Annotated in this window: 59 protein-coding genes (1 of these 59 only partly in view); 38 read left to right on the top strand and 21 right to left on the bottom strand. The window is 38.7% G+C overall.

The annotated features are described in order from the left end of the window. Positions 1–64 precede the first annotated feature (64 nt). From AC13EX_RS12635 to AC13EX_RS12590, 10 genes are all read left to right on the top strand, one after another. Positions 65–508 (top strand): MarR family winged helix-turn-helix transcriptional regulator, encoded by a 444-nt coding sequence (locus tag AC13EX_RS12635; RefSeq protein WP_048641520.1) that lies wholly within the window; start codon positions 65–67, stop codon positions 506–508. 34 nt (positions 509–542) lie between these two features. Then, on the top strand, positions 543–2,948 hold the full coding sequence (locus AC13EX_RS12630) for a 3-hydroxyacyl-CoA dehydrogenase/enoyl-CoA hydratase family protein (RefSeq protein WP_482892954.1): 2,406 nt from the start codon (positions 543–545) through the stop codon (positions 2,946–2,948). Between the two features lie 99 nt (positions 2,949–3,047). Then, on the top strand, positions 3,048–4,220 hold the full coding sequence (locus AC13EX_RS12625) for a thiolase family protein (RefSeq protein ID WP_482892953.1): 1,173 nt from the start codon (positions 3,048–3,050) through the stop codon (positions 4,218–4,220). 86 nt (positions 4,221–4,306) lie between these two features. Further along, positions 4,307–6,115: an acyl-CoA dehydrogenase family protein gene (locus AC13EX_RS12620; protein ID WP_482892952.1), complete on the top strand. Its 1,809-nt coding sequence runs from the start codon at positions 4,307–4,309 to the stop codon at positions 6,113–6,115. 9 nt (positions 6,116–6,124) lie between these two features. Continuing rightward, the gene (locus AC13EX_RS12615) at positions 6,125–6,643 is read left to right on the top strand and encodes a DinB family protein (RefSeq protein ID WP_482892951.1); all 519 of its coding nucleotides are present in this window, start codon (positions 6,125–6,127) and stop codon (positions 6,641–6,643) included. A gap of 344 nt (positions 6,644–6,987) precedes the next feature. Continuing rightward, positions 6,988–7,551 carry a glycosyl-4,4'-diaponeurosporenoate acyltransferase CrtO family protein gene (locus AC13EX_RS12610; RefSeq protein WP_482892950.1) on the top strand — a complete coding sequence of 188 codons (564 nt, stop codon included), beginning with the start codon at positions 6,988–6,990 and terminating at the stop codon, positions 7,549–7,551. Between the two features lie 366 nt (positions 7,552–7,917). Continuing rightward, positions 7,918–8,445 carry a peptide-methionine (S)-S-oxide reductase gene (locus AC13EX_RS12605; RefSeq protein ID WP_482892949.1) on the top strand — a complete coding sequence of 176 codons (528 nt, stop codon included), beginning with the start codon at positions 7,918–7,920 and terminating at the stop codon, positions 8,443–8,445. Between the two features lie 51 nt (positions 8,446–8,496). Next, entirely contained in the window at positions 8,497–8,946 is a 450-nt protein-coding gene (gene msrB, locus AC13EX_RS12600) for a peptide-methionine (R)-S-oxide reductase MsrB (protein ID WP_482892948.1), read from the top strand. A gap of 96 nt (positions 8,947–9,042) precedes the next feature. Further along, complete coding sequence (locus AC13EX_RS12595; protein WP_482892947.1) at positions 9,043–10,899, top strand: Xaa-Pro dipeptidyl-peptidase; 1,857 nt, start codon at positions 9,043–9,045, stop codon at positions 10,897–10,899. A gap of 74 nt (positions 10,900–10,973) precedes the next feature. Next, positions 10,974–11,489: a peroxiredoxin family protein gene (locus AC13EX_RS12590; protein WP_482892946.1), complete on the top strand. Its 516-nt coding sequence runs from the start codon at positions 10,974–10,976 to the stop codon at positions 11,487–11,489. A gap of 98 nt (positions 11,490–11,587) precedes the next feature. Here AC13EX_RS12590 and AC13EX_RS12585 read toward each other — a convergent pair whose 3' ends face one another. The 7 genes from AC13EX_RS12585 to ubiE form a co-directional block, all read right to left on the bottom strand. Further along, a complete protein-coding gene (locus tag AC13EX_RS12585) occupies positions 11,588–11,887 on the bottom strand; it encodes a hypothetical protein (RefSeq protein WP_048641528.1) in 300 nt (99 codons plus the stop codon). 157 nt (positions 11,888–12,044) lie between these two features. Then, positions 12,045–12,524, bottom strand: coding sequence for a membrane protein (locus tag AC13EX_RS12580; protein ID WP_048641529.1), 480 nt, complete (start codon positions 12,522–12,524; stop codon positions 12,045–12,047). A gap of 555 nt (positions 12,525–13,079) precedes the next feature. Further along, positions 13,080–13,850 (bottom strand): ThuA domain-containing protein, encoded by a 771-nt coding sequence (locus AC13EX_RS12575; RefSeq protein WP_048641530.1) that lies wholly within the window; start codon positions 13,848–13,850, stop codon positions 13,080–13,082. 40 nt (positions 13,851–13,890) lie between these two features. Beyond that, entirely contained in the window at positions 13,891–14,652 is a 762-nt protein-coding gene (locus AC13EX_RS12570; protein ID WP_482892945.1) for a M15 family metallopeptidase, read from the bottom strand. After that, the gene (locus AC13EX_RS12565; RefSeq protein WP_048641532.1) at positions 14,649–15,410 is read right to left on the bottom strand and encodes an SDR family NAD(P)-dependent oxidoreductase; all 762 of its coding nucleotides are present in this window, start codon (positions 15,408–15,410) and stop codon (positions 14,649–14,651) included. The genes AC13EX_RS12570 and AC13EX_RS12565 overlap by 4 nt, the downstream gene beginning before the upstream one ends. Positions 15,411–15,470: 60 nt before the next feature. Next, entirely contained in the window at positions 15,471–16,250 is a 780-nt protein-coding gene (gene porT / locus AC13EX_RS12560; RefSeq protein WP_339712879.1) for a type IX secretion/gliding motility protein PorT/SprT, read from the bottom strand. Continuing rightward, entirely contained in the window at positions 16,199–16,921 is a 723-nt protein-coding gene (ubiE, locus tag AC13EX_RS12555; RefSeq protein ID WP_048641534.1) for a bifunctional demethylmenaquinone methyltransferase/2-methoxy-6-polyprenyl-1,4-benzoquinol methylase UbiE, read from the bottom strand. Before ubiE ends, porT begins: the two co-directional genes overlap by 52 nt. A gap of 116 nt (positions 16,922–17,037) precedes the next feature. Between ubiE and yihA the strand changes: the two genes are divergently transcribed. The 3 genes from yihA to AC13EX_RS12540 are packed head-to-tail and all read left to right on the top strand — an operon-like array spanning position 17,038 to position 18,463. After that, positions 17,038–17,643, top strand: coding sequence for a ribosome biogenesis GTP-binding protein YihA/YsxC (gene yihA, locus AC13EX_RS12550; protein WP_048641535.1), 606 nt, complete (start codon positions 17,038–17,040; stop codon positions 17,641–17,643). A 59-nt stretch (positions 17,644–17,702) separates the two neighbouring features. After that, positions 17,703–18,140, top strand: coding sequence for a DUF5606 family protein (locus AC13EX_RS12545; protein ID WP_048641536.1), 438 nt, complete (start codon positions 17,703–17,705; stop codon positions 18,138–18,140). Between the two features lie 5 nt (positions 18,141–18,145). Then, positions 18,146–18,463, top strand: a complete 318-nt coding sequence (locus AC13EX_RS12540) for a hypothetical protein (protein ID WP_482892944.1) — start codon at positions 18,146–18,148, stop codon at positions 18,461–18,463. 4 nt (positions 18,464–18,467) lie between these two features. On the opposite strand, the gene fbp is transcribed toward AC13EX_RS12540, so the two are convergent. Further along, positions 18,468–19,484: a class 1 fructose-bisphosphatase gene (gene fbp, locus AC13EX_RS12535; protein WP_482892943.1), complete on the bottom strand. Its 1,017-nt coding sequence runs from the start codon at positions 19,482–19,484 to the stop codon at positions 18,468–18,470. Positions 19,485–19,539: 55 nt separating this feature from the next. Between fbp and AC13EX_RS12530 the strand changes: the two genes are divergently transcribed. After that, positions 19,540–20,808, top strand: coding sequence for an aspartate kinase (locus AC13EX_RS12530; RefSeq protein WP_482892942.1), 1,269 nt, complete (start codon positions 19,540–19,542; stop codon positions 20,806–20,808). 156 nt (positions 20,809–20,964) lie between these two features. On the opposite strand, the gene AC13EX_RS12525 is transcribed toward AC13EX_RS12530, so the two are convergent. Next, positions 20,965–21,447, bottom strand: coding sequence for a low molecular weight protein-tyrosine-phosphatase (locus AC13EX_RS12525; protein WP_482892941.1), 483 nt, complete (start codon positions 21,445–21,447; stop codon positions 20,965–20,967). Positions 21,448–21,610: 163 nt separating this feature from the next. Between AC13EX_RS12525 and AC13EX_RS12520 the strand changes: the two genes are divergently transcribed. Both AC13EX_RS12520 and AC13EX_RS12515 read left to right on the top strand, forming a co-directional pair. Then, positions 21,611–22,030: a Fur family transcriptional regulator gene (locus AC13EX_RS12520; RefSeq protein WP_482892940.1), complete on the top strand. Its 420-nt coding sequence runs from the start codon at positions 21,611–21,613 to the stop codon at positions 22,028–22,030. A gap of 49 nt (positions 22,031–22,079) precedes the next feature. Continuing rightward, a complete protein-coding gene (locus tag AC13EX_RS12515) occupies positions 22,080–22,709 on the top strand; it encodes a peroxiredoxin (RefSeq protein ID WP_048641542.1) in 630 nt (209 codons plus the stop codon). A gap of 294 nt (positions 22,710–23,003) precedes the next feature. On the opposite strand, the gene AC13EX_RS12510 is transcribed toward AC13EX_RS12515, so the two are convergent. Next, positions 23,004–24,116 (bottom strand): GAF domain-containing protein, encoded by a 1,113-nt coding sequence (locus AC13EX_RS12510; RefSeq protein WP_482892939.1) that lies wholly within the window; start codon positions 24,114–24,116, stop codon positions 23,004–23,006. Positions 24,117–24,622: 506 nt separating this feature from the next. On the opposite strand from AC13EX_RS12510, the gene AC13EX_RS12505 reads away from it, so the two are divergent. From AC13EX_RS12505 to AC13EX_RS12485, 5 genes are all read left to right on the top strand, one after another. Continuing rightward, on the top strand, positions 24,623–25,279 hold the full coding sequence (locus AC13EX_RS12505; protein WP_048641544.1) for a glycosyltransferase family 2 protein: 657 nt from the start codon (positions 24,623–24,625) through the stop codon (positions 25,277–25,279). Positions 25,280–25,345: 66 nt separating this feature from the next. Then, positions 25,346–27,271: a heavy metal translocating P-type ATPase gene (locus tag AC13EX_RS12500; protein ID WP_482892938.1), complete on the top strand. Its 1,926-nt coding sequence runs from the start codon at positions 25,346–25,348 to the stop codon at positions 27,269–27,271. Positions 27,272–27,279: 8 nt separating this feature from the next. Further along, positions 27,280–27,852, top strand: a complete 573-nt coding sequence (locus tag AC13EX_RS12495; RefSeq protein ID WP_482892937.1) for a pyridoxamine 5'-phosphate oxidase family protein — start codon at positions 27,280–27,282, stop codon at positions 27,850–27,852. A 96-nt stretch (positions 27,853–27,948) separates the two neighbouring features. After that, a complete protein-coding gene (locus tag AC13EX_RS12490) occupies positions 27,949–28,905 on the top strand; it encodes a sugar phosphate isomerase/epimerase family protein (RefSeq protein ID WP_482892936.1) in 957 nt (318 codons plus the stop codon). Between the two features lie 326 nt (positions 28,906–29,231). After that, the gene (locus tag AC13EX_RS12485; RefSeq protein ID WP_482892935.1) at positions 29,232–30,764 is read left to right on the top strand and encodes an arylsulfatase; all 1,533 of its coding nucleotides are present in this window, start codon (positions 29,232–29,234) and stop codon (positions 30,762–30,764) included. A gap of 113 nt (positions 30,765–30,877) precedes the next feature. On the opposite strand, the gene AC13EX_RS12480 is transcribed toward AC13EX_RS12485, so the two are convergent. Genes AC13EX_RS12480 through AC13EX_RS12470 form a run of 3 tightly spaced genes read right to left on the bottom strand, consistent with a single transcriptional unit; the run spans position 30,878 to position 33,574 of the window. Beyond that, positions 30,878–31,459: a LutC/YkgG family protein gene (locus tag AC13EX_RS12480; protein WP_048644437.1), complete on the bottom strand. Its 582-nt coding sequence runs from the start codon at positions 31,457–31,459 to the stop codon at positions 30,878–30,880. Continuing rightward, on the bottom strand, positions 31,456–32,832 hold the full coding sequence (locus AC13EX_RS12475) for a lactate utilization protein B (RefSeq protein ID WP_048644438.1): 1,377 nt from the start codon (positions 32,830–32,832) through the stop codon (positions 31,456–31,458). Before AC13EX_RS12475 ends, AC13EX_RS12480 begins: the two co-directional genes overlap by 4 nt. 4 nt (positions 32,833–32,836) lie before the next feature. Beyond that, positions 32,837–33,574, bottom strand: coding sequence for a (Fe-S)-binding protein (locus tag AC13EX_RS12470; RefSeq protein ID WP_482893073.1), 738 nt, complete (start codon positions 33,572–33,574; stop codon positions 32,837–32,839). A gap of 573 nt (positions 33,575–34,147) precedes the next feature. Between AC13EX_RS12470 and AC13EX_RS12465 the strand changes: the two genes are divergently transcribed. Then, positions 34,148–35,284 (top strand): 6-bladed beta-propeller, encoded by a 1,137-nt coding sequence (locus AC13EX_RS12465; protein WP_482892934.1) that lies wholly within the window; start codon positions 34,148–34,150, stop codon positions 35,282–35,284. Continuing rightward, positions 35,281–36,444, top strand: a complete 1,164-nt coding sequence (locus AC13EX_RS12460) for a 6-bladed beta-propeller (protein ID WP_482892933.1) — start codon at positions 35,281–35,283, stop codon at positions 36,442–36,444. Before AC13EX_RS12465 ends, AC13EX_RS12460 begins: the two co-directional genes overlap by 4 nt. A 212-nt stretch (positions 36,445–36,656) precedes the next feature. On the opposite strand, the gene AC13EX_RS12455 is transcribed toward AC13EX_RS12460, so the two are convergent. Next, positions 36,657–37,370, bottom strand: a complete 714-nt coding sequence (locus tag AC13EX_RS12455) for an SAM-dependent methyltransferase (RefSeq protein ID WP_482892932.1) — start codon at positions 37,368–37,370, stop codon at positions 36,657–36,659. Between the two features lie 12 nt (positions 37,371–37,382). Here AC13EX_RS12455 and AC13EX_RS12450 point away from each other — a divergent pair, with 12 nt between their 5' ends. Then, a complete protein-coding gene (locus AC13EX_RS12450; protein ID WP_482892931.1) occupies positions 37,383–37,616 on the top strand; it encodes a DUF2905 domain-containing protein in 234 nt (77 codons plus the stop codon). A 441-nt stretch (positions 37,617–38,057) separates the two neighbouring features. Here AC13EX_RS12450 and AC13EX_RS12445 read toward each other — a convergent pair whose 3' ends face one another. Then, positions 38,058–38,819, bottom strand: a complete 762-nt coding sequence (locus tag AC13EX_RS12445) for an alpha/beta fold hydrolase (RefSeq protein ID WP_482892930.1) — start codon at positions 38,817–38,819, stop codon at positions 38,058–38,060. Between the two features lie 12 nt (positions 38,820–38,831). Beyond that, positions 38,832–39,548: a pyridoxine 5'-phosphate synthase gene (locus AC13EX_RS12440; protein ID WP_482892929.1), complete on the bottom strand. Its 717-nt coding sequence runs from the start codon at positions 39,546–39,548 to the stop codon at positions 38,832–38,834. Positions 39,549–39,693: 145 nt separating this feature from the next. Between AC13EX_RS12440 and AC13EX_RS12435 the strand changes: the two genes are divergently transcribed. The 11 genes from AC13EX_RS12435 to AC13EX_RS12385 all read left to right on the top strand — a co-directional run bounded on the left by AC13EX_RS12435 (position 39,694) and on the right by AC13EX_RS12385 (position 48,967). Beyond that, positions 39,694–40,146 carry a GatB/YqeY domain-containing protein gene (locus tag AC13EX_RS12435; protein WP_482892928.1) on the top strand — a complete coding sequence of 151 codons (453 nt, stop codon included), beginning with the start codon at positions 39,694–39,696 and terminating at the stop codon, positions 40,144–40,146. A gap of 6 nt (positions 40,147–40,152) precedes the next feature. Next, positions 40,153–40,698, top strand: a complete 546-nt coding sequence (locus tag AC13EX_RS12430; protein ID WP_482892927.1) for a CvpA family protein — start codon at positions 40,153–40,155, stop codon at positions 40,696–40,698. Then, entirely contained in the window at positions 40,682–41,272 is a 591-nt protein-coding gene (locus AC13EX_RS12425) for an anthranilate synthase component II (protein WP_482892926.1), read from the top strand. Before AC13EX_RS12430 ends, AC13EX_RS12425 begins: the two co-directional genes overlap by 17 nt. A gap of 135 nt (positions 41,273–41,407) precedes the next feature. Beyond that, on the top strand, positions 41,408–42,073 hold the full coding sequence (locus AC13EX_RS12420; protein WP_048641556.1) for a CBS domain-containing protein: 666 nt from the start codon (positions 41,408–41,410) through the stop codon (positions 42,071–42,073). A gap of 6 nt (positions 42,074–42,079) precedes the next feature. Beyond that, positions 42,080–42,955, top strand: a complete 876-nt coding sequence (locus AC13EX_RS12415; protein ID WP_482892925.1) for an NAD kinase — start codon at positions 42,080–42,082, stop codon at positions 42,953–42,955. Between the two features lie 74 nt (positions 42,956–43,029). Continuing rightward, positions 43,030–43,788 carry a type IX secretion system protein PorG gene (gene porG, locus AC13EX_RS12410; protein ID WP_482892924.1) on the top strand — a complete coding sequence of 253 codons (759 nt, stop codon included), beginning with the start codon at positions 43,030–43,032 and terminating at the stop codon, positions 43,786–43,788. Positions 43,789–43,870: 82 nt separating this feature from the next. Next, entirely contained in the window at positions 43,871–44,614 is a 744-nt protein-coding gene (locus AC13EX_RS12405; protein ID WP_482892923.1) for an isoprenyl transferase, read from the top strand. 84 nt (positions 44,615–44,698) lie between these two features. After that, a complete protein-coding gene (locus AC13EX_RS12400) occupies positions 44,699–47,410 on the top strand; it encodes a BamA/OMP85 family outer membrane protein (protein ID WP_482892922.1) in 2,712 nt (903 codons plus the stop codon). A gap of 2 nt (positions 47,411–47,412) precedes the next feature. Next, a complete protein-coding gene (locus AC13EX_RS12395; RefSeq protein WP_048641561.1) occupies positions 47,413–47,937 on the top strand; it encodes an OmpH/Skp family outer membrane protein in 525 nt (174 codons plus the stop codon). Between the two features lie 21 nt (positions 47,938–47,958). Continuing rightward, complete coding sequence (locus tag AC13EX_RS12390; protein ID WP_048641562.1) at positions 47,959–48,501, top strand: OmpH/Skp family outer membrane protein; 543 nt, start codon at positions 47,959–47,961, stop codon at positions 48,499–48,501. A gap of 82 nt (positions 48,502–48,583) precedes the next feature. Then, complete coding sequence (locus AC13EX_RS12385) at positions 48,584–48,967, top strand: hypothetical protein (protein ID WP_482892921.1); 384 nt, start codon at positions 48,584–48,586, stop codon at positions 48,965–48,967. 218 nt (positions 48,968–49,185) lie between these two features. Here AC13EX_RS12385 and AC13EX_RS12380 read toward each other — a convergent pair whose 3' ends face one another. Beyond that, entirely contained in the window at positions 49,186–50,763 is a 1,578-nt protein-coding gene (locus AC13EX_RS12380; RefSeq protein ID WP_482892920.1) for a leucine-rich repeat domain-containing protein, read from the bottom strand. 175 nt (positions 50,764–50,938) lie between these two features. Further along, complete coding sequence (locus tag AC13EX_RS12375) at positions 50,939–52,066, bottom strand: amidohydrolase family protein (protein WP_482892919.1); 1,128 nt, start codon at positions 52,064–52,066, stop codon at positions 50,939–50,941. 246 nt (positions 52,067–52,312) lie between these two features. Between AC13EX_RS12375 and AC13EX_RS12370 the strand changes: the two genes are divergently transcribed. Next, a complete protein-coding gene (locus AC13EX_RS12370) occupies positions 52,313–52,672 on the top strand; it encodes a hypothetical protein (RefSeq protein WP_482892918.1) in 360 nt (119 codons plus the stop codon). A 63-nt stretch (positions 52,673–52,735) separates the two neighbouring features. Here the strand turns inward: AC13EX_RS12370 and AC13EX_RS12365 are convergent, their stop codons facing one another. After that, positions 52,736–53,512, bottom strand: coding sequence for an HNH endonuclease (locus AC13EX_RS12365; RefSeq protein ID WP_482892917.1), 777 nt, complete (start codon positions 53,510–53,512; stop codon positions 52,736–52,738). A 316-nt stretch (positions 53,513–53,828) separates the two neighbouring features. Between AC13EX_RS12365 and rnhA the strand changes: the two genes are divergently transcribed. Together rnhA and AC13EX_RS12355 are read left to right on the top strand one after the other, a co-directional pair. After that, positions 53,829–54,290 carry a ribonuclease HI gene (gene rnhA, locus AC13EX_RS12360; RefSeq protein WP_482892916.1) on the top strand — a complete coding sequence of 154 codons (462 nt, stop codon included), beginning with the start codon at positions 53,829–53,831 and terminating at the stop codon, positions 54,288–54,290. Next, on the top strand, positions 54,287–55,015 hold the full coding sequence (locus AC13EX_RS12355; protein WP_482892915.1) for a tRNA1(Val) (adenine(37)-N6)-methyltransferase: 729 nt from the start codon (positions 54,287–54,289) through the stop codon (positions 55,013–55,015). The genes rnhA and AC13EX_RS12355 overlap by 4 nt, the downstream gene beginning before the upstream one ends. Positions 55,016–55,069: 54 nt before the next feature. Here AC13EX_RS12355 and AC13EX_RS12350 read toward each other — a convergent pair whose 3' ends face one another. Continuing rightward, entirely contained in the window at positions 55,070–56,971 is a 1,902-nt protein-coding gene (locus tag AC13EX_RS12350; protein WP_482892914.1) for a glycoside hydrolase family 97 protein, read from the bottom strand. Between the two features lie 87 nt (positions 56,972–57,058). Then, positions 57,059–57,671, bottom strand: partial view of an NAD-dependent epimerase/dehydratase family protein gene (locus tag AC13EX_RS12345; protein WP_482892913.1) — the 3' portion only. Its footprint extends 290 nt past the window's final position; only the last 613 of its 903 coding nucleotides appear in the window; its start codon lies off the right edge, out of view; the stop codon is at positions 57,059–57,061.

Raw genomic sequence — 57,671 nt, 5'->3', positions numbered from 1 at the left:
CTTAATTCTTGTCAATTTATTATGCATGCATAATTATTTTTATTAAATTGATGCCGATAGGAAAATGAAAAAAGAAGAAACAATAGATTACCAGATTAAATCATGTTGGCATTCCATTTCGAGAATGTATAACCAAAAGGCCAATATGGAGGGAATTACCACTTCTATGGGATTTGTCCTTATTAATATACATTCGACTGAAGGAACAGCCGCAACTAAAATAGCTCCTCAAATGGGATTGGAGTCAAGGAGTCTTACCAGGCTTCTTAAAACCATGGTTGAAAAGGAATTGATTGTGAAGGTTCCTGACAAGGAGGACAAACGCTCCGTTAAGGTTTTTTTAACAGAAAAAGGAAAACAAAAAAAAGCAGCAGCAGTAAGTACTATTAAAGAGTTCAATGAAAAAGTACGTGAACATTTAAGCGAAGAAGAGTTTGGAGTCTTTTTTGTATTGTTTGATAAAATAAATTCGGTGATTGATGAACTACAAAAACCGGAAACCAAATAGATATAATCAATAACAATAAGCAAATATATAACCAATGAAAAAAAGCATAAAAAAAGTTGCCGTTTTAGGTTCCGGAATTATGGGATCGAGGATTGCTTGTCATTTCGCCAATATAGGGGTAGAAGTGTTGCTTTTGGATATAATTCCTAAAGCCCCAAATGATAAAGAAGCGAAGAAAGGCTTAACTATTGAAAGCAAGGAAGTAAGAAACCGAATTGTTAACGATGCGTTGAAAAGCACCCTTTTTTCAAAACCTTCGCCCATTTATGATAAGGAATACATAAAAAGAATAACAACGGGTAATTTCGATGATGACTTACCTAAAATCAATGGTTACGATTGGGTAATTGAAGTAATCGTTGAAAATCTGGAGATCAAGCAAGGGCTTTATGAAAAGGTAGAAAAATACAGAAAGCCAGGAAGCCTAATTACTTCAAATACTTCAGGTATACCTATTCACTTGATGAGTGACAATAGGTCTGAAGATTTTCAAGAATGTTTTGCTGGCACCCACTTTTTTAATCCTCCAAGGTACCTTCGTTTGTTTGAAGTAATTCCTGGTCCTAAAACCAAACCAGAGGTTATTGACTTTTTAATGGAATATGGAGATAGGTTCTTAGGTAAAGAAACGGTTCTATGTAAGGATACACCTGCATTTATAGCGAATAGGGTAGGCGTCTATGCACTTATTTCAGCATTGCATACTATAGAAGAACAAGGTTTGACTGTGTCTGAGGTTGACAAGATGACCGGTAACGTCATAGGGAGGGCAAAATCAGCCACTTTCAGGACCTTAGACGTAGTTGGACTTGATACTACCGTACATGTAGCTAACAACCTCTACAATGTATTAGAACATGATGAATCGAGAGATAAATTCAAGCTTCCGAAAAGTGTCCAGGTGCTAAATGACAATAAATGGTATGGGGATAAAAGTGGAAAAGGTTTTTTTCAAATGATCAGACATAAGGATGGTCGCAAGGAGCTTAAAGAAATTGATTTTAAAACCTTTGAATATGTACCTGTAGAAAAACCAAAAATCAAAGCATTAGAAGCATCTAAAGGAATTGATGATCTAAAAGAGAGAATCAAATTTTTGGTTAATTATGATGACAAAGCAGGAACCTTTTATAGGGCTATATTTTATGACCTTTTTAGGTATTGCTCCTTTAGGATACCAGAAATTGCCGATGAATTGTACAGAATAGATCAGGCTGTTAGTGCTGGTTTTGGATGGGAATATGGACCATTTGAGAACTGGGATATATTGGGAGTCAAGTCCACTGTGGAAGCAATGGAAAAAGCTGGAGAAAAACCTGCGGAATGGGTTTATGAAATGTTAGCCGCAGGGCATAGCAGTTTTTATAAAGTAGAGAATGGTAAAAAACATTATTATGATATTCCTACCAAGACTTATATCCCGGTTCCAGGATTGGAAGAATTTTTACTATTGGACACGCTTAAATCCGCTGAAAAGAAAATCTGGGGAAATGAAGGTGCATCCATATATGACTTAGGCGATGAGGTAATAGGTTTGGAGTTCCATACCAAAATGAACTCTATGGGTCAGGAAGTAGTAGAGGGAATTAATATGGCCATCAATATGGCTGAAAAATCCTATAAAGGACTTGTGATAGGCAATGAAGGTGGAAACTTCTCTGCAGGAGCAAATCTAGCCATGATTTATATGTTTGCTGGAGATCAGGATTTTGATGAAATCAATTTAATGATTGCGCAATTTCAAAACACCATGCTTAGGGCAAGGTTTTCTTCAGTACCGGTAGTAGTAGCCCCTCACAATATGGCTTTGGGAGGTGGATGTGAACTATCCCTACATGCAGATGCAGTTCAAGCCCATGCCGAACTGTATATGGGTTTAGTAGAGGTAGGCGTAGGCTTAATTCCTGGTGGTGGCGGAACTAAAGAGATGACCTTGAGATTTTCTAAGCACAATGCCCCTGGTGATGTAGAATTGAATCGACTTCAAGATATTTTCATGAACATAGCGACAGCCAAGGTGTCGACTTCTGCTGCAGAGGCAAGAAATTTCGGTTATTTGGAAGAAAAGGATGCCATTACCATAAACAGAAAACGTCAATTGGCGGAAGCAAAACAAAAAGTTATTGCCTTGTCTGATGCAGGTTATACACAACCTATTGAGCGAAATGACATTAAAGTGTTAGGTAAATCTTCATTGGCACTTTTTGAAACTGGAATATCGGGTATGCGTTTTGGCTCCTATATTTCTGAACATGATGCAAAAATTGCTAGAAAACTAGCTTGGGTAATGAGTGGTGGTGATCTATCCAGTCCAACAGAAGTAAGTGAAAGGTACTTACTGGATTTAGAAAGAGAGGCCTTCCTAAGTCTTACCGGGGAAAAGAAAACCCTAGAGAGGATTCACAGTATTCTTTTTAAAGGCAAACCTTTGAGAAACTAAATCAAGCAAAGATCAAATTAGAAATTTTGATCCTGCTATGAATTCTTCAAGTTAGCTTCATTCAATTTAACCGTATTCAAGCATTAAAATAAACATCAAATGGAAGCATATATTATCAATGGCTATAGATCTGCAATAGGAAAGGCGAAAAAAGGAGGATTCCGGTTTTATAGGCCAGACGATTTAGCAGCTGATATCATAAAACATTTAATGGTCAACACACCAGGTTTAGAAACCAAAATGGTGGATGACCTTATTGTAGGAAATGCTATTCCGGAAGCAGAGCAAGGCATGCAAATGGGAAGAATGATTTCTCTTTTGGCTTTGTCTGAAGATACCCCGGGCTTTATTATTAACAGGTATTGTGGCTCTGGGCTGGAAGCTATTGCTTTGGCAACGGCGAAAATAAAATCGGGAATGGCTGATTGTATTATTGCCGGTGGTACTGAATCCATGTCCATGGTACCTATGATGGGCTATAAGACAGCTTTAAACTATAAATTAGCTACTGAAAACCCTGATTATTATCTTAACATGGGTTTAACAGCTGAAGAACTGGCAAAAGACTTTAATGTCACCAGAGAGGATTCAGATCAATTTGCTGTAAAATCTCATGAGAAAGCCATTAGTGCTATCAAAGAAGGAAGGTTTAAGGATGAGATTGTACCTGTGGAAGTGGAAGAAACCTATTTGGATGAAAATTTAAAAAGGCAGACAAGAAAATACATAGTAGATACAGATGAAGGTCCTCGACCAGGAACTACCATGGAGGTATTGTCTAATCTAAAGCCTGTATTTAAACAAGGTGGTCAGGTTACCGCAGGAAACTCTTCCCAAACCTCTGATGGGGCCTCATTTGTTGTCGTTATGTCAGAGCGGTTGATGAAAGAATTAGGACTTGAACCCATGGCGAGACTTGCTTCCTACAGCGTAGGTGGCGTAGAACCAAGGATTATGGGCATGGGCCCGACAATAGCTGTTCCAAAAGCACTGAAACAAGCTGGCATTACCATGAATGACATCGACCTGATTGAGCTGAACGAAGCTTTTGCCACTCAGGCATTGGGAGTTATTCGGGCCTTGGATTTTAATCCTGAAATAGTCAATGTAAACGGTGGTGCTGTGGCATTAGGCCATCCGCTAGGTTGTACAGGAGCCAAACTCAGTGTTCAAATAATGAATGAATTGAGAAGAAGAGAAGGTAAATATGGTCTTGTAACTGCTTGCGTTGGAGGAGGTCAAGGAGTAGCAGGCATAATAGAACTGCTATAATAATTTTGTTACGGGTAATTGGCTACAAGCGAAAATTACCTTTTGATTTTGGCTTATAGTTTTGATTGTCTAAACAGGAATTTAACATGGAAAAAATAAATAAAAAAAATGGCCTTGATGGTGGAGCTTTTCTTATCAAAGAAACAGAAGCATCTGCTGTATTTATACCAGAAGAATTTAGTGAGGAACAAAAGATGATGGCTCAGGCCTGTCAAGATTTTCTTGATATGGAGATTACTCCCAATATGGAGGAAATTGACAGCATGAAGAATCCTGATCTTGTACCGGCTATATTAAAGAAAGCAGGGGAATTGGGACTTCTTGGTATAGCAGTGCCTGAAGAATATGGAGGGCTTGGAATGAGCTTCAATACCTCTATGTTGATTGCAGATATTATAGGAGCGGCAGGATCATTTTCTACAACTTATGGCGCACATTCTGGAATCGGTACCCTTCCTGTGCTTTATTATGGGACAGAGGAGCAAAAGAAAAAATACCTTCCCAAGCTTACCAATGCGGACTGGGCGGCCTGTTATTGCCTCACGGAACCAGATGCTGGATCTGATGCAAACAGTGGCAAAACCAAAGCTACATTAAACGCAGAAGGTACCCATTACCTTATTAATGGGCAGAAGATGTGGATTTCCAATGCCGGCTTTGCTGACTTCTTTATTGTATTTGCCAAAGTAGATGACGATAAAAATCTTTCCGCATTTTTGGTAGAAAAAACCTTCGGTGGAATCACCATGAATGAGGAAGAGAAAAAGATGGGAATCAAAGGCAGTTCTACCCGTCAGGTTTTTTTCAATGACTGTCCAGTACCAGTAGAAAACATGCTTTCTGAAAGAGGAAAGGGCTTTAAAATAGCTGTGAATATTCTCAATATCGGTAGAATTAAATTAGGTGCCGGTGTTTTGGGCGGTTGCAGAACTATTTTAGGCTATGCCATTCAATACAGTGCTGATAGAAAACAATTTGGTGTTTCTATTAATTCCTTTGGTGCTGTGCAGGCAAAACTTGCTGAAATGGCCATCCGTACTTATGCCTGTGAATCCCTATGTTACCGTGCTGGCCAAGATGTGGAAGACAGGATTGCCGCACTAGAAGCTGAAGGTATGGATCCCAATAAGGCCAAACTTAAAGGAGTAGAACAATTTGCCATAGAATGTGCGATTGCGAAGGTGCATGGATCCGAAGTGCTTGATTATGTAACCGATCAAGGTGTTCAAATTTATGGAGGTATGGGTTATTCAGCCGATGCACCAATGGAGCGCGCCTACAGGGATGCCAGAATTTCCAGAATATACGAAGGCACAAACGAAATCAACAGAATTCTGATGGTAGGCATGTTGCTCAAACGCGCCATGAAAGGGGAGATCGATATTTTGGGTCCAGCTATGGAAGTGGCCAAAGAATTGACATCAGTTCCTGATTTCTCTAGTGCTGATACCTCTAAACCATTAGCGGCAGAAAAAGCAACGCTCAGAAATCTTAAAAAGGTTTTTTTGATGATAGGTGGCAAAGCAGCCAAGGACTTGGGAACCAAACTGGATCAGGAGCAAGAAATAATGATGAATCTTGCAGACATTATGATTGAGATTTATGCAGCTGAATCTACACTATTGAGAACAGAAAGTTTATTGAACAAAAATGGTGAAGAAGCTGTGAAAAACCACATAGCCGTCACCAAAGTTTACCTTTATGAAGCTGTAGAAAAAATCCAATCTGCTGGCAAAGAAGCCATCATGTCTTTCACCAAAGGAGATGAACAGAAAATGCTCTTGATGGGGCTTAAAAGGTTTACCAAATACGAGAATGTGAACACAAAAGAATTGCGCCGAGAAATTGCCGCATCTCTTATTTCACAGGGAAAATATTTCTTTTTTCACGCATAAATATAGCATATGAGTCAACCGGAAGCTTGGTTAAATGGGCCATTACCGCAAATTCCATTTCTGCTGCAACCTGCAGCACATGCACTTGTACAAGCAGAAATGGAATTAGTGGCATGTATGGAAGGTTTTCCTGATGAACTTCTTTGGAAAAGGGTAGCGGGTAGGGCCAGCGTTGGCTTTCACTTGCAACATTTATCTGGAGTTATAGACCGACTTACTACTTATGCTAAAGAATTGCCTTTAAGTGAAGAACAGTTTACCTTTCTTAAAAATGAAAAAACACCTGACCCATCCTTGACTACAAGTGAATTAGTCAGCCGTTTTCAAAAAAAGGTAGCGGATACCTTGGAAGTATTTAGCCAAACGACTGAAGAGGAGCTTAGGCAATTTAGGACAGTCGGAAGGAAAAAGCTTCCTACCTCCGTTATGGGTTTGTATTTTCATTTGGCAGAACACAGTCAGCGACATTTTGGTCAACTTCTGGTTACTGTAAGTGTGCTTAAAGAAAATCAAAAAAGCGGTAACTAATTACTATTCTCCAAATTGCTCAAAAATCAATGGACACTGGGTTTAACTTGTGAAAACATAAAAATAAACATAAGGTTTTGGAAGTATTGTTGCAGGAAATAGCAACAATACTGACCAAAGCTTAACTTAAATTACCTTCCTAAGCTTCATTCTTAAGTCTTCGATTTCAGAGCTTATAAAAAAGCAGGAAATAAGCCATTAAGACGATTTTTAATACCAGTGATGGATTCCATTAAAAGATTATTTTAACCTAATCCATTTCTCTTTCCAATTATTTTATAAATTACAGTGTTAGCACATTAGTGAAGGCTAAATGTTGTTAAGAAGCCAAAATAACTGTGTTTATGAAAATAATCAAACAAGCCCTTTTTATCTTAATGGCATTGTTCCTTCTGTACTTTTCCTTTACTACGGTAAGGCAAATAGTAGTATTTGGTCCAGAGAAGTTGAGTCTTGGGGAGTCCTTTTTTCTTGGGTTCTTAATTAATTTATGTGTGACCGGTATTTTTGCATTCCCAGGTTTTGTCTTTCCCACTAGCAAATTGCTTCCAGATAACTATTATACCATTAAAAACTCTTCAAAATTAATGCGTTTATACAGTATTTTAGGGGTAAAATATTTTCAAAAACTATTATTGCTATTCTTTTGGGGTAAAAAGGCCAACCGGAAAAAGTTTTTTGATGGAACAAAAAATGGTTTGGAGCGCTTTAGTTACCAATCCAAACAATCTGAATTTGGGCATTTAGGATCTCTTTTTGTTATTCTGTTGATTGCAATATTAATGGTCTTTTCCTCCTATTATCTATTGGTATTTTTTATCGTCGTTATAAATATTATAGGTAATCTTTACCCCGTAATCCTTCAAAGGTACCATAGGATAAGAATTGGTAAAATATTGTCCACCTGAGAATTGCTGAGAATTTATCAGCCATGAGAGTTTATCATTTGCTATGGTACTGTTTAGGAAATAGAAACAGTTGGGTGATTTGAAATAATTTTATAGGTTTTAGTAGAAGGAAAAAAATAGCAAGCAAGCATGGTATTCTACTTTATACTATGCAAATCATTTCAGCTTAATAAGGAAAAGACCTATTTTTACTGAATTGTCTCTAATTCGAAATATGCAATAGAAAATCTATTACGTGCTGAAATCGCTAAAATCAGGGCCATCGTTGTTGTTTTCTTTCGATTACAACACTTACTATCATCACGGGACAAGCTTTACCCTTGCCAATTTTCGGGGCGGAGAAATCCTGTTACTTAATCCGGGTTTATGCAATACCTGAACTTATCAGAAAGGAATTTATTTCAAATGAGAATGATGAAATTGGGATTAGGAGGAGGTTGTCATTGGTGTACTGAGGGCATATTTCAGTCTGTGTTGGGCGTTAAGGAGGTTAAGCAAGGATGGATTTCATCTGAACCTCCTTATCAGAAATGGTCAGAAGGCGTAGAAATCACTTTCGATCCGCTTTTGGTTGATTTATCCTTGTTGATAGCCATTCACCTGCATTCGCACAGTTGTACAAGTGATCATGCTTTTCGGAAAAAGTACCGGTCTGCCATTTATTATTTTAATGAGGAGCAAGAAGAGATCAGTAGGAAAGTACTGTTAGAAATGCAGTCTGATTTTGACAGAGCGATTGTCACCAAAGTGATTCCATTTATAGATTTTAAGATTAATACAGAGCAATTTTTGGATTATTATAACAAAAATCCTGATATGCCTTTTTGTACCAGGTACATAAAACCTAAACTAAATGCCTTGAAAGAACGTTTTCAAAAGGCAATGGTAAAATAATCCACGAGCTTGGATTATCGGAGAATTTAGAAAAACATAAAGCAAATACCTATGAATTGGAATGATATAATCAACTACGCCAATAATGGAAATTTAAAGCCTGACCGTAGGGTGGAAAAGACAGAGGCAGAATGGAAAGAATTACTTACTGAAGAGGAATTTCGTGTAACAAGACAAAAGGGTACAGAGCGCGCTTACAGTTCCGACGTATGTAGTTCTTTTGATCCAGGTATATACGCTTGCGTGTGTTGTGGTACTTTGCTATTTGATTCAAGTGAAAAATTTGAAAGCGGAACAGGTTGGCCCTCTTTTACGAAACCAATAAAAGACAATGCTGTAGCCCATCACAAGGACAGTAGCTTTGGTATGGTAAGGGTGGAAACTACTTGTAATACCTGCGATGCCCATTTAGGACATGTGTTTCCAGATGGTCCAGCACCAAGTGGATTGCGCTTTTGTATGAATGCTGTTTCCCTTAAAAAAGTGGAAGAAGAAAAATAAGCCTAAGTATTAGATTCCGGCCATTGTTTTCTGTGCTTCATTTTACCCAGAAATAAAAACATGGCCATTATCCATTAAAACAAAATGCATGCCCCAATGATCTATTCTAAACCCTATCCTACAGTGAATATTGCCCTAAGGGCGTTTTTAATATTGGTCATGACAGCGTCTCAGTCTCTCGCCCAAGAAAAAGCAGTACCGGTTTTTGAAAACGGTGAAGCTCAAGAGGTGAAGGCTTTTAAGGATCCAAGTAAATGGATACGACATGACCTTTGGGTGGAAACCGATTTTGATAGTGATGCGGATGGTAAAATGGACCGCATGCATGTGGATGTAACTCGGCCTTATCAGACGGAATATGAAGGGTTAAAATTACCTGTTGTATACGTTTCAAGTCCTTATTTCACAGGAGTGGCGCCAAATGTTCCAGGGCTTTTTTGGGATGTGAAACATGAATTGGGAAAACCACCGAAAGAGAGGGCACATCCGCAAGTCAAAACCATTTATAAACGGCCATTTATATCAGACTCTCATACCCGAGAATGGGTACCAAGAGGCTATATTGTTGTTCATTCCTCTTCACCAGGCACGGGTTTATCCCAGGGAGCGCCAACAGTAGGGGGGATAAATGAATCTCTTGCCCCTAAGTCGGTGATTGAATGGCTTTGTGGTCGCAGAGATGGATATACCAGTATTGACGGAAATGAAAAGGTAGAAGCTTATTGGTCCACCGGAAAGGTTGGGATGACCGGCACTTCCTATAATGGAACCATTCCATTGGCCGCTGCCACCACTGGTGTGGAAGGCTTGGAGGCCATTATACCCATTGCACCCAATACCTCCTATTATCATTATTACCGATCTAATGGACTGGTTCGGTCACCAGGAGGATACTTGGGTGAAGACATAGACGTATTGTACGATTTTATCCATAGTGGAGATACAGCCATGCGTGCAAGAAATAATGCACGTATTCGTGATAAGGAAATGAAAAAAGGCATGGACAGGGAAAGCGGTGATTTAAACGATTTCTGGTCTGGCCGTGATTACCTAAACCAAATGCAGCCCATGAAGGCAGCTTTGTTGATGTCACATGGCTTTAATGATTGGAATGTAATGCCTGAACATAGCTATAGAATTTATAAAAAGGCAGTGGAAATGGGAATACCTTCCCAACTCTTTTACCATCAAGGAGGACATGGTGGACCACCACCGTTTTCGATGATGAACCGTTGGTTTACAAGGTATTTACATGGGGTAGAAAATGAGGTAGAGCAAGATGCCAAAGTTTGGATAGTAAGAGAAAATGATCCCCAAGACCAACCAACACCTTATCCAGCTTACCCCAACCCAGAAGCTTCAGCAATTAAACTTTATCTCAAAGGAAATGCACCTGCCGCTGGAGAATTAAACCTAATGCCAGTTGAAAACCAAGGAACGGAAACTTTGGTGGACAATTATTCATTTGATGGAGCTTCTCTAGCTCAGGCTGAACTAACCAAGCACCGCTTGCTGTTTGTTAGCCCAGAATTAAAAGAAGACTTACATTTATCTGGTGTACCTGAAATAACCATAAAGCTCGCTTCCAATAAACCAGCAGCCAACCTTTCTGTTTGGCTTGTTTCCTTGCCTTGGGATCCAGGAAAAAAAGCAAAAATCACTGATAATATTATTACTAGAGGTTGGGCTGATCCCCAAAATCATGCTTCTCTTAGAAAAGGAAAACCTTTAAAGCCAGATAAATTTTACAGCATGACCTTTCCATTACAGCCTGATGATCAAATTATTCCGAAAGGTCAAAAAATAGGCCTGATGATTTTCTCTAGTGACAAAGAGTTTACAGTATGGCCAAGCCCAGGAACTGAACTTACGGTGGATATTGAACATACAGTTTTAGAATTACCTGTTGTAGGCGGAAGAGAGGCTTTGATGCAAAGTTTTGCCAAGCCTTGATAGATAGGACTTTTTTAATTGGACCCGAAATTTTCCTGAACAATTGCTTATTTAATCACCTTAGTAAACAAACCATGAAAACACAAACACTACTACTATTAACCTTTTTATTCTTTTCCCAATCGCTTATGGCTCAGGATAAAGTTAAAGACTTTACCCTTCCTGCCGTAGGAGATCAAAAACCGTTTGTTTTAAGTGAAGCAAAAGGAAAATACGTGGCATTGCATTTCTTGCTTAAAACCGAATGTCCTTATTGCATTCGACATACCAATGATTATGTAGAGGAAACGACAGGTTTGAAAGATGTATTACAAGTCTTTATTAAACCAGACACGGAAGAAGAAATCAAGGAATGGGCCGAAAACCTTGGCGGGGACAGTTTCACCATTTATAGGGACGTAGATGCTCAATTGGCTGATGAATTAGGAATTCCTGGTGGTTATACTTTCCACAATCAACTTGTTCATTTTCCAGCATTGATATTGATTGGCCCTGATGGAAAAGAAGTTTATAGGTACATAGGAAAGAAGAATTCCGATCGATTACCTGTTAAGGATTTTATGACTGTATTGGAGGGATTGAGAAAATAATTTCTCCGTTATTAAGGACTTAGTCCCGTAATAGAAATTTTCTTTTGAATTTTAAAAACAACCTGGATCAATGGCCTTAGAAGAATAAAACCACACTTCTATAGGCTGTTGTTTACTATAAGCGTTAGTAAAACTAAATTGATGGCCAGCCGAAATATCCCCAATAATACGGCTGTTTTGAGGTGATCTACCAGGTGCCTGTTCGTCAAGCTTATAAAAAGGAGGACCGATACTAAACCAATATTAAATAGGGTAATGGCCATAAGGGAGTAATCATACCACACAGAAAGGTCTACTCGGTAAAAAATGCCATAAAGAATATAAATGACCAAAGTTAGCGTACTACTTCGTGTATTCCATTTGTATAGTTGTTCTCTGTTTATTTCTTTGGCCAACATTACTATTTATTTAAGGTGGACCCAATATAGCCAATTGATAGCCCATAACAAACCAAGGCGAATTTAGGTCTTGGAACATTGTAGGAGCTACAATTTTAAATTTAGTTTCGAATTTACTTCAAATCCGTTTAGAATAGGCCTTATGGTGCGTGATCGCTTATTTAATAAAATAAAGACCATGGCTTCCCGCCACAGCTCCAGCTGTAGTCAGTAGACTTAGCACAAGCAAAATCCAATGGGCCTTGTGTATAAATGAAAAAGTTTTTGTAGGATTTTTTTCCGCATATTCCTTAAATAACTTGTGAAGTACTAAGGGTTCTAAAACATACAAAACCAGGGTAAATATTAGCCAAACCAAGGTCATGGCATGTATCCACCAAAACCTGTAATCAAGGTATCTGTCCCAGGCATTCAGTTCATACATCATATAAAACCCAGATATTGCTGTTAGCAAAGTGGTAATTTTAGCCTGTAGGGCAAATCGACCTTCAATTTTTTCGAAAGTTTTGATTTGTTCTTCTTTTGAACCAAACCGTTTAATAGCTGGAATAATCACCGTGGTAACCATTGCTACTCCACCTATCCAAAGAATTACAGCCAATACATGAATTACTCGAGCAAAAGTGATGTTTTCCATTGATCAGTGTTTAGCCCGGATTTTGAAATAGGGTTTTATTATCTAATAGACAATCTATTACGTGCTGAAATCGCTTCAAAATCAGCCACTTCGTTGCTGTTTTGAATTTCACCATAGCGGTGCTATGCTAAATTCCCCAAACAGCCGATTGTCTTGCGATTGCAACACTTCCTGTAAACACGGGACAGGCTTCACCCCTGACTATTGTCAGGACGGAGAAATCCTATTACATAATCCGAGTTTAATTTGTTTACAATCAAATATACGCAAATGAGTGAATTTAAAACCTGATTTATATCAGATAAGGAGTGATAACAGAGGTAGAAAGCAGAAAATAAATGCTTGTATAAAACTGCCTATTAGCACCAATATCTCTAATTAGCATTTTTTTCTATTTTATACTATACAAGATGATCTATTGTAATAGAATGCTATTTAAAAAGAAGAAAAAAAAACCACCTTCGCTTTAATTGGCTGCAAAGGTGGTTGGTCGTAAGATAATTGGGTTTATGTAATTCTTTGTTCTATAAAGTGGTTTATGTTTTGAAGCGGTAGTTAGAGAGGTTTGCCTAAAGCGGCATACCAGATTCCACCGTAGAGGTGTTTAAGAAAATCAGCATCTTCAAAGGCTTCTTCCACGTGGCCTAAGCCAGTGTAAAACACCCTTCCGCCATCATAGGTATGGTACCAAGAGATAGGGTGAACTGCTCCCATGCCCATTTTTTTACCATTTCGTTTCCCTACATCATAAGAGCTTTCATCCAATTGTAGGAGAATATTGACATCAGTATTGAAATTTTTGTACTCATACCACTCATCTGTCCAAAGCCATTTGTCATTAAGGTGATAGGTTGCAGGATGGTCTCCATTCATCACTTTAATTCTTGCTGTTTGCTGATGTGGATGGTGGTTGAATTGGCCACCTATCAATTTGGTATACCAAGGCCAGTCATATTCTGTATCTGTTGCACTATGTACACCTACCACTCCTTTGCCACTTTTAACAAATCGTTCAAATGCTGCTTTTTCATCTGCATTGAAAATGGTACCGGTGGTGCTCATCATAATGATGACATCGTAATTTTCAAGGTTTTTATCATTGATCAAACTTGCGTCTTCTGTTGCATATACGCTAAATCGGTGTTTTTCTGCCAATTTTTTTATGGCAGCAACTCCTTCTGGGATTGACTGATGTCTAAAACCGGAAGTCTTACTGATGACCAAAGCTTTGAATTGCTGTGCCTGGGCAGTTGATGGAAAGGTTGCCAATAGAAGGCAGCCGATCAGTAGCGAAAATAGGCTTAGTTTATTATTTAGGTTATTCATAGGTATTTTGAATTAAAAACAAGGGACGATTATACCATTTTTATTTTACAATGTCGAATTTCTCTTTGGCATTTTTTCTACTAAATGCATTAAAGTGCCACCACTCAGAGCCAATGCCCTTAAAGCCTGCCGCATTCATCACTTTTCTAAGTAATTGTCTATTTTCAACTTGTTGTTCATTGATTTTTCCTTCTCTAAGCATTTGACCTTCCCTGTCTGGATAAGCAGGATACCCAAAAAAGTCAAAATCTGTGCCCATATCCAAGGACTTTCCAGTCCTTATATCTGCAATGCTTAGGTCTACAGCCACGCCATAGTTGTGTAAGCTTCCTTTTTGAGGATCTGCTACATAAAGGGGTTTTATCTTTTCCGGCTTGTCCAATTCATCCCAAAGAATTTGCTGCACAGATAAAGGCCTTACACCATCGTAAACGAGAAAGGTCAATGTGCTGTCTTTTTGTTGTAGGGCAGAATGTGCTTTTTTTAAGCTACTAGCCACTTCAGGCTGTAAATAACAGCGAGTGAGCTCTCCATATACATCCTTACCAAAGAAATTATTTTTGGTAGAATACCTAAGGTCTACCAATAAGCCTGGTATTTCTTTCTGTAGGTCTACAAGCCCAGCGTCAATTAGTCTTTGTTCTAATTCTCCTATTGGATCGCTTGTTAACTCCATTATTACGCTGTCTTTTATGACCTTTTCATGGCCATTCTCCTTAAGCGTTACAATGGTGTTATTTTGCCTGCTTTCACCGCAAGCCAGGATAGATAGGATTATCAAGCTGGCGATAAGCCTTTTCATAAGCCTTCTTTGTGTATTTGGGTAGTGCTTGCTTGAGCTGTTGGTAGGACAATTACATCTGCCAAAACCACATGGGGAGGCCTTGTGACCGCAAAGCGTACCACATCTGCAATATCTTCTGCCTTGAGTGGTGTAAAACCTTGGTATACATTGCCGGCTTTGTCTTCATCTCCCTTGAATCGGACCAGAGAAAATTCCGTGTCTACCAAGCCGGGGTTGATGGCCATTACTTTGATACCATAAGGGTTTAGATCCAGACGCATGCCTTTGGTGATTGCATCCACAGCATGCTTGGATCCACAATAGACATTTCCTTTAGGGTATACCTCTTTGCCAGCAGTGGAGCCAATATTAATGATTTGTCCATGTTTTCGCTCCACCATACCAGGTATTATTTTTTTTGATACATAGAGTAAACCTTTTACATTGATATCCATCATGGCATCCCAGTCGTCTTCGCTGCCATTTTGTATAAAGTCTAGGCCATGGGCATTGCCTGCATTGTTGATCAATACTTCTATTTTTTGCCAATCTTCAGGCAGGGAATCTATGGCGCTGTATACGGCCCTTTTTTCCCTTACATCGAAAACCAAATATTGGTAGGGGGTGTTTTCTGGAAGAAGTGTTTTTAGCTCTATAAGCCTTTCTTTTCTTCGCCCGCAAGCGATGATGGCAAAACCTTCTTCAGCCAGGTATTGGGCACATGCCTTACCTATACCGGAAGTAGCTCCTGTGATAAATGCAATTTTCTTTTCCATAAGGGAAGATAAATGTTTTCCCCTAAGATTAAAAGTCAATCGGGCTGCAATGCTTTCTCCTTATTGAAAATTTAAATAAACAGTGATGGATTTTCTTCGGATGTCTGAAATGGCTCCTGCCATACGATTGTCGGAATATCCTTCCTGATGAAGGTTCATCATGCCGTGAGAAAAACGTATTTCAGGGGAGAATTTGAAATAGCGGAAATAAAGATCAAAACCCAAACCCATTTCCAGTGCTAGGTCAGTACCTTTCAATGCAATAGGATCTTCATTGGCTTCTTCTTGGTTTTTAGTCCTGAACTGACCATTGACCCCACCTATAAAAAACATACGGGTATTATTAAACCGTTGAGATTTATATTTAAATAATAGGGGCATTTCTACCAGTGTTTCTTCTGTAAGTAAAGGTACTGTGCTGATTCCTATACCATTTATGGCATTTGGGTCATTTGTAAAAAGTTGCAATTCTGTACGGTATTCATAAAAACCAACCTTAGGAGTAAACATAAGGTTTACCTGATCGTGAAGCCTTGCTGTAACCAAAAAACCCAAAGCAAAGCCAGGTGAGAAGCTTGGCATTATAGCCCTTACATCTCCAAGTAATGGATAATTAGGGTTCAGAAAGTTATCAGAATATTTGATTCTGAGGCTACTATTGTGGGCAGCAAGGAAAAAACCATAAGACAATGGTTGGTTATCACTTCCAGAGGGATTAAAAATAAGGCTTTTTTGCTGTGCCTGTACTAGTTGGGACTGGGTAAAGAGCAGGCACAAGCCAAAAAGAATTACTTTATACCAATGTAAATTGAACTTATGCCAAATGTTAGCGTCTTGCATTGCGTTTTTTTGAAACCTACCCTTTCAAGAATATTAATAAAATCATTTCCATCAGGAAAAGCTTTAACCGATTCGGGTAAATAGGTATAAGCGGAATTGTCCTTAGAGATGACTTTACCAATTTGAGGTAAAATATATTTAAAATAAAAGGAATAAGCTTGCTTCATCGGGAATTTTTTTGGTGTTGAAAATTCCAATATCACCGTTTTTCCTCCTGGTTTAAGTACCCTGTACATGTCTGCCAGTCCTTTTTCGAGGTTTTCGAAGTTCCTGACACCAAAAGAAACGATGACAGCATCGAACTTATTTTCTTCAAAGAGCAACTTTTCTGAATCTCCCATTTGCAAATCAATAAGGTGATCCAGTTTCTTTTGTTTCATTTTTTTGCGCCCCTCATTGAGCATCCCTTCGGAAATGTCCACCCCGATTATCTTTTCCGGCTTAAGACTTAAGGCTTCTATAGCAAAGTCACCAGTACCGGTGGCAATGTCTAATATTAACTTAGGATGGTCATTCTGCAACATTTTAATGGCTTTCTTTCGCCAGATAATGTCTATTCCCAAGCTTAGCACGTGGTTTAGCAAATCGTAATTTTTGCTAATATTATTAAACATGTTGGCAACTTGTTGCTTCTTGCCTTCTTTTTGATTTTTGTATGGAACTACGGACATGGCTTCTATTTTCTATACAATATTACTAAGTAAACTTGAGCAATGGAAAATTGTTAATGAATTAATGGTTTGGAGACCATTGCGGAATTTAGTTACCTTTGTAAAAAAAAAGGGCCATGTTGAAGAATGCACGCTTTTTAATGAGTAATACTGACCACACAAAGTGTCCGGCACCTAATAAGCCGGAGTTCGCTTTTATTGGTAGATCCAATGTTGGGAAAAGTTCTCTAATCAACATGCTTACCGATCACAAACACCTGGCTAAAACCTCTGGAAAGCCCGGTAAGACTCAGTTAATCAATCACTTTGAAATAGATTCACGATGGTACATGGTGGATCTTCCAGGATATGGCTTTGCTAAAGCCAATAAAAAATTAAAAGCCGATTGGAACAAAATGATTCGCAATTACCTTACTGAGAGGGAAAATCTGGTTTCAGTTTTTGTGTTGATCGACAGCCGTCTGGCACCCCAACCCATAGACATTGAATTTATTACCTGGTGTGGACAATTGGAACTGCCTGTAACCTTGATTTTTACAAAAGCAGACAAACAATCACAATCAAAAACTTCCGATAATGTTCATCGCTTTCTTGATGAAATGGAAAAAATGTTTGTAGAGGCCCCAGAGTTTTTTGTTACCTCTGCCATGACAAGAGTTGGTAGAGATGAGTTGACCCAGTTTATTGAAGAAAACGTATCGGATTACTATGAGCAGGGGTAAGAACCCCATATTTTCTCAAGTTTACCTTATATTTTAAGCCAAAAAAATAAATAACTATCATGGAATTTAAAGACATTGCCACTGTTTCTGGAAAACCAGGTTTATATAAAGTACTAAAGCCCAGCAGAAGTGGAGTAATCCTCGAATCTCTGGATGAAAAGAAAGGTAAGTTGGTCGTTGGTGCCGCACAAAGGGTTTCTCTTTTGAGTGAAATATCCATTTATACACTTACTGAAGAGGGTGCTTCTCCACTTCAGGACATTATGATCAAAATAGAAAAAGAATTTAAAGGAGATACCGGCCTTGAAGGAGCTGACAAAGAAGAATACCAGGCTTTTATGAAGCATATTCTTCCTGAGTTTGACGAAGATAGAGTTTATGCATCTGATGTCAAAAAATTGATCAACTGGTACCATATCGTTCGATCAGAATGCCCGGAAGTTCTTGAGGAACCTGAAGCAACTGAAGAAAGTGAGTCCAAAGAAGAGAAGGAATAAATTCAATGAATCCGTCTAATGCTGATTCAGCCATTATTCAAACAGTTGCAGTAGATCTTAAAGATTTACTGCAACTGCCTAAAACTCCTGAGTCAATTGACAAAGAGGGCTTAGCAAAAGCCATTTCCCCAATGGTTTCACAATTGCTTAATCGGGAATTTGAAAGGTTTCTTCAACTTTGTTATCGTTTAGACCTTGGTGAAGGAAAAGTTCGTGAAATATTAAATCAATGCCCACCTGAAGAAATTACTCATCAGATGTCTTTAACCATAGTAGACAGGCAGTTGATAAAAGTACATTTTAGACAGAAATACAAAGAGTAGTCGCTTAGGGATTGAGAATTTTCTCTAGCTTTCTCACCATTTTTGTAGATCCAATATAAAAAGGTGTGCGCTGATGCAAGCTTTCTGGTTGTAGGTCTAAAATTCTGTTTTTCCCGTCTGATGCTACACCACCCACTTGCTCTGCAATAAATGCAAGTGCATTGGCTTCGTAGATTAACCTTATTTTACCTTTGGTGGCTTGGCTTGTTCCAGGGTAGAGGTAGATTCCTCCCTTGAGTAGATTTCTATGAAAATCTGCCACCAAGCTTCCAATGTACCTTGCAGAAGCTCCTTCTCGTTTGCAACTCTCTAGGTAAGATAAAATATTTGGATTGATTAGGGGTGTAAGACCCTCATTCATGGTAAATATATTTCCATCTTCAGGCATTTTCATGTCTGGATGAGAAAGGAAAAATTCACCCAAAGACCTTTCGTAGGTAAAGCCATTGGCACCACGACCTGTGGAATAAACCAACATGGTGGAAGAACCATAAAGCACATATCCGGCAGCTACCTGCTCGCTACCCTTTTGTAGCACATCGATTTCCTTGATAGGAGATCCAGATGGGGTTACTCTTCGATAAATAGAGAAAATTGTCCCAATAGATACATTTACATCAATATTGGAAGAGCCATCAAGTGGGTCTATGGCCACTACATATTTTCCCTTACTATTCTGCAAATCAATAACTAGGTCTTCTTCTTCAGAAACGATAGCACAAACCTCACCACCTTTTGTTAAGGCCCTTGTGAATCGAACATCTGCAATTACATCAAGTTTTTGTTGTTCTTCACCTTGGACATTGATTTGACCAAAGGCTCCTGTAACATCAGACAGGCCAGCTCTACTGATTTCTCGGGACACAATTTTTGCTGCCAAGGCAATGTCACGCAAGATTTGAGAGAGCTCCCCAGAAGCAAAAGGAAAATCTTCCTGTTTACTTTTTATAAAACGATCCAATGTTACCCCGACATTGTAGGCAAGGTTTTCAGTATCTTGTTTGTAAGGCTGTGTCTTCATACCTTTGAAGTTAATAGATTATTGTTAATAAAATTACTTTTTCTACCCTATTTTCATGACACAACCTTTAGTATATAAGTTTGGTGGGGCCTCTATAAAAGATGCAAAAGCCATTCAAAGAATTGCTCAATTACTCAAAAACAACTGGGTAAATAATTTGGTAATAGTGGTCTCAGCAGCTGGGAAAACTACAGATAGATTGGAGGAGCTTATTGCCTTATCATTTGAGGGTAAGGACTTTGATGGGCCCTTATTCGAATTATTAGACTTTCACCTGGACCTATGTAAAGGCCTGTTTGAGGATGATCATCCAATATTTATTAGGGTTGAGAATCACTTTGCACATTTGCGGCGTTCACTTGAAAATAGTGCGATAAAAGAAAATCAAGATTTCTTCTATGATCAAATTATAGGCTATGGAGAGCTTATTTCTACCAGAATTTTTCAAGAATACCTTTGTTTAAAAGGTTGCCCTTGTCTTTGGCAGGATGCAAGGGAATTGGTAAGTACTGATTCTCATGCCAAAATTGCCCGAGTGGATTGGGCCTTGACCATGCAACACTGTAGAAAGATTTTGATTCCAAAGCTGGAGACTTTTCCTGTAGTTACCCAAGGGTTTATAGGCAAAGACTTACAAGGAAACACCACTACACTAGGGCGGGAAGGTTCGGATTTCACTGCCGCAATTATGGGGGTAAGCTTAGGTGCTTCTTCAGTCACCATCTGGAAGGATGTTGCAGGTATTCTAAATGGAGATCCTGATCTTTTTCCTGATGCGGTAAAATTTGAATACCTTGACTTTGAAGAAGCTGCGGAAATGACCTATTATGGGGCCAGTGTTATTCATCCTAAAACGATTAAGCCACTCAGCAAGCATGGCATACCTCTACATGTGAAGTCATTTTTTAATCCCACTACAGCAGGTACGGTAATAGGGGCTTTTGGTCAAGCGCCAAGAATTCCCATTACCATTATAAAAAAGAAACTAACGCTGATTGAATTGAAAATCAGAGACCTGTCCATGTTGGGAGGTTTTCATTTTGACTATATCTATGATGTGGCTGATAAAATCAATGCGGAAATTCAATTTATTCAAGGAGCTGCCGCCCATATTAATATTATTATCAACCCTCTTTCAATGGAGGATGATCAAATAATTAAAGCATTTCGAGACATCTTTCAAGTGAAGGTCACTAGAAATTTAAAATTGGTAACTGTCAAAAATCCATCACTTTCAGAAATTGAACATTACCGCAGGTTTGACAATGAGCTTCTCCTGGAGCAAAGAAGTCCTGATCTGATTCAATGGTTGTATGAGGATTGAATGTTAGTTCAAAAATTCAAAAGGCTTATTTAATGTGATAGGAAACCACATAAAAATCAGACATTTCAGTTGCGTGGTGGATAACTATCCCTTAATAAACAGTTAATATAGAGTTATTGTAAACTTTACGAGGTCTTGGCCTGGAAATGATTACTTTTAGATGAGTTGATGCTTTTTCACTAGCTCTTCTATCAAATCATCTATGGAGCTGTCAAGAATTTCATATACCTTTTGAAAACCGTCTACTCCACCATAATAAGGGTCAGGGACTTCCATAAATTCCGGATCCTTCTGAAACTCACACATTAATTGTAGGTTTTTCGCACTTGTTTTATGTTGTTCAGCTGACTTTATTATATTTTCCATGTTAGACTTATCCATGGCAATGAGGTAATCAAAGTCTCTGAAGTCTATCCGGTTGAGTTGTCTTCCCCGGTGATCCATTTTGATGCCATTTTCTTTGGCACAAGCAATCGCTCTTTCATCTGGAAGTTCACCTATATGATAATCCGAAGTTCCACAGCTATCACAGCTGAGGTAGTCTTGATGGTTTTTTTGCTTTATTTTATGATTAAAAAGCGCTTCTGCCATTGGAGAGCGGCAAATATTACCTAAGCATACAAATAACACTTTTATCATAAAACTATTTGTTTCTGTCTTTTAGCTGGGTCGAGCAAGCTACTGTATATAATGGTTAGATTAATAAAATGTAAAATTACAGAAATGAATAGACTATACATATGATTTTTACAAAATATTACCTACATTTGCAGAATGAATCCTAATAAGGAATGATTCTTATATGAAAACGAATATTAACAAGCTTAAGGAGAAGATTACTTCGAAAGGAATGAAATTTACGCATCAGCGTCTGGTAATTTACCGATCGCTATGTGATTCCAAGGATCATCCTACGGCAGATATGGTTTATAACCAAATCACTGAGGAGAACCCTAGCATTTCGAAGGGCACTGTTTACAAGACCCTTGAGAGCTTTGTTAATGCTGGTATTCTGCAGAAGTTTAGAGACGATATGGGTTTGATGCGTTTTGATCCTGTTATGGATACGCATAGCCATCTGTATTGCAACGAAAGCTGTAATATCCGAGATTATAAGAATCCTGATTTAGAACAATTATTAAATAACTTCTTTAAGGAGAACCAAATTGAAGGGTTTGAAGTTGAAGAAGTATCATTGGTAATCAAAGGAAAATCAAAATAATTTTCTTTTTATATCATTAAATTATCTATAAACAATTAAAATTTAACTTATGTCATTAGTTGGAAAAAAAGCACCTTTATTTAGCGTACCTGCTGTAATTGAGGGAGAAGAAATCGTAGAAGACTTCTCTTTGGAGCAATATATCGGTAAAAAAGATGTTATTTTCTTTTTCTACCCAAAAGATTTCACTTTTGTGTGTCCTACCGAAATTCTTGCTTTTCAAGAAAAATTGGAAGAATTTGAGAAAAGAGGAGTAGCAGTTGTAGGTGCTTCTTGTGATACAGAAGAGTCTCACCTTGCTTGGTTGAACACACCTAAAGCAGAAGGTGGAATTCAGGGCGTAACTTATCCGATTATAGCTGACCCTGTAAAAACTGTAGCGCATAATTTTGGCGTATTGGCAGGAGACTGGAACTATAACGAAGAAGGAGAATTGACTTATCAGGGACTTCCTGTTGCCTACAGAGCTACTTTCCTTATCGACAAAGAAGGTACAATCAGACACGAAACTGTTAATGATCTTCCATTAGGAAGGAACATCGACGAAATGTTGCGATTGATTGATGCTTTAAGACACGTAGAAAAATACGGTGAAGTTTGTCCTGCAAACTGGGAAGAAGGAAAAGAAGCAATGGCTGCCACAAGAGAAGGCGTTGCATCTTACTTGTCTAAAAACTAAGCATTATAGCTTTATATCAGAGCCTCACCATTTGGTGAGGCTTTTTTTTGATTTAATGATTTTTGCTTAGCCATTTAACCCGAATTATGTAATAGGATTTCTCCGTCCTGACAATAGTCAGGGGTGAAGCCTGTCCCGTGTTTACGGGAAGTGGTGTAATCACAATAAAATCAGGCTATTTGGAGACTGAGTCATAGGACCCCTATTGTGAAGTCGAAAATAGCAACGAAGTGACTGATTTTAAAGTGATTCCTTCAAGTAATAGAAGGTCTATAGCATATTTCGGGTTTAAGCTTAATTTTTTCCCTCTTTTAATTTTTTTCTCTTTGCTCTATAGATTTTATCAAGATCTCGGGTAAATTGATCCAATTCAATAGATACAGATTTAACAAAGCCAACGTATTCTAAAAGTTCTTCTTTATTAATGACCCTATCATCTTGTAATAATTGAGTCAAACCCAATAGGCTTGTTACAGGTTTTCTTAAAACATGGGAAATATCAAAAGATATCTGTTCCAATGCATTCCCAAACTCTATGCGGTTATTGATGTTTTGAATAGAACCATAAAGTAAAACCGACCCATCAGAGATTTTTTCAGGTCTTGCATTGGCAATATACCATTGGTATTCACCATTTACCAATACCCGGTATTCTAAGGAAAATGGTTCTATATTACTTAAAGATTCCTTTAAGTTATTTTGAAAAGAGCTTATGTCGTCTGGGTGAATAAGAGAAAAACCCAATTCAGGAGATTTGGCCAATTGATCAAAGTCAACATTTGGATGAAGCTCGTTCATTCCGCTACTTAAAAACTCAAAACTCAAGGCACCATTCGTGTTCATTTTTAATTGAAAAATCCCTCCTGGAACATTATCTGTTAGTTTTCTTAGTTGGGAAATATTGGTTTCAATTTTGCTATTTTGATCTAAAACCAATTTTCGGTTGTTGAGGTAATCCATTGTTTTCTTTGCCAATATTTGCAAGGCCTTTTTATGGTTTGAAGAGATCCTTCTTGGCTTTAGGTCGATTACACATAGTGTGCCTAAAACATTTCCATTTGGTGTTTCTAAGGGGGCACCTGCATAAAAACGAAATTTTGGTCCCCCAACAACAAATGGGTTGTTCTTAAAGCGCAAATCTTTGGTGGAGTCCTGGACTACCAATACCTCTTTTGGCTTATGAAGGGCATGCTGACAAAATGAATCTTTACGGGCGGTTTCTGTAATTCCAAGCTCTGAATTAACCTTAAGAAATTGTCGGTCTTCTCCAATGATTGTGATCAAGGAAAAAGGAACATTGCATATCAAAGAGGCAATTTTCGCCATTTCATTTAGTTCCTCTTCTGGAGGTGTATCCATTATTTGGTATGACCTAAGTTCTTTAAGTCTTTTTTTTTCATCTAACATAAGAGTTTTACACAGAAAAATATGATTTGAACATGGCCTCAGTTAAATGAATAAAAGATAAATTTTAAATGAGTATTATTAATTAATGCGTTTATAATTTTAATTCATTTAACTTTTACAATATAAAATTACGTTTTTATTTTTCAAAAGATTGAAGCAATAATCGACTTATCATATAATAATTGTACCGTTTTTAAGGGGGGAGTTCACCTATCAGGGCTTCTTTATGAGAACAAACAAAAGAGATAAAGTTTTTAAAGGTTTAGATAATAATGCAACTCATGGAAATAAACAAGCTGAAGCAAGTTCCATTGAGTTCAGAGTTTATACTGAATAATGTTTTAGTATAAAGGTCAAAGGAAGTATTACTGGAATTGAGGAGCTCACTACTCTAAATCTTTAATAACTTATTCTCGGAAAATGGAACCCTAAAGGGTTTATGATTTAGGGATAAAAAACACCCCATTATTGCTGTTTAATGGAATAGATGGTTAATTTTAAGCATCATGCGTGCAAAACCCAAAGTTTCCGTGTTGATTTCCAGTTACAATACCCCTTTTCACAAATTGCAAAGGGCGATTAACTCTGTGCTTAACCAAAGCTTCCAGGATTTCGAAATTATTCTGGTAGACGATGGTTCACACAATGACCCTGAAAATAAACTTATTGATTTTTGTCGATTGCATGAAAAAAAATTGACCTATATAAGGAAAATCAATGAAGGGCAGTCCCAGGCTATAAACAAAGCCATTCGATGGAGTGCTGCTCGGTATATCGCCATTCTTGATGCTGACGATGAGTACCTTCCCAATCACATTCAGTCTTGTCTTGCTCAGATGGATACATTTGACCTCATTGCTTCCAAAACCTTAACCGTAACGGATAAACCAGATGACTTCTATATAAGTGACAGGTTTGATAAGCATAAAAAAGTCCATGTAGACGACTGTATACTTTTTGCAACCCTTTTCGGAAAAAGGAAAGTTTTTAAAAAAATTGGCTTTAATGAAGATTATGGTGCAGATTCTGACTTTTATGAAAGGGCGAAGAAAATTTTTAATGTAGGTAAGCTGGACCTTAGGACTTATGTTTACTACAGAAACAATCCTAATAGTACCTGTGAGAAGATTAAGTCAAGGTATGCTATAAACAAGACCAAGTAAGCAGAAGTTTGCAAATAAAAGGCATGCTTTATTGCTTTACCTTTGAAAAAATCGAACAATAAATCAATGGCATCTAAAATAGAAGAGAGCACCTGCTGCGAAACGCATAACCATTCTCAGGCTACAAAAAAAGGCCTATTGGATTCCCCTTGGATACGTAGTCTGCTTAGTTTTGTGCTTTTAGTTGGAGCTGTAACTGGTGAAAGTTATATTCCTATGCAGGTTTATGGAATCAATTGTTGGCTATTTGTATACCTTTTGGCTTATGCTTTTGTAGGCTTCCCAGTTTTGAAGAATGCCTGGAAACTTATTAGAAAAGGAGAAGTTTTCACCGAGTTTTTCCTTATGGGGATAGCTACAATTGGCGCATTTGGTATAGGTGAATATCCGGAAGCTGTAGCTGTTATGCTTTTTTATACCATAGGTGAGTTGCTACAACACAATGCAGTTAGCAAAGCCAAAGGCAATATACAGGCCCTTTTGGACATCAGACCTGATAGAGCTCGGGTAATCAGAGATGGCAATTCAGCTTGGGTAAAGCCGGAGTTGGTGAATACAGGGGAAGTTATAGAAGTAAGGGCAGGGGAAAAGGTCCCTCTAGACGCCCAGCTATTAAATGGAGGTGGAACATTCAATACTGCTGCATTGTCAGGGGAAAGCTCTCCTGCAGAAATCAAGGAAGGGGAGGAAGTTTTGGCTGGAATGGTCAACCTTCAGGATTTAATAACTTTGCGTGTTTTGAGACCATTCGCAGAGAGTTCCCTACAAAAGATTATTTTAACTGTGCAGGAAGCCACAGCTAAGAAAGCTAAAACGGAACAATTTATTCGCAAATTTGCCAAGGTTTATACTCCAATCGTAACCTATATGGCCCTGGCCCTGGTCATTCTTCCCTATTTTATAGTAGCAGATTATTCCTTTAGTGAATGGTTGTATAGAGCTTTGGTATTTTTGGTTATTTCCTGCCCTTGTGCGCTAGTGATTTCAATTCCCTTGGGATATTTCGGAGGAATAGGAGCAGCATCCAGAAAGGGGATTTTGTTCAAAGGTTCCAACTTTTTAGACCTTATCACTACTATCAATACTGTAGTATTTGATAAAACAGGGACTTTAACCAAAGGGATATTCGCAGTTGAAAAGGTGAAAACGATGCCCAATGCTGTTCCGGGATGGGAAAAATTGGCCGCTTCGCTGGAATCCAATACCAACCATCCAATAGGGCAGGCCATAATCCGGCATATAAAAACAACACTAAGCCCAGTGAATTCGCTAAAGGAAATCCCCGGCAAAGGCTTGATGGGAGAGGTTAACAACAAGAGGGTACTTGCTGGCAATAGATTGCTTATGCAAGACCATGGAATACAGGATGTACCCACTGAAAACTACCCGATTAAAACAGTAATCTACTGTGCAATAGATGATGTTTTTTGTGGCTATTTTGTATTGGCAGATGAAATAAAACCGGATGCAATGGAAGCTTTTATTTCCCTTAGAAAACTTGGGATTCAGCATTTGATGATTTTTTCAGGGGATAAAGCCGAGGTGGTTGAAACCTTGGGAAAAGAACTTAAAGCAGACAAGGCCATAGGAGGAATGCTCCCGGAGGAAAAATTTGCAAAAATTGAGGCTCTTAAAGAAGACCCTGATAAAGTTGTCGCTTTCGTCGGGGACGGTATCAATGATGCGCCTTCAATTGCTGCAGCTGATGTAGGTATTGGAATGGGAGGTATGGGAAGTGACCTAGCTATTGAGACAGCGGATATTATTATTCAGACAGACCATCCTTCCAAGATTGCTTTGGCTTTTAGAATAGGGAAAGCAACCAAAAATATCGTATGGCAAAATATTGCACTAGCTTTCCTTGTAAAATTTCTCGTATTAGCCTTAGGAGCAGTAGGCTTGGCGGGAATGTGGGAAGCTGTATTTGCTGATGTAGGCGTGGCGCTGTTTGCCATTCTGAATGCCATTAGAATCAACTATCTATTTAAATAATATTTAGCATGCTTTTTACTTCATCTTCGTCCGAAAAAGAAATATTGTCTATCATTAGCAAACAGCTTCTATTGGGTTCAACTGATGCCCGACATCCTTTTCGTTTTGTGAATCTTTGCACGCTAGATGGCAACCAGCCTGATAGCAGGTATGTAGTTCTTCGTGAATTCAAAGAGGACTTAGCATTGTTTTTTTATACGGACAGTCGAAGTGAAAAAGTAGCGCAAATTAATAAAAACCCAAATGCTTCTCTGCTCTTTTATCATCCAATAGAACGCTGTCAGGTAAAAATAGGTGGGAAAGCACAAATTATGACCAATACTGAATTACTTAAAGAACATTGGAACAATGTCCAAACAGAAGCCAAAAAGGGTTATCAATCTGTTTTAGCACCTAAAACTGCGGTTTCCCAACCCGAAGAAGGCTGGGTACAGGAGCTAAAGTACCAAAGCAAAAACTTTTCAATAATAAAGGTTCAAGCTAAGCAGATTGAATGCCTTCAACTTGATGGTGAAGGCCACTTACGCATCAGTTTTAATAAAAAGCAGGATGTCTGGCAATCGACTTGGCTTGTTCCATAGCTTATTTCATTTGATTGCTCGTTGGGCAAAAAGAATAAAAGTGCTATCTTCATTGGATTAAATCCAGCAATAATATTTTCTAAAAATTTTATATCCATGCATAACAGAAGAGACTTTATCAAAAAGACCGGATTGGCAACAGCCTTTTTAGGTTTAGGCCTTGGAGGGCAGGCTTTTTCATTGGCGCCCCGTGAGGAATTGTTCAAAATTTCATTGGCCCAGTGGTCCGTCAATAGATTGCTTTTTTCTAAGCAAATGGACAATTTGGATTTTGCCATACTTGCCAAAAAACACGGGATTTCTGCAGTAGAATATGTGAACCAGTTTTTTATGGACAAAGCCAAGGACACGAGTTATCTGAAAGAAATGAAAACCCGAGCGGAAGGCGAGGGCGTCACATCTGTGCTGATCATGTGTGACAATGAAGGAAAACTAGGAGCGAGGGATGAATCTGAAAGAATGGAAACTGTTGAAAACCATAAAAAATGGGTAGAAGCAGCCAAATTTCTTGGCTGCCATTCAATTAGGGTAAATGGCTACTCTTTTGCCAGATACAGTGCTGACAAGAAAGATTTTGCAGAATCTATGAAACTTGTGGCTGATGGCTTGCGAAACCTTTGTGAATTTGCAGATACCATGGGGATAAATGTGATGATTGAGAACCATGGTGGTTTTTCTAGCAATGCCAAGTGGCTTACAGGTGTAATGAAAGCTGCAGACCATCCAAGAGCAGGTACACTTCCGGATTTCGGAAATTTTTTAATGTATAGAGAAGAAGGAGAAAAAACCCTTTCTTATGATTCCTATAAAGGTGTAAAACAATTGATGCCTTTTGCCAAGGGAGTAAGTGTAAAACCTACAGTTTGGGATGGAAAAGGAAATCAGTCTCAGTTGGATTATGAAAAAATGATGTCCATTGTGCTTAAAGCGGGATACCATGGATATTGTGGTATTGAACATGGAGAACAAGGTCGCATTTGGGAAAGTATTGTAGAGATACGTGAACAACTTGAGGCTACTGAAAAAGCGCTGAGAGGTTCTTTTTCAGTTTAAGGCTTTAAACCAAATCGAATAATAAAAATCGATATAATCCCCTGATTTCAGAATCAGGGGATTTTTTTATGTGTTTAGCAGTCTCTTTTGCTTCATTCAGTATTAGGAAGATAAATGAATAAAGTTTTAATTACTTTTTAAAATATATTTCTTCTGTTTGCATATAAATTAGTTTAATAGGTGTTGTTTTAACTGGTTTACTAACAATTTGTTTTGTTAAATTACTTTTTTATACGATTTTTAATACTTATTATCTATTGAATATTTTCGGAATAGCATAATGCCTGTTTTCCTTAGAAGTCGAAGAAATTTAAATGGAAACAACCATGACCCAAAAGAGCTTATTGTATTTACTATTCGCAGCAATTTTCTACTCTTGTACTGAAAAGGAAGCCCCTTTACCAAACATAGTATTGATAATGGGAGATGATATAGGCTTTTCAGACCTTGGAGCCTATGGTGGAGAAATTGAAACGCCTAATATAAATCGCTTGGCTGATGGGGGTTTAAGGTTTACTACTTTTTACAATATGGCCAAATGTAACCCCACCCGATCTACCATGTTGACAGGCTTGTATGCTGGTGGTGAAGGAGCAGTACATATTGCCAACCTAACCAAACAAGCAGGTTATTCCAATATTATGAGTGGGAAGGAACACTTTGACCCATGGGTGCCGGAATATTGCAAAGCAGAAAAAGTATTTGATCATTCCTTTTATTTCTGGGCCACAACAGAATACTTTTTACCTCCATCGGGTGCGTTCGAAAGGCCTTTTTACCTTGAAGGTAAAGAACTGTCGGCAGATGAAATTGAACATGAAAAATCGCCAATGTACAAAACTGATTTCATCACGGATTACGCTTTGAAATGGCTGGATGAAACCTTTCAAAAGGAAGATCCATTCTTTCTCTATTTACCATACCATGCCGCTCACTATCCCCTCCAGGCAAGACCTGAGGACATTGAAAATTACAGGGGAAAATACCTCAAAGGCTGGGATGTGCTCCGTCAGGAACGGTTTGATAGAATGGAAGAAATGGGTGTGCTCCCACAGGGGGCAAAATTAAGCCCACCGGAAAATAACCTAAACAAGTCTCGGGGACCATTTTTAGAAGACTATACTGATTATTATGCATGGGATAGCCTGTCTGCCGAAAAAAAGGATTCTCTAGACTTGGAAATGGCTGTTTTTGCAGCCATAATTGACCGAATGGATCAGAATATTGGTCGGGTTTTGAAGAAGCTGGAAGACAACGGAAAGCTGGAAAATACCATCATCATGTACCTTAATGACAATGGCTCGTGCCCATTTTATACAAACAAGGTATTGGATGTGCAGCCGGGGCCTGCGGATTCCTATTGGAGTTTGCGAACCAATTGGGCCATTCTAGGAAACACCCCTTTTCGTCAACACAAACAGTCGGGGCTTGAAGGTGGGAGCCATACGCCTTTCATTGCTTATTGGCCGGGTAAGATTGCACCCAATACCATTACCGATCAAGTGGGACATGTGGTGGACATTGCCCCTACGTTTTTGGATCTGCTAAATATCCAATACCCGGATTCGATTCAGGGTTATGCCAGCTTACCATTACACGGTAGTTCACTTCTTCCGATTTTCATGGGAGAGCAACGCAAAGAACCAGAATTTTTTATTTCAGGAATGGATAAATTCAGGATGTTCAGAAGTGGGGATTATAAAATTGTGCGAATGAATGGGGGAGAGTGGGAATTGTACCATATCAAAAATGACCCCTCTGAACTCGTGAACTTGGCTGATACCATGCCCGATAAAGTCAATGAATTGGCAATGAACTATGAATCTACCTTAGTGGCATCTGCCAATGAGCTTCCTTAATCGCGTAGATTTTAGTTGATATGAAACAAAAACAGCCTTGTTGCCTTAAAAAGCAACAAGGCTGTTTATTTCTACTGGCTAATGTCTTAATTGTTAATGATTCGTACAGAGAGTTATTCCATTAAAAACACAACCATACTTCTAGGTCCATGTGCTCCAATGACCAATGATTGCTCAATATCAGCAGTTTTGGATGGTCCGGCCACAAATACTCCATAACCAGGCTCAGCTACATTTATCTTTTGATAAACCTCATGCATGTTTCCCAATAAACGGTCAACTTTCAGCAAAACGATTAGGTGCTGGGCAATGAAGGGTAAGGCCCGATGGACAATTTTTTCTTCAGGTAGCCAAATTGCAGCATTTTCTACTACTCCCCAATCACCTTCAAGGATAGCCACTTCTATATGTTCCAATTCATGGGGATCCTCAACTTTCCCGATATCAAAATTCCCAGTGATTCCATCCACCAATGACAATATCTGTTTGTCACTGGCAAAGTTTTCTTTCAAATAGCTTTGTACAGCTGCTTTTCCTTCTCCAGTTCTGGCAGTTCCGCCATTCGATTTTATACTGGCCTGAAATTGTTCGATCAGGTTATCTTCATAAGGGTATTCAGGATGCTCCGGTAAAGGGAGCAAATCAGGTTTGTTCTTTTTTATGGCCGCTATTATGGCTTCTTTACTACTGTTCATTGCTTCCTGTTTTTTCGGTACCATTCCTTGAAACTTTCTTTGGGCACTTCCGGCAACTCCCTGTGTTTACCCCATGCATTAAAGCTATTGTAAACAAAACCACGAGGACTAATCGACAGTGATTTTCTGGCCAGGTTGCCCATCATGTCAAAAAGCTTTGGCTTGGACATTACATTGCCACCAAAGCGCATGGCCCATTTCTTGGAAGGTTGTGCTGGCCCTTCTTTGGTGATTACCTGTCGCCATTTATACAGTTGCTCATGAATATTAATTTTCACCGGGCATACATTTGTACATGAGCCACATAGTGTGGAGGCAAAGGGTAAGGTACTGTGTTTTTTCAGGTCCATTCCGGGAGAGAGGATGGAACCGATAGGTCCAGGAACTGTAGAACCATAGCTAAACCCACTACTTCTACGGTAAATGGGGCAGGTATTCATACATGCTCCACAGCGAATACATTTAAGCGAATTTCTAAAATCCTCTCGGCCCAACTGATCGGTTCTGCCATTGTCCACAAGAATCAGGTACATTTTCTTTCCTTCTCTAGGACGGTGAAAATGGGAGGTATAGTTTGTAATGCTTTGCCCTGTAGCACTTCTGGCCAAGAGCCGAAGAAATACACCAAGATCTGCTGCTCTTGGAATGAGTTTTTCTATGCCCATACAGGCAATGTGCAAATCTGCCAGGTGAGTACCCATATCGGCATTGCCTTCATTGGTGCAAACCACAAACCCACCGGTTTCAGCTATACCAAAATTAACCCCCGTAATGGCTGCTTTGGCTTGGATAAATTTTTGTCTTAAATGCTGACGGGCTGCTTCAGTGAGGTAGGCTGGATCATCTGCACCTTCATCCGTTCCCAGATGTTCGTGGAAAATGTCGCCGATTTCTTTTTTCTTAAGGTGAATGGCAGGCATCACTATGTGACTTGGTACCTGTTTGTTGAATTGTATAATTCTTTCTCCCAGATCGGTATCGACCACATCATAACCTTTGTCTTCAAGAAAATGATTGAGTCCACATTCCTCCGTGAGTATGGATTTACTTTTAACAAGGTTTTTGACCTGATTTTCTTCTAGAATCCGCAATACATGCTGGTTGTGTTCATCCGCATCTTTGGCCCAAAGAACTTCTATGCCATTTTTGGCAGCATTTTTTTCAAATTGAAGTAATAATTGATCTAAGTTTGAAAGGACATGATCCTTGATCTGAGAGGCATTTGTTCGCAACTGTTCCCATTCAGGGATTTTTTGAGCGGAAAGGTCTCTTTTGCTACGAACATGCCAAAGTGTATCATCGTGCCAATGACTGCGTTCTCCGTCCTTTAGAAATTCTTCAGCTGCAGCCGCATGGGTTGGTGTCGTTTTCATTTTACTACTGGTTTTGGGTTTTGGATACCTGGGCATTTAGAATTTCTGCAATGTGCATGACTTTTACCGGGCTCTTATCCCGGCGAAGGATTCCTTCCAAATGCATCAAACAGGACATGTCTGCTCCTGTGATCACTTGTACACCATGTTCTTCATGGTCTTTTATCCTGTCTTTGCCCATACTTACAGAAACAGCTTCTTCAAATACAGCAAAAGTGCCTCCAAAACCACAGCATTCGTCTTTTCGGGTAAGTTCTACCAGCTCGATGCCATTTACCATTTCCAGCAGTTGCTTAGGCTTATTAAATTCAACCCCCATTAATTCTGATGGCTTTGCCAAATTCAGACCCCTAAGCCCATGACAACTCGAATGAATGCCTACTTTATAGGGAAAATCAGCTTTCAGCTCCTTAATTTTCAATACATCGGTAAGAAACTCACAAAGTTCATAGACCTTTGGTTCATTTTCTTCACCCGAATAAATATGGTCTTTGGTATGTAGGGTACAGCTACCTGAAGGGCAAACTACATAATCAAAATCCTTAAAGTTTTTTCTAAATAAAGCGGCTGCTCCCTCCCCATATTCTTGGTATCCTGAATTGGCCATCGGTTGGCCACAACAGGTTTGTTTTAGGGGATAGTCCACATCCACTCCTGCGCTTTCTAAAAGCTCAAGACTGGCAATGGCTACCTGCGGGTAAAATTGCTCTACGTAACAAGGTATAAATAATCCAACTTTCATCAATGCAGTTATTCCTGGATAATTAACAAAATACATGAAGCCTTTGTTGGCTCCATTTTCTAAATATAAGCATCATAAGGTTTAGTCCCATTGGATAAACCCAAAATATGGTGGGTACATCCCATTAATTTTTTCTAGTTTTTGCTAAATCTATCCTATTTTAGGACAAGAAATCTATTTTTTAGGGTCGAAGCTAACTTTATATTTAACAATAAACTTACCTAGTATTCCTTCCACTTCTATCCTGCACTGTGCTGATAAGTATAAACTTTGCAAAAGCTGCTACTAATTAAACCTCTGTAAAGTGAACTTTCAAAGTTCAATTGAAATCAAATCACTTTTTTCTCGACGTCGATCCTCTTGACTTAAACACTTCATAAACTACAAATATAGACAGGTGTTTGCAACTATATATTTAATTATATATATTTAGTCCTGACTTACTCAATTTCAATGCATTTAGGATGATAAACCTCTTGTTATCTTATCCGAAGTAGGCAATAATTTTTTGATAATTTGAGGGCTTTTGAATAGTGGGTAGGTCAGGATAATTTAAACATAAAACCCAAGCACATGAATAACCACAACCATATTTTATTGTCAATTCAAATAGTTTTCATTTTTTCCTTCATGGCTTGTTCAGAACCTGCTTCCGAAGAAAATACATTGAATATTTCAATTGCACCTGACGATTATCCCACGCTATCTTTTCAGGATTTTACGGTAAAGGAAATGATTCGGCTGGAAACAACTGAAGACAACCTTATGGGTATGGACCTTCGGGTAAAATTTTCAGAAAATTTCATAGCGGTAATGGATGAAAACAAAACGAATAAGCTTCACTTATTTGACCGGAAAGGAAGTTACCTTAGTGCTATTGCCCAGGTAGGTGAAGGCCCAGGAACCATCCGATCCCTGAGGGACTTTGAGTTTGGAAAAGCAGAGGAGGTATTGGTGCTTTCTCCTATTGCAGACAAAGCCAATGTATACAAAATTTCAAAGGATGGAAATTTAAGTGAAGCATTTGAATTGGCTTATAGCGCGAATTCTATTATTAGATTAGAAGGGGGAGGTTTTCTATTTCAAGGAGGGTATAATCTGCCATTTGTAACGCATAGGGTGATTCAAACAGATGCTGAAGGGAATATTCAGCACCGCTATTTGGAAAACGATTATGAGAACGTAATGCTGCCCATGATGGAACGGAATTTTTTCCCATCTGATAAGGGGGTTTTTATGCTGGAAATATTCAACCCAAATTTATACCTGTATAAGGCTGATAGTCTTACCCAAGTACTCCATGCTGACTTTGGTACCTATGACTTACCGTCCAATTTTTGGGAGGTGGATCTTATGGATAGCTTCGGAGAGATCAATGAAAATGGTTTTGCCACTTTCAAGGGTGTTTTCCAACAAGGAAATTTGATGGTAATAGACATCGCAGCACAAAAAGGAAGGTCTATGTCCAAACACATTTTGTTTAAAAAGGACCAAAATATTTATAAACTAAAAGCAGATAGGGACGATGAAATGGTATTCTTTTACCCTATCGGTATCAATAAAAAAGAACAAGTACTCTTCCTGACCTACCGATCTATTTTAGAAAAGCATGCCCATGAATTTCCAGAAACGTTCTCTTTAGATGGTTTGCCGGAAGGAGATTTTGATTATCCTGTTATATTGCATGTAGCATTAAAAGAGAGTTTATGAAAAGGAGAATATTCTATGCTTTTGCCGTACTGCTTTTTGTCGTTTCCTGTAAGAAGTCGGTTAAAAAAGAAGTTTTGACAGGTCCCCTGGAGCTACACATTGCAATGGAGGAAATACAACCGGCCTATGGTTTTAGCAAATCCGAGCTTATACCCCTGGAATTAAATGATAGGTCATTGGTAGGAGCCATTGACAAAATAATTGTTGAAAAGGATAAAATATACCTACTTGACAAGGAGATTACAAAAAGTGTCTTGTGTTTTTCCACCGCTGGAAATTTCTTGTTTAATATAAATAGGCTTGGTGAAGGGGAGGGAGAATTCTCCAAACCATTTGACTTAAACTTGTTCAATGAATCGCTACAGATATTGGATATCATTCAAAAGAAAGTCCTTGTATTCGATTTGGAAGGCAACTTTAAGGAAGAAAAAGCAATCCCGTTTGAAGAACAAATTGTTAATTTTTTCCCCATTAATCAAGACCTTACAGCTTATCATATGGATGGCAGGTCTTTTGGATCTGAAGAAACGGACTTTATCAGGGTGTTTGACAATAGGGATGCTACCATTTCCATTCAGGGGGTGTCGGATATAGGAAGTACAGACGCTTATCAAGTTCCCATAGAATTTTCTGGACATGCAGGCAATGTTAGGTTTCTCCATGCTTGGACAGACACCATTTTCAAAATCTCTGAAAAAGGAATAGAGGCTGAATATATTTTGAATTTTGGCTCAGACCGCTTAACCAAAGAAATAAAGAAACTTCCTTTAATGGACATGCGGAAGTACATAATGGAAAACCCATATGTTTTTAATGCCGCAAATCTTGTTGAAAATGAGGAGTACCTGAGCTTTCAATGGACCAGAAGTAAAGCCGGCTATGCCAATTCTGAAGACCAAACTTATGTTTCCTATTTTAAGAAAAGCACAGCCGCACTATCTCATTTTCCATTGTCAGTAAATTGGTTGGGAAGCGTGAATTTACAAGGTCCCATTTATGGAGCTGAAGATTGGTTTTTTGCATATATGGACTACGAAGAATGGAACGGGCTTTCAGAAACGCATAGGCAGGATCTTATTAAACAAAACCCCAATGTTAATACCGGGTTTTTGGATGCCGGTAATCCCATTATCGTCAAATATAGGTTGAAGGAAGAGTAAAAAGAGGATGTGTAATTCTGGTTTAGGATAGTTTGGATCACTAGCATCACCTTTAAACTAATGCATATTTCATCAGCCTTGGCCTTAATATCACAGTCAGGGGTATAGCCCAAGATTTAGTGGAAGCAAATTATATGATTTTGAAGGTATTGTTGCTTATTTTCTACAACAATACCTTCAAAAACATTGACAAAATCTAATTTTAGGTTTCTTTAAGAATGATAAATCAGAAAAACGGCAGGAATTTTATGAAGGTCCGGATGTTTTTTGCGCCAGTCAGCCACTTTTTTGGTTTGGATCATTTCATCAGCACCCGTAATATTGCTTGCAATACATAGCAAGGTATTGCTACTTAGATTGGCCAATAGATCTTCCAGCATCCGGTTGTTTCTGAAAGGCGTTTCCATAAACATCTGGGTGGTGTTTTCCCTGATCGATTTTGCTTCCAGTTCTTTGATTGCTTGGACTCTGTCCTTTCGGTCTATGGGCAAGTAACCATTAAAGGTGAAGGATTGCCCATTAAAACCGGAACCCATTAAAGCCATAAACATGGAAGAAGGACCTGGCAATGGAACTACTTTGATGCCTAATTTATGAGCCAAAGCTACTGCATTGGCGCCAGGGTCAGCTATTCCAGGGCAGCCTGCTTCAGAAATAATGCCTACATCATGCCCTTTTAATAAGGGAGCAAGTAATTTTTTTAACTGTATTTCTGGCGTTTTCTTATCCAGTTTTTCCAGGTGCACCTCTTCCAGTTTGACCCCTAGTTTAAGGCTACTGATATACCTGCGAACTGTTCTAAAATCTTCCACCAGGTAATGGGAGGTATTTGCAATTACATTTTTGACCACAGGTGCCATGATGTCTTGGCCTGTTTCGAGTACCAATACATTAGGTATCAGGTATAATATTCCCTTAGCTTTCATTATTTTTGGATTATGGAAAATGGAATGCCTTCTTTAGCAAAAGTACTTATTTTTATCGGACTGCTGTTACTGATTGCGGGATTGCTGCTTTGTATCCTGCCTAAATTTCCTGGATTTAGGGGTTTGCCAGGAGATATGGAGTTTAAAAAAGAAAATTTCACCTTTTATTTTCCCTTGGTTACCAGTATACTGCTCAGTTTGTTGTTGACCCTATTGCTGTATTTGTGGAGGAAATTTGGGGGTTAATGTTTATGGGTGCTTTGTGATAAAGCTATGAAGGATCGTTTTTGATTGAAAGCGTTTGGTGATAATTTTTACTCTAATTATCATTTTTCACTAGCAAACTTGGGTATTGTTCAACCCCATCCGGGGTTGAGGTAAATTGTGGTATTTACCTGTCCGTGAGTAAAACTCACGGTTATTGTTGTTCAGGCCCTTCAGGCCTGGAGAACGATAATGATTTGTTACACATTCTGTAAATGGTGATTCAGAATTGAAAAAAGAAATTTACCGAAAGAAGCCTAAAGGGATTCACCAATAATAGCCACGGATTTTAGCCGTAGACAGGTTGAATTAGTTAATAGGATTGAACAAAAAAGGGAGCTAATACCTAAAGATGTTAATCAATGTACAAGCTCCCTAACCATTTACCTCGGAATTATTCAAATTATATTAAAGTTTCCGGTCTCAACTCTCGAGAAAAGTTTTCAAGGTAGAGATCACCGCTTCGGGCTGCTCTGCATGTAGCCAGTGACCGGTGTTTTTAATATGGATAATGTGATTTTCTGGAAATAAATTCTCTATATCTTCTTTGTCACTGCTTTGGATATAATCTGAATTGGCTCCCCCCATAAAAAGTACAGGACCGGAAAAAGGCTGGTCTGATGTTATTTCCTCGCCTACATTTTCAATTTGTTTGGTGATGATTGGTAGATTGACTTTCCAGGCAAAAGCACCTTCCTTTCTAGTAAGGTTTTTCAGTAGAAATTGACGAATACCACGTTCCGGAATATATTCGGCCAATTTGTCTTCGGCTTTTTTTCTGGATTGGAGATTTTGAATGTCTACTGCATTAAGTGCTTTCAAAATTGTTTGGTGATGAACCGGATAAGGCCTTGGGGCTATATCTGCTACCACTAATTTCTCCACCATTTCAGGGTAAGTTAAGGCAAATTTCATCACCGTTTTTCCTCCCATGGAATGCCCTAGGAAATTAACTTTTTGCAAACCCTCTGCCTCCATAAATTCCTTAAGGTCTTCTGCCATTGCTTTGTAATTCCAGGTATCACTGTGTGGGGAATCTCCATGGTTACGTTGATCCAGTAGGTAAAGGGTAAAATTTTCCTCCAGCCCTTTTGCAATGCTCATCCAATTGTCAGCAGAACCAAAAAGCCCATGCAGGATTACCAAAGGCTTTCCAGTGCCTGTTTTTCTAAAGTTTAATTTCATGTTGCTTTGGTTTTATACTTCCAATTGTCTGCGGTACATCTGTATTGTGTTTTCAAGCCCATAATACAGGGCATCGCAGATCAGGGCATGGCCTATGGACACCTCGTCCAAATAGGGAATTTGCTCTTTGAGGAATTTCAAATTGTGTAAATCCAAGTCATGGCCGGCATTCAAGCCTAAGTCGAGTTCTCTGGCAAGGGCCGATACCTCTAAATAAGGAGCAACAGCCTTTACTTTGTCTTTGTGATAAGTACTGGCATAGGGTTCAGTGTACAATTCCACCCTGTCTGTTCCTGTTTCTTTGGCAGGTTCAAAATATTTGGATTCCGGATTGATGAAAATAGAAGTCCTCACCCCATAGCTATGAAGTTCTGAAATAAGGTCTTTGAGCATGTCTTTGTGCTTGATGGTGTCCCATCCGGTATTGGAAGTGATTGCCTCTGGAGGATCCGGCACAAGTGTTGCCTGTGCTGGTTTGGCCAGACGGATGATCTCCATGTACCTTTTGTCAGGGTAGCCTTCAATATTAAATTCCGTACTGACTTGATCTTTTAGTGCAAATACATCGTTATACCTGATATGTCTTTCGTCAGGTCTAGGGTGTACGGTTATTCCCTGGGCACCAAATCGCTCTGCATCCAAAGCTACCTGGACCAGATCGGGATTATTATGGCCGCGGGCATTTCTTAGGGTGGCAATTTTATTTATGTTTACACTTAATTTCGTCATGTTCCAAATATCAGCTAATTTTGTGCTAAATTAAATATATTGCGTTAACATCGAAAATACCGATGAGAATAAGACGTTTTTAATTTTTACATCCCATCAAGGAATAGATCAGTTTTAAACTTTACAAGTCAAATAAAGATAAGTCATGAGCTTAAAAACCAACATAGAAAAAGAAATCAAACAAGCAATGCTAGCCAAGGACAAAGACAGGTTGCGTGGATTACGTGCCATCAAGTCCATGATCATGCTTGAAGAAACCAAGGGAGGAAATGAAAGTGGACTTTCTGATGCTGAAGAGCTACAAATCCTGACCAAAGCGGCCAAACAAAGGAAAGATTCTATAGAGATATTTGAGAAACAGGGTAGGAAAGACCTTGCCGAAGTGGAGGCTACTGAACTGAATGTGATAAGCGAATTTCTTCCTAAGCAGCTAAGTGATGAAGAATTAACTGCTGAATTAGAAGCGATTATTAGTCAAACCGGTGCGGCAGGTCCTAAGGACATGGGAAAAGTAATGGGAATGGCGACAAAGAAATTAGCTGGAAAAGCGGATGGGAAAGCAATTTCTCAAAAAGTAAAAGCCTTATTAAACCCGTAAATTAAATTGAGCACGATAGACATCATTATATTGGGCATGCTGGCCGTAGGGGCCTTTAGTGGCTACCGGCAGGGGCTCTTTATTGGGATTTTGTCTATCTTGGCTTTTTTTGTGGGTATAATTCTAGCATTTCGCTTTATGAACTGGGGGGCAGAGCTTCTTACCGATAAGGTAGAAAGCCTGACCTTTATGCTGCCTTTTGTGGCCTTTGTTTTGATCTTTTTGGCCGTAACGATATCAATCCGAATATTGGCCTATATTGTCAAAAAGGCCCTTGACCTGACCATATTGGGTACATTTGACAGCTTTGCTGGTGCTATTTTGGGCATCTTTAAATGGAGCATCATGATTAGCCTGCTGATATGGGTAGCCAATTCCTTTGAATTTCAGGTGCCCTCAGAAATGAAAAAAGACGCGGTGATCTATCCGGTAATAGTCCCTGTTGCACCTACGATGGTGGCTGTGCTAGATGATTATACTCCTATCATTGATACGGCAATCGCCACGATCAAGGAACTTGTAAATAGCTCTTCCAGTGATTTTGTTAATTGATAACTTCGATTCCTTTTCCCACATTCTGGCTGATTATTTCAGAAGAACGAGTGAAAAGGTTACCGTATTGCGGAACAATGTAAGCCTGAAAGAGGTACATACTTATGATTTTTCCGCTTTGGTTATTTCACCTGGACCGGAAACTCCTGATAAAGCGGGAAACCTCATGGAAATTCTTGCCCACTATTATGACAAAGTCCCTGTTTTGGGGATTTGTCTGGGACATCAGGCCCTAGGTATTTTTTTCGGGGCAGGTTTGGTGAGAAGTCCCTGGCCCATGCACGGTAAAATTTCTACTGTTTTCAGGACAAAGAACCATGAAGTGTTGATGGGTTTGCCTGAACATTTTAATGTTACCCGATATCATTCTTTAGAGTTAGAAAATATTCCGGATTGTATGGAGCTAATTCTTGAAGGGGAAAAAGGAGAAATTATGGCACTTGCTCATAAATACCTGCCTATTTTAGGGATTCAGTTTCATCCGGAAGCACACCTTACCGAGCACGGACAACAACTTATTCAAAACTGGATAAATCTTATTAGTGAATTAAAAACAGCACAAATTCATCGTTAATTCTATAGACTATTGTATTTTTAAATGTCCATTAGGGTAATTTGCCTCAAAAAAAGGGCAAGAAATTTAGTTATTTGAACCAAGGAGGGCTAGAACTCGTTTTATTTTTCGAATCCTTTTAATACCTTTAGCTACATGCGGGCGATAGAATTTATAAACAACCTTATACCTCCCCTAAAATTTACTGACAAAGTAAAGTTAGGCCTTTCCTGGATGGAAGAGATCAGGACGGACATACTTCCCGTGGTAGATAAGGGCGCGTTTAAGGGTTTTATTACAGATGAAATCATTTATGAGCTCAATGACCCTGAACTGAATATAGAATACATAGACTTGATAGGGACAGCAAGTATTGTGCAGGAGGACCGTCATATTTATGAAGTTTTAAGGGTGTCTTCTGAAAATCAGGTGAGTATGGTGGCTGTTTTAGACAAGGAGCTAAAGTACTTGGGGGTAGTTACGCAAGAGGGAGCTATTTCTGCATTTACTGAGAGCATCTCGATTCAGTCCCAAGGTGGGGTATTGATCTTATCTATGTTTATGACAGATTATAGTTTGTACGACATAGCCCGGGTAGTAGAATCCGAAAACGCAAAAATTCTAAGCAGCTTCATCTCCGATGACCCCCTTGATGACAGTAAAATCAAAGTAACACTAAAAATTGATCAAGTTGAGCTTCGGCACATCAAGGCTACGCTGGAACGTTTTGGCTACAGGGTTATTGACCAATACCAAGAGGAAGATGGTATAAGTAGTGATCAGGACCGTCTGGGCAACTTGATGAGATTTTTAGATATCTGATCCTACATGAACATATTACTTCACGGTATTAATATTTCCCCCCAATTTCAAACCTGTATTCACCAATTGATTCGCTCTTTTGTAGAAAGTGGATCAAAAGTACAGTTGACCAAAAACTTATTTAACTCTATTAAAAAGAGTGGAGGACTAAGTTCTGAGGTAACTGCGCTGGTTGGGAAAGAAGGATTGTCGGCAATTGATGTGGTCATTTCCATTGGTGGAGATGGCACCTTATTGGACACCATTTCCCTTATTGGAGCTTATGAAACACCTGTTTTGGGAATCAATACAGGGAGAATGGGATTTTTGGCTACCATAGCCAAAGAAGACATTGATGCTGCTGTAAAGGACTTATTGGAAAATCGGTACTCATTGGAAGACAGGAGTTTAGTAAGACTTGAGTCAAGTGTTCCCCTATTTAAAGGGCTTAACTTTGGCTTGAATGAGTTTACCATTCACAAAAGAGATACTTCTTCGATGATCACCGTACATACCTATATAGATGGAGATTACCTTAATAGTTATTGGGCAGATGGGCTCATCGTATCTACACCTACTGGCTCTACTGGTTACTCGCTGAGTTGTGGAGGGCCCTTGATATCACCCCTTGCCAAAAACTTTGTGATCACCCCTGTAAGTCCGCACAACCTGAATGTCAGACCAATTGTGGTTTCTGATGACAGCGAAATCTCCTTTAAAATAGAGGGAAGGAGTGAAAAATTCCTTGTATCTTTAGATTCCAGATCTACGCCTATAGATGCGTCAGTGGAACTGAAAATCAAAAAAGAAATATTTGTAGCGAAGCTTGTTAAGTTTCACAATTACAGCTTCTTTGACACCCTGAGACAAAAATTGAACTGGGGATATGACATGAGAAACTAGTTTTAACAATATTTAACCCGCTCTATACTTAGTAGGGTTTTTTATTCGTTGGGTAGTTTATAAATTGCAACGACTTGAATAAATCCAGGTTTTACACATTAGCACTATCGGCTGTCTTGGCCATTTTAAGTTTGGGAACTACCCAAATGGCAAAGGCCCAACAGCATGAGATAGGATTAGGATTAGGAGCAGGAACCTACACCGGAGATATCCTTCGGATTATAGACCCTAACCAACTTGGTATTCAAGGAACGTTATTTGGCAGACGAAATTTTGACAATGCATGGAGCTTAAGAGCAGGCTTTACCGTATCTCGGCTTAACGGGGCGGATAGCATAAGTCCAATTGATGGGGTGGCTATGACCAGAAATGCCTTTTTTAAAGGTACTATGGCTGAAGTTTCCGCAACAATGGAGTTCCATTTTCTGGATTATATGAGCCACAGGTCTACTACCAGGTTTTCCCCATTTGGCTTTTTTGGTCTAGGATATGGATTGTTTTACGGTCAGGGCCAATCTTATCATGCCGACCCATTTCCTGGAAACTATGCAGTAGGTACTGTAATTGTTCCCTTTGGGGCAGGCATTAAGTACAAACTAAAGGACCGTGTTTTACTTTCTTTTGAAGGTGGAGCTAAAGCAACCTTTTCGGACAATCTGGATAAAATTGGCGATGAGACCTTATATTTGCCTCGATATAGAATTGACCCTGGCACAGGAAATCAAGTGTTAGACCCCTCAAGCATAAATTTTGGCAATCAATCTGACCGTGATTGGTATTATTTTTTGGGCTTTACCATCAGCTATTCTTTTCATCAGATCAAGTGCTACTAGTACAATAATTGACCTCAGGATAGAATTTTTAAAAAAGAAGTGTCATTTTTGTAAATCAATTGAACCAACAGAGAATTTTGGAATGAAGGAAGTGATTGACAAGGGCAATATACCCCGGCATATAGCAATAATAATGGATGGCAATGGGCGTTGGGCGCAAAAGAAAGGCGCTATGCGAATATTTGGTCATAGAAATGCCCTGTCTGCAGTAAGGGATGCCATTGAAGGATCAGCAGAATTGGGAGTAGATTACATATCCTTGTATGCCTTCTCTACAGAAAACTGGTCAAGACCCAAAGAAGAGGTAGATGCGCTTATGGGAATTCTGGTAGAAGCAATAACCGATGAGGTACCTACCATGATGAAAAACAATATCAGGTTGGAAACAATTGGTGATATAGATAGTTTGCCCAAATCATGCAAAGAACACCTGAAAATGGGAAAAGAAAAAACCAAGGGCAATACCGGGATGACCGTAGTACTGGCCTTGAGTTATAGTGGACGTTGGGAAATAGAACAGGCTGTTAAAAAAATTGTCAAAAAAGTAGTTGACGGTGAATTACCGGCAGATGCTATCAATCAAGATATGATTGGAAAACATTTGAATACTGCCGATATTCCAGATCCAGAACTGCTGATCAGAACCAGTGGTGAAATTAGGATCAGTAACTTTATGTTATGGCAATTGGCCTATACAGAATTATATTTCACAGAAGTCCTTTGGCCGGATTTCCGGAAAAAGAATTTGCATGAAGCCATACTTGCCTTTCAAAAAAGGGAAAGAAGGTTTGGAAAAACAGGAGACCAAACAAAGGCCTCTAATTGACAATACTTGTTCTGAAAGAATTGTGTTTCAGAATTATTGCCGCCTTGGAACAACTAATACCAGGGTTAAATTTTATCGTTTGAAATGAAAAAGAATTTATTAATTATTTACTTGCTGCTATTGACCGGAGTGGCAGAGGCCCAAATCAGATTGGGACAAAGCCGGTACACCAGTCAGGAGCCGGTAAATATTATAGACCTTAGTTATGCCAATCCAAAAAAGTATCGGATAGCTGAAATTGAGGCAGTGGGTTTAAATACACTTGATGAAACTGCCATTATCTCTTTGGCAGGCCTTCGCGTTGATGACCAAATTACTGTTCCGGGAGATGCTATTTCTGGTGCCCTTAAAAAACTTTGGGGTCAGGGTATTATTGGAGACGTAAAAATCCTTGTTACGAAAATAGAAGGAGATGACATTTACCTCCTTTTAGACTTGACTGAAAGACCTCGATTTAGTCGCTTTGACTTCACGGGAGTAAACAAGACCCAAGAAGGGGAGTTAAAGGACAAGGTAAATATTAGGGGGCGTGTTGTAAGAGACGATGTACTAAATACAGCCCAAAGGAATATCAGGGATTATTTTGTAGGGAAAGGATTCTTGAATACAGAAGTAAAAGTGGTGCAGGAAAGAGACACCACTCTTCCGAATAGCGTTAAACTTAGGTTTGATGTAGATAAGAAGAGCAAAGTTCGTATCAATGAAATCGCCTTTGATGGCAATGAAAATATTGCCGATAACCGCCTCAAGAAAAAAATGAAAGGTACACATGAGCATGCTCGGGTGTATTTTTTCAAAGATGTTGTCTCTCGTTTGCTAAATGCCAACCCAAAAAATATCGGTAATGCAGTCGTTAAGAGGAATCCTGTAACCGATGATCAGGTTAAAGAGTATATCAATAAGAATTTTAAACTCAATTTCTTTAATGGGTCCAAATTCGTAAAAAGTGATTACCGTGATGATAAAAATTCCCTTATCGCCTTTTATAACAGTAAGGGGTATAGGGACGCAGAGATTTTATCAGATAGTATTTTCCGTTTTGATGACAGCCGTATCAATATAGATATTGACATTGAGGAAGGCAAGCAATACTATTACCGCAAAATCGAGTTTTCAGGAAACTATATTCATACAGATGAAGAGCTTCAGGCAAAACTGGGAATTTTTGATGGCGATATCTACAATAAAGAAAAGTTGGATAAAAGGCTAAACTATGACCCACAACGTGGGGATGATGTGAGTTCTTTGTACCAAGACAATGGTTATTTGTTTTTTACCATTGATCCAGTGGAGGTCAATATAGAAGCGGATTCAATAGACATAGAATTAAGAATCTTTGAAGGACCGCAAGTAACGGTAAACAGTGTCTCTATAGAAGGAAATGAAAGAACCAGTGACCACGTGGTCATGAGGGAAATACGTATCCTTCCAGGACAATTATTTAATAGAAAAGCCTTGGTAAGAACCATTCGGGAATTGTCCCAAATAGGTTACTTCAACCCTGAAAACATTGAGCCGGACATGCGTCCTAATTTTGAGAATGCTACTGTTGACATTACTTTCCAGCTTGAAGAAAGACCAAATGACCAGATTGAGCTTTCCGGTGGTTGGGGTGGATTGTTTGGTTTTGTAGGTACTGTAGGACTTACTTTCAATAACTTCTCCATCAAGAACATCAAAGATTTCTCCAAATGGAGACCACTTCCTGTTGGTGATGGGCAGAAACTTTCATTAAGGGTTCAAGCCAATGGTAAAAGTTTCCAGAACTATAGTATGTCATTTACTGAGCCTTGGTTTGGAGGTAAAAAACCGAATGCTTTAAGCTTTAGCTTCAACCATTCGGTTCAAAGACAATTAAACTTTTACAGTCAAACCAATTTTGGTGAAGAACTAGGATCTTTTAAAATCACAGGTGCATCCATTGGCTTAGCAAAAAGAGTTACTTGGCCAGATGATTATTTCCAAATCAGTAATAGCCTTCAATTCCAAAATTATAATTTTGATGAATATGGGAATTACTTTGGCCTAAGCTTTAATACAGGTAATGCGAAAAGTGTGGCATTGAACACTACCATTTCTAGGAATAATTTAGATCAGGCCATTTATCCAAGGTTTGGGTCTAACATTACTTTGAGCGCTTCACTTACTCCTCCTTATGCTGCCCTGAACAATAACCTGACAAGTGAATCTTCTGATCAGGAAAAATACCAATTCTTAGAATACCATAAGTGGATGTTTGATGGCTCATTTTATACACCAGTATTGGGCTCTACCAAGCTTGTCTTGAGTGCTAGAACACACCTAGGTTTTCTTGGGTCTTATGGAACGAAAACGGGTATTATACCTCTTGAACGATTTGTGTTGGGTGGTGATGGTATGAATATGATGAACTTTGCTTTGGGTCAAGAAATTATTGGCCTAAGAGGGTATGAGAATCAATCCATCACACCTGGTAAGGAATTCAGAAACCAACCCAATGCACCGGTGCCTTATGGTGGGGTAGTGTATAACAAGCATGTAATGGAGCTTCGTTTCCTTGTTTCTCCTAATCCTTCAGCAACTATATTCTTACTTGGTTTTGCAGAGGCAGGAAATAACTGGGGAAATTATCAAGATTACAATCCGTATGATTTAAAAAAATCGGCCGGTTTTGGAGCGAGAATATTTATGCCAGCATTTGGCCTGTTAGGTATTGACTGGGGTTATGGCTTTGATGGTGTGTCTACCACAAGTGATCCAAACCCAGGACCAAGCGGAGGAATGTTCCACTTTACAATTGGTCAACAATTCAGATAATTATGGAAAAGTCCCTGAAATTGTTATTTTTGCTAACCTTTTTGCCAATTGTGCTAATGGGGCAGAAACTAGGCTATGTTGATACAGAATATATTCTCAACAAGCATCCGGATTACAAAAAGATTCAGGGGGAAATGGAAGCCCTAAGTGCAGAGTGGAAAAAAGAGGCACAAAATTTGGAGGAGGCTATACAACAAATGTATAGTGACCTTCAAGGAGAGCAGGTTTTGCTCACCGAAGAAATGTACCAGGAAAGACTGGCACTAATTAGGGAGAAACAAAAAGAGGCCAGGGCTTTCAATAATAGGATATTTGGTGACAACGGACAACTGTATCAAAAACAAGCAGAATTGCTTCAACCGTTGCAATCGACCATTTATGACGCCATTGATCGGGTCTCCAAAAGAAATGGTATTGCCATTTTATTTGACAAAGCATCAAGTCCAACGTCCATAATCTATACGGACCCAAGGCATGATTACTCAGATTTTATATTAGAAGAATTAGGATTAGAAGAAAACAATTAAAATTAACCAAGTTTAACAATTATGAAAGCAAGAATTTTCCTATCAGCAATTGCCCTCTTTTGCTTTGGATTTGTAGCAAATGCTCAAGACGTCAAAATAGGGTATACAAATGTGGAATACATTATGAGCCTGATGCCAGAGATGGAGCAAATAGATGCTGATATCAAAGATTATAGCAATCAATTAGGTCAACAGATCCAATCTAAAAGCGCTGCTTTTCAAAGACAAATGCAGGAATATCAGCAAGGTGCAGCCGCAATGACTGAAGAAGCAAGAGGTATTAAGCAACAAGAATTACAAAAGTTAGAGCAAGAAATCCGTAAGTTTGAACAAGATGCACAAGCTTCCTATCAGCGAAAGCTTCAGGAATTATTGGAGCCTGTACAGACCAAGGTTTACAATGCTATTAATTCAGTAGCAGCAGAAAATAACTATTCTCATATTTTAAGTGAGTCTGCTGGTCAAGCACCTGTTCTTTTGTATACCAAAGACAACGATCCTTTTACAGATCTTGTATTGGCTAAGTTAGGCGTTGAAGCACCAGCTGCTCCAGCTGCAAACTAAAAAAGTATTTAAAAAATGCTAGGCCCGGTTGCTATTGTGACCGGGCTTTTTTTATTTTAGGATTCACTTAATTAAAAAAAGTATGTTTGGGAAATTTTTAATTGTCTGTTTTTTAGCCTGTTCACCTCTTATGGCTCAGCAAGAGCCTAGATTTGACATGGAGGCCATGGAGGTTATGCTAGATGCTGAAGTAAATGGCTATCGGACTTTCAAATACGCCATTAAAAATATCGGGCCTGAAGCTGTGCCGGCAGGAAAGTACCGCGTGTTTTTAAAAGTAAATGGTAAGATGATCAGTTTTGATACCAAGACCTCTAGTATGAAACCGGGGCAATCCGTAGTTTATACTTCAGGTGAAAGGTTTCGTGCCAACCAACCAGGTAAAAAACTTAAATACACTTTGATTATTAGTAGCAAGGATGCCAATAAAAGGAACAACAAACTTAAAGGTGTGATTGTGCTTTAACCCGAAATATGCAATAGACATTCTATTACATAATCCGGGTTTAATCCTTTCAAGGGTTAAAATTCAATAAATTTAGACCTTTTTAAATAAGGCTACATATCCAATTTATACTTTGCAGGAGATGATTATTTTTATATCTCCAATATGTTTTTTGCATTCCTCTGAAGAAAGTAGTCGCTTTGGTGATAATTACTACCTATTTGGTAGAACTATTTTTTTCAATTTGAGGCAGGTAAATAATAATATTTGTAGCAGCGACCATTCTTAAAATCACTTAATTTTGGATTATAAGCGTTTTTATTTATGATAAAGCCGTAGGCTAGTCTATCAGAAAACAATTTATTTAAAGCACATAGATCATCCAGTTTCGGATTGTCTTTAATTGTAAATCTGTCTCCCACATAGGATAAATTGTCCAGGCCTTTTAATGTTTTTAGATTTGGGTGTAAGTCTATTAGTAGGTTTCTTCCTACAGACTGTAAGTTTTCCAGACCCTCTAGACTTTCTAATTTTAATATATGCCTAATGGCAAGGTCTTCTTGTAACTCTTCTCCAACAGGAAGACCATTAAGGCTTTCTAAACCGTGGATTTTACTTAAGTTTATGGATCCAGTGATTTTGAAATCCTCGGGAAATTTATTGAAGAAATTATCTATTTCCATATTTGAAAGGCTTAGGCCTTTGATTTCTTTTAAGGGTCTAAAAATCTCCCAAATTGGTTCCAAATTTGAATTACTTCCAAATTCAATTGAACTTACAGATGTTAACTTTTCCAAATCAGCAATAGACTTAAGGTTTGGGTTATACCAAATGTGAATTGTTCCGCAATTTGTTAGATTGTTTAACCCGTTTAAGCTTGATAAATTGTAGTTATCTTGAATTCTCAGGAAATTTTTAACAGAGTTAAGATTTTCCAGACCTTTAAAGTTTGTTACTTTTGGATTTGAGGTAAAAGACCCTCTATTTTTAATTTCCTTGAGATTTGAAAACCCCTCTAATGATGTTAAATTAGTGTTATTGTGAATCGTTAAGTGATCCAAAGAACTCAGGCTATGAAAACCTTTGAGACTTCTTAATTGTGGATTAGTGTATATGAGGAGATAACCAATTTCCTGTATTGATCTAAAGGGTGATAAATCTAATTGTTCATCACTTGATGAAATCGTTATACCTCCATTTACTTTTGTATAGCAGAAAGCCCCAAATTCATCAATTGCTTTCTGAGTTGATATTTCAATTTCGCCTTCGAATGTCCCACCAACATTGGCGAAATCTACACTGAAATTAATTTCTGCTTCTTCTACACCAAAGTCTTCGGGAGTAAAGCATCTTGTTGATAGACTTGTTGTAGTAATTGTACCTATTTGGCTTTCTAGTGTTTCAAATTCGAGAGGAAGTGGATTTGTTATGATGGCTGAAAGTTTAGAATTTATAATTGGGCTAGCATATATCACTTCACCTTTATTATCCATCAGGAATAATTCGCTAAGCGTATAGTTTTCTATTGGCAGGTCTTTGATTGTCAAATTAATAGTGTAATCCTCAAACAAAAAATCTTCGAACTTTTTGGGATAGCCTTCAATAACTCCATTAGCATTCTCAATTGAAAGCCAAATTGATTCAATATTATTTATTCGTTCTGAAGAAAGACTAGATTTAGCACAGCCTTCTATGTCAATGGCCAAAGAAATATTCCCAATGGGACGGATATCTGGTAAAGGATCTTTTTTGCAAGAAACACCTAAAGAAAGCATTATTATTACAGCTATTACTGTAGAGAAAGGGTATTTTCCCATGGAAATAAATGGATATTTAAGAATGGTACACTTGTTCTAGTGATTAAATAAGAGATAGTCAAAATTAACGAATAACTTCGGTAATTTATTGACGATAAAAATGTTATCAGTACGAGGAGAAATTAATAACTTGTAAAGTTCAGCAGTTGTCATTTCACCCATAAAGAATTAAGGATCAATCCGGGAAAAGGCTTTTGTCCATATTGGGAACAATTCGTAGCGCATTTTTATAATAGACTTTCTTGAGTACCTCATCGGGAAGGCCTAAACCATACATGCGCCAATAGGCGTGGTATTTTTTGTAGTAAGGGAAATACTCATCCTCGGTTTCTAGCACCCTGAAATAGGTGTAAAATTCCTCCTTGTTATAGGCATCCTTTCCAAAAAGAATTCTGTCTTGGTAATCGATAAAGAACTTTTTAGCAGCTCTAGGTTGGCGGCCAAATTCAGCGATTACGGCTGCTATTCCAAAATTCACATTCGGGTATTTGTCCAAGTGTTCACCTGCCTTTGCCAGGTCATTGGCCATCCAACCCATATGTGCATTGATAAAAGTGGTGTTTTTATGCTTTTTGAAAACTGCATGCTGCTCTGCTATGATTTGCTCAAAGGGAGCAGGATTATCAGGCCCTCTTTTTCTGTTTGGGCGTAATTTTAATTCTAACCAACGCTCATTATTGCTATCCATAGGTTCCCAAAAGGGGGCAGGATCGGCAGCATGGATCAATACGGGAATCCCCAATTCACCGCATTTGGCCCAGATGGCATCCAGATCCGGGTGGTTGATAGGTACTCTTTTGCCATGTATGTCTCTCACGCTCAAACCCAAACTTTTGAAGATCTTCAAACCATTGGCCCCATTTTTAATATCCTCCTCTAAAATGCTGACTGCTTTGTCTTTCCACCCTTTACCTCCTATACCATCAAAAGAAAGGTTTGTGAAGACAATAAATCTTCCCGGGGCGTGTTTATTGAACTCCTGAATCATTGAATTTAAGTAATCCTCAGCGGCGCCTTCATCTCCGCTTCTCGTAAACCTTTTACCACTAAGATTAACCATGGTCGCCATGTTTATTTCATCCATTTCCCTTGTTAGGTTTGAAATAAGTGATTCATCAACATTTCTCTGGTGGCTGTGAATGTCAACAAAGGGAAACTTTGCTCTTTTGATGGGGTGCTCGGGTACCACCAAGGTAGACTTGGGGTTATAAGATTCAAAGTCCATTTCCTGCGCTAAAAGAGGGGAATTGAATAAAACCATGAGCAGGGGGATAAGAGCGATGCGGCCAAAACTATTTTTCATTCGTGGTAAAGGTTAAGTGTTCAATCTTTAATTTATGACTAAAATTGCAATCTTCAAGCTTCAAACTTAGCCTTTTTCACCAAGCGCTTCTGTTTTATAAGTTTTTTCATAATAATATGTGAGGGGAGCAATTGAAATAGTGGGATCTTTTTCACCTTAATGCTATTTTATCAAAGGCCCCATGTAGCGAAACCGGGGTAAAAGACGTATGGGTATAAAACCAATTTATTATAAATTAACGCTTTTATGAAAAAATTTACTTTTCCTCTTCTTCTCTGTCTTCTCCTCTGTTTTTCCTGTAACGAAGACCGAGATCCTGAGACTATTTGTGGTGTAACGGAACCGCTAACCAAACTACCTTGGCTAAAAATCTTGCAGGAAAACCATGCCTCTGCTGAGATGTCGGAATATAATTATATAGGACAGGCCATCTATAATGGTGCAACCGTGTTTTATTTGGCCAGTTGTTGCTCTAATTGTAATTGGCAGCTTGTTACTTATGACTGTTCTGGAAACCAAATTGAGGAGGACCATACGCTAGATGACCTCGATTCGAAGCAGATCATATGGAAGGCTGAAGATTCTGAATGTGCCTTTGAGGAATAAATTCAATTGAGCATTTTTAAATGCTGTGTTTATACCTAAACCCATTCTCTTCTGAGCTTGGGTTTATGGTATATTACCGATGTTTTCCTTTATTTGTTGGTATTCAGCCTTCAATTTATCCAACTTACTTATCTGCTCTAAATACTCAGAATTTAAGATCAGGCCTTTTTTTAGATTGTTCAATAGAACAGTATCTACCTTATCTGCATTTTTTACCGTATTACAAGTTCTGCAGGAAGATACTAAGTTTGATTTCCAATCATAACCGCCATCTGCTTTTGGATGTATGTGGTTTAGGTAAAAATCAGGTGCCTTAAGTTCGCAAAGGCAGTAGAAACATTTTTGATTGTCTCTTTTTAAGATCTTGTTTCTTTTGTTTTCATCCGTCAGAATATCCTCTTCCGAATCTCCATATATACTTTCCTCAATGGTATCTTCAATTTTAATTAACTTTTTTATGGCTTTGATTTCAGAAGGTAATTTGACAATGTATTCATTGATTTTTCCGGGCCGGTGTAATTTTTCTAGGATACCGAATTTTACCAGGTCATTGATTCCTCGCTTTACCACATCCTTAGACATGGGGTTTCCAAAGTTGGAAAGCATGTTTTGACCTAAGGCGGATATTTTGAGCTTGATTTTTCTATTACCTATCGAGTAGTAGGCCCTTTTGAAAAATAGCATGTAAAGTGCAAAAGAGCGGACTTTTAGGAACCTGGGTAAATACTTTGTTGCATAATCAAATTCCATAAGGAAATCGCGAACTGAGATGGATTCGTATTCTGGCTCCTCGGCTTGGGTAATTATTTCTTCAGCTTTGCTTAAAATGTATTTCTTCATGTTTCAATCATTGCTAATAATTCGTTTTCGCCCAAGCTTAGCCTCTATTGTTCTAATCTTTGTGCCCAATTATCTCTTAAAAACGAAATAATTGGGCATTTATCCAAATTATTCTCATGTAATAATTTCTTTTGCCAAGGCAAAGCAGGTGTTGGCAAGGTAAAGGCAGTAAAGCACTTACAAAGCAGGTGTTTTAAGGAAAAAACTTTTCCTAATTAGGTTTAAGGTATAGGGCTCGGAATATTGTAAAGTCTGGTCTCCCTTTGTGGACGGTTTGCGATATTTCCCCTATTTTTGATGCAAATTAGAATTGCTCATGATAAAAATATATACCGATGGTGCCAGTAAAGGCAATCCAGGAAATGGAGGCTATGGTGTGGTATTGCTCTATAAAAATTTAAGAAAGGAACTTTCCGAGGGTTTTCGTTTGACCACCAACAACAGGATGGAGCTCTTGGCAGTGATCAAAGGTTTGGAAGCATTGAAAGTAGAAGGTATACCAATTACAATCTATTCGGATAGTAAATATGTCGTTGATTCAGTGCAAAAAGGCTGGATATGGAGTTGGCAAAAGAAAGGCTTTAAGGGTAAAAAAAATATGGACCTGTGGAAAAAGTACATTCCCCTTCACATGAAATACAAACCTACTTTTCAATGGGTGAAAGGCCATGCTGGCAACCCTTTAAATGAAAGGTGTGATGAATTGGCAGTAACAGCCGCTACAGGGTATAATTTACCTGCAGATGTAGGTTATGAAGCTGAGCAAAATGCAAAATGAAACGCAGCCCAAACACCTATTTCCAATTCAAGCAGTTTAGAGTGGAGCAGGAGCGATGTGCCATGAAAGTGAGCACCGATGCGGTAGTGCTTGGATCACTAGCAGTGGCAAAGACAACTCCTGATACTATTCTGGACATAGGCACTGGTACAGGGGTGCTGGCATTGATGATGGCGCAAAAGTACCCAGTTGCCAGCATTGATGCGGTGGAAATTGACAAGGAAACCTTTGAACAGGCTAGGCAAAACGTTTCCTTTAATAAGCTAGGGATTAATATCAAGGTTCACCAACAAGCCTTTCAGGAATTTGAACCAAATAATATCGAGCAATACGATCTGATTATCACCAATCCTCCTTATTACAGTGGTCAATTACAAAGCAGCAAACAAAACATCAATTTGGCCAGGCATGAACAGGGCCTTAACTTCACCGATTTGTGGACGGGAATTGATCGTTTGCTGAAAACAGAAGGGGTTCTTTGGCTAATATTACCTCCCAATGAGATGGAGGCTTTTAAAAGTCTTGGAACAGAGAAGGGCTTTTACGCAAATACCCAAACCCTTCTTCAGGACAGAAAAACCAGTAAAGTTCACCGTGTGATCGCTTCCTTTGCTAGAATAAAGATAGACCAACCCGAAAAATCTGCATTGGTTATCAAAGACGCAAACAATGCCTATACCCCCGAATACATTGCTTTATTGAAAGATTATATGCTGCATTTTTAAACCAAATGGGCTAATAGCTATTACTGTTTCTCGTTATTGGCCATCACTTTTTTATTATTTAGTAGATTTTATAACCATAGCCATGCCCTTGTGTTTTCCCAATTTGAAATTCATCACATCCTTTGACGTTAGGTTTCTTGTCTCTAATGCTACCCTGCTGTGGGTTTTCACTTCTTCATCATCCGTGAAAATTATAGCGGTATATTCTTGATTTGGGTCTAAAAATTCGAATGAGATTTCACTGTCTCTTTCCTGCATTCCATTAAGCGCCCCGACAAACCAGGTGTCTTCACTTCTTCTGGCGACAACTGCATATTCTCCTGGGTAGCCGGATAGCACTTTAGTGTCATCCCAAACGGTAGGCATTTGGTCGAAAAATGTCAATTCAGGCACCTCCAAGATAAAATTGGTACTGTTTCCAGCTCCTTTATGTGCTCCCGGAGAATTTTCAGGTCGGTCGTACCAATAAAGGAATTGCCAGGGGCTGTAGATCATTAATGCCTTTGCCAGTTGCGAAGCATGTGAGCCCATTTTACTGTCCACTCTTTCTGCAAAATAGCAGTTGGTATGGTCACCGGCACCTGCCAGCATACGGGTAAACAAGGTTTTTAAAACCATGGTATTGTCAGGAGATTCCTCATCCCCGCGAATACCTTCTTGTGTCATCAGGTTTGGATAGGTGCGAGAATAGCCCGTTGGGCGGTATTCATCGTGTATGTCTATCATAAGACCATGGTCTGCGGCCTTTCGTACCGCCTCATGTAACCAGCTGGTCCATTCCTGTGGACCTACATTAACAAAGCCATATTTGATACCTTTTACTCCCCATGATTTTAATAATGGCAATACTTCATCCAGTTGTTTTTCTAAAGCTCTTCGGTTGACATACAAAATCACCCCTATTCCTTTGCTTTCTGCATATTTGATTACCTGCTTGAGGTCCAGAGGGCCTTTGGAGCGGTTTGGATCTACTGTAATGGTGGTAGCATCCGAAGCGTCATCGTATTCATTACCATACCATCCGGCATCAAATTCAATGTATTGTAAATTGTGTTTCACAGCAAAATCTACACAGGCAATCCCCCCATCTGTGGTGAGCGTAACTTCACGAATAACCTTTCCGGGTTTTATCCAATCTGAGTTTTTTATGGCATTTGGAGCATTGAGGTTCAATAGTAGGTAATTGTTTTCCAGTACTTCACCTGCTGAATTTCCTGCCATAATTGTTCTCCAAGGGCTTGTAAATGGCCGATCAAATTGAACTTTTCCATCAAGACTGGCGACCAAAGCTGTAGGCTTTTCCTTAGACAATTCAAACTTCATTCTGGCAAAATCAACCAAAGCAGCTTCACCCAAGGCTACAAATAAGGAATCCTGAAGCTCCACTAATAAGGGACGGTCCACAATTTTTTCGCCTATTTCGCTAACTTTTTGTTTGATAATTTCTCCTTGAGCCCTTTCAGAAATCCATGCCTCTGCATGGGCAGGAAGAGAAAATTCGGTTAGTTCAGCATCAATGGTAACCTTTCCGGGATTTTCAAATGCATACTGAAAGGCAAGCCCTTCATTGTATGCCCTTATGTTGAGTTGGAAGAGAGGCGTTTTTTGGTTATTTGAACTAAAGGTAACAATGAACTGATGGTATTGCTCTGGATAAAGGTTTTTTTCACCATAAACTGGCTTCCAGTTTGTTGCTACTTTACTTTCTTTAACCTCTTTTATTTCAAGGTTTTGGCTGATATTGCTTGTGTCAGAAAGCTCAAATCCAAGTATAGACTTTCCTATGATCTCTTTATCATCAAAAAATGCGCGATAATATAGCTGTGAATCTTCAGTCAGTAATTCAAACCTAAATTTTCCATTAGGGCTGCTTACATGAACATCATTGGCGCTGGTGCAGGATTGAAATACAAGCGCTAAAACAAAAATCCCAAGAGATCTAAAAATATTTTTCATTTAAGAGGTAAGGTTTATTGATAAGAATATTTTCTGTCAGACAATACAGAATAAAATTTCGATGTTAACTTTTCAGTTTTCGAGCAATCATTCCCATTTTACATACTTCCGCCAATTGTGTTGTTCTTTAAAGCCAAGTACTTCACGTATTTTTTTATTTGAAAACAAAGCTTCATGTTCTTCCAATTCACGGGTAATCGGCACACCGGGGAAAAATTGTTCTGCCAATTCTTTGCTAGGAATAATAGCACCATTGTGATCATTTCCCGCGTTGAATACCTGGTAACCAAGTCCGTCTTTTTGCAAACACAAGTCTACAATCTGTCCAAGGTCTCGCGCGTCGATATAACAGAAAGCATTTCTTCTGCGCACTTCAGGGTTTTTGAAATAATGGGGAAAGAGTTCAGCATATTCGTGGGGCTCAATCACATTTCCTATACGCAAGGCATATATATCAAAGCCTGATCTACGCTGAAAACTGCGGGCAGTTTTTTCATTGACTACTTTTGATAAGCCATAACTGTCCATGGGGTCTACATCATAACCCTCTTCTAAAGGTAAAGAATTAGGATCAGTTGGGCCATCAGAAAAACAGACACCATAGGTGGTTTCCGAAGAAGCGATGATGATTTTCTTAATGCCAAGTTTGACCGCTGCTTCTATTACATTGTAGGTACCCATGGTATTGACACGAAAAGTT

This window comes from Cyclobacterium sp. L-R, from assembly GCF_056859355.1.
The sequence above is the reverse complement of the archived record's forward strand: the minus strand, read 5'-3'. Positions and strand labels throughout refer to the sequence as shown.

Bases quoted from the DNA above. Each gene is read 5' to 3' on its own strand.
- AC13EX_RS12405 (WP_482892923.1), top strand. From the start codon at position 43,871: ATGAAGGAAGTGATTGACAAGGGCAATATACCCCGGCATATAGCAATA.
- AC13EX_RS12530 (WP_482892942.1), top strand. From the start codon at position 19,540: ATGACACAACCTTTAGTATATAAGTTTGGTGGGGCCTCTATAAAAGAT.
- ubiE (WP_048641534.1), bottom strand. From the start codon at position 16,921: ATGTCCGTAGTTCCATACAAAAATCAAAAAGAAGGCAAGAAGCAACAA.
- AC13EX_RS12475 (WP_048644438.1), bottom strand. From the start codon at position 32,832: ATGAAAACGACACCAACCCATGCGGCTGCAGCTGAAGAATTTCTAAAG.
- AC13EX_RS12545 (WP_048641536.1), top strand. From the start codon at position 17,703: ATGGAATTTAAAGACATTGCCACTGTTTCTGGAAAACCAGGTTTATAT.
- AC13EX_RS12440 (WP_482892929.1), bottom strand. From the start codon at position 39,548: ATGACGAAATTAAGTGTAAACATAAATAAAATTGCCACCCTAAGAAAT.
- AC13EX_RS12605 (WP_482892949.1), top strand. From the start codon at position 7,918: ATGCAATACCTGAACTTATCAGAAAGGAATTTATTTCAAATGAGAATG.
- AC13EX_RS12595 (WP_482892947.1), top strand. From the start codon at position 9,043: ATGATCTATTCTAAACCCTATCCTACAGTGAATATTGCCCTAAGGGCG.
- AC13EX_RS12525 (WP_482892941.1), bottom strand. From the start codon at position 21,447: ATGATAAAAGTGTTATTTGTATGCTTAGGTAATATTTGCCGCTCTCCA.
- AC13EX_RS12415 (WP_482892925.1), top strand. From the start codon at position 42,080: ATGAACATATTACTTCACGGTATTAATATTTCCCCCCAATTTCAAACC.
- AC13EX_RS12565 (WP_048641532.1), bottom strand. From the start codon at position 15,410: ATGGAAAAGAAAATTGCATTTATCACAGGAGCTACTTCCGGTATAGGT.
- AC13EX_RS12395 (WP_048641561.1), top strand. From the start codon at position 47,413: ATGGAAAAGTCCCTGAAATTGTTATTTTTGCTAACCTTTTTGCCAATT.
- AC13EX_RS12520 (WP_482892940.1), top strand. From the start codon at position 21,611: ATGAAAACGAATATTAACAAGCTTAAGGAGAAGATTACTTCGAAAGGA.
- AC13EX_RS12580 (WP_048641529.1), bottom strand. From the start codon at position 12,524: ATGGAAAACATCACTTTTGCTCGAGTAATTCATGTATTGGCTGTAATT.
- AC13EX_RS12350 (WP_482892914.1), bottom strand. From the start codon at position 56,971: ATGAAAAATATTTTTAGATCTCTTGGGATTTTTGTTTTAGCGCTTGTA.
- AC13EX_RS12400 (WP_482892922.1), top strand. From the start codon at position 44,699: ATGAAAAAGAATTTATTAATTATTTACTTGCTGCTATTGACCGGAGTG.
- AC13EX_RS12510 (WP_482892939.1), bottom strand. From the start codon at position 24,116: ATGTTAGATGAAAAAAAAAGACTTAAAGAACTTAGGTCATACCAAATA.
- AC13EX_RS12635 (WP_048641520.1), top strand. From the start codon at position 65: ATGAAAAAAGAAGAAACAATAGATTACCAGATTAAATCATGTTGGCAT.
- AC13EX_RS12540 (WP_482892944.1), top strand. From the start codon at position 18,146: ATGAATCCGTCTAATGCTGATTCAGCCATTATTCAAACAGTTGCAGTA.
- AC13EX_RS12610 (WP_482892950.1), top strand. From the start codon at position 6,988: ATGAAAATAATCAAACAAGCCCTTTTTATCTTAATGGCATTGTTCCTT.
- AC13EX_RS12570 (WP_482892945.1), bottom strand. From the start codon at position 14,652: ATGAAAAGGCTTATCGCCAGCTTGATAATCCTATCTATCCTGGCTTGC.
- AC13EX_RS12575 (WP_048641530.1), bottom strand. From the start codon at position 13,850: ATGAATAACCTAAATAATAAACTAAGCCTATTTTCGCTACTGATCGGC.
- AC13EX_RS12590 (WP_482892946.1), top strand. From the start codon at position 10,974: ATGAAAACACAAACACTACTACTATTAACCTTTTTATTCTTTTCCCAA.
- AC13EX_RS12375 (WP_482892919.1), bottom strand. From the start codon at position 52,066: ATGAAAAATAGTTTTGGCCGCATCGCTCTTATCCCCCTGCTCATGGTT.
- AC13EX_RS12445 (WP_482892930.1), bottom strand. From the start codon at position 38,819: ATGAAATTAAACTTTAGAAAAACAGGCACTGGAAAGCCTTTGGTAATC.
- AC13EX_RS12470 (WP_482893073.1), bottom strand. From the start codon at position 33,574: ATGAAAGTTGGATTATTTATACCTTGTTACGTAGAGCAATTTTACCCG.
- AC13EX_RS12365 (WP_482892917.1), bottom strand. From the start codon at position 53,512: ATGAAGAAATACATTTTAAGCAAAGCTGAAGAAATAATTACCCAAGCC.
- AC13EX_RS12435 (WP_482892928.1), top strand. From the start codon at position 39,694: ATGAGCTTAAAAACCAACATAGAAAAAGAAATCAAACAAGCAATGCTA.
- AC13EX_RS12370 (WP_482892918.1), top strand. From the start codon at position 52,313: ATGAAAAAATTTACTTTTCCTCTTCTTCTCTGTCTTCTCCTCTGTTTT.
- AC13EX_RS12515 (WP_048641542.1), top strand. From the start codon at position 22,080: ATGTCATTAGTTGGAAAAAAAGCACCTTTATTTAGCGTACCTGCTGTA.
- AC13EX_RS12620 (WP_482892952.1), top strand. From the start codon at position 4,307: ATGGAAAAAATAAATAAAAAAAATGGCCTTGATGGTGGAGCTTTTCTT.
- AC13EX_RS12390 (WP_048641562.1), top strand. From the start codon at position 47,959: ATGAAAGCAAGAATTTTCCTATCAGCAATTGCCCTCTTTTGCTTTGGA.
- AC13EX_RS12465 (WP_482892934.1), top strand. From the start codon at position 34,148: ATGAATAACCACAACCATATTTTATTGTCAATTCAAATAGTTTTCATT.
- yihA (WP_048641535.1), top strand. From the start codon at position 17,038: ATGTTGAAGAATGCACGCTTTTTAATGAGTAATACTGACCACACAAAG.
- msrB (WP_482892948.1), top strand. From the start codon at position 8,497: ATGAATTGGAATGATATAATCAACTACGCCAATAATGGAAATTTAAAG.
- AC13EX_RS12450 (WP_482892931.1), top strand. From the start codon at position 37,383: ATGGAAAATGGAATGCCTTCTTTAGCAAAAGTACTTATTTTTATCGGA.
- AC13EX_RS12625 (WP_482892953.1), top strand. From the start codon at position 3,048: ATGGAAGCATATATTATCAATGGCTATAGATCTGCAATAGGAAAGGCG.
- AC13EX_RS12585 (WP_048641528.1), bottom strand. From the start codon at position 11,887: ATGTTGGCCAAAGAAATAAACAGAGAACAACTATACAAATGGAATACA.
- fbp (WP_482892943.1), bottom strand. From the start codon at position 19,484: ATGAAGACACAGCCTTACAAACAAGATACTGAAAACCTTGCCTACAAT.
- AC13EX_RS12485 (WP_482892935.1), top strand. From the start codon at position 29,232: ATGACCCAAAAGAGCTTATTGTATTTACTATTCGCAGCAATTTTCTAC.
- AC13EX_RS12385 (WP_482892921.1), top strand. From the start codon at position 48,584: ATGTTTGGGAAATTTTTAATTGTCTGTTTTTTAGCCTGTTCACCTCTT.
- AC13EX_RS12455 (WP_482892932.1), bottom strand. From the start codon at position 37,370: ATGAAAGCTAAGGGAATATTATACCTGATACCTAATGTATTGGTACTC.
- AC13EX_RS12420 (WP_048641556.1), top strand. From the start codon at position 41,408: ATGCGGGCGATAGAATTTATAAACAACCTTATACCTCCCCTAAAATTT.
- AC13EX_RS12615 (WP_482892951.1), top strand. From the start codon at position 6,125: ATGAGTCAACCGGAAGCTTGGTTAAATGGGCCATTACCGCAAATTCCA.
- AC13EX_RS12355 (WP_482892915.1), top strand. From the start codon at position 54,287: ATGAAACGCAGCCCAAACACCTATTTCCAATTCAAGCAGTTTAGAGTG.
- AC13EX_RS12380 (WP_482892920.1), bottom strand. From the start codon at position 50,763: ATGGGAAAATACCCTTTCTCTACAGTAATAGCTGTAATAATAATGCTT.
- AC13EX_RS12490 (WP_482892936.1), top strand. From the start codon at position 27,949: ATGCATAACAGAAGAGACTTTATCAAAAAGACCGGATTGGCAACAGCC.
- AC13EX_RS12460 (WP_482892933.1), top strand. From the start codon at position 35,281: ATGAAAAGGAGAATATTCTATGCTTTTGCCGTACTGCTTTTTGTCGTT.
- AC13EX_RS12495 (WP_482892937.1), top strand. From the start codon at position 27,280: ATGCTTTTTACTTCATCTTCGTCCGAAAAAGAAATATTGTCTATCATT.
- porT (WP_339712879.1), bottom strand. From the start codon at position 16,250: ATGCAAGACGCTAACATTTGGCATAAGTTCAATTTACATTGGTATAAA.
- AC13EX_RS12505 (WP_048641544.1), top strand. From the start codon at position 24,623: ATGCGTGCAAAACCCAAAGTTTCCGTGTTGATTTCCAGTTACAATACC.
- rnhA (WP_482892916.1), top strand. From the start codon at position 53,829: ATGATAAAAATATATACCGATGGTGCCAGTAAAGGCAATCCAGGAAAT.
- AC13EX_RS12630 (WP_482892954.1), top strand. From the start codon at position 543: ATGAAAAAAAGCATAAAAAAAGTTGCCGTTTTAGGTTCCGGAATTATG.
- AC13EX_RS12500 (WP_482892938.1), top strand. From the start codon at position 25,346: ATGGCATCTAAAATAGAAGAGAGCACCTGCTGCGAAACGCATAACCAT.
- AC13EX_RS12480 (WP_048644437.1), bottom strand. From the start codon at position 31,459: ATGAACAGTAGTAAAGAAGCCATAATAGCGGCCATAAAAAAGAACAAA.